The sequence below is a fragment of the Methanocorpusculum sp. genome, assembly GCF_030655665.1.
Taxonomy (GTDB): Archaea; Halobacteriota; Methanomicrobia; order Methanomicrobiales; family Methanocorpusculaceae; genus Methanocorpusculum.
The window spans coordinates 226689-284359 of record NZ_JAUSPQ010000004.1 but is presented as its reverse complement, the minus strand read 5'-3'; the positions used below and the strand labels follow the sequence as shown (position 1 = coordinate 284359).

Genomic DNA, 57671 nt, shown 5'->3' with positions numbered 1-57671 from the left:
TGAATGCGGTCGTTCCCTGCGACTCGGCAAGCGTAACCCCGTGCCGGAGCTTCATCAGCTCGGCATGGATCGAGATCGCCGCATAGGCCGAAGGATCCTTCTCCTGCATCCTGGTCTGGATCTGGGCCATGAGTGCGTTGAGCGCCTTCATCGAAAGGGCCTCGCGTTTCGGCACGCGGTAGTTGAGGGCTGCAAGACTCGTGAGCCGGTCGTCGATCATCGTATTCAGGACCGAGACCGCAAGCCAGAGGTCTTCGGGAAGATCGACCGTCCGGTATTCAATCTCGCGTTCGTGAACATACGGTCTAACGTCGGGGTCAGACTCGGTCCGGCTCTCCACGACCGAGATCGAAAGATGCTGACAGATCTCGGCGACCTGTTCCGGATCCGAACCCGGAGATGCCGTCATTCCGAGAAGAAGCGGGTCGCGGGCTTCGGCGTTGTACCGCTCGGCGATGAAGACGTAGGCATAGTTTCCAACCGTCCGGTGGCATTCATCCACGATCAAAAGAGCAACGTCTTTGAGATCATACCGCTCAGCGATCAGGTCGTTTTTGATGACCTCCGGCGTTGAAATACAGAACCGTGCTTTTTTCCACAGATCGATCCGCTTCGCCGGCGGCGTCGTGCCGGTGAACATGATGATCTCCTCTGTGTCGATCAGAAGATTTTTTGAAAAATAGCGAAGATGCTGCTCGACTAAGGGTTTCGTCGGCGCCAGCATCAGGATTTTTCCGGCAGGGATCCGTTCGGCCGCCACAAGCAAAGCGACCGCGGTCTTTCCCATACCGGTCGGGAGAACGACGAGCGTATTTCCCGAAAGGGCATGTTTTGCAATACTCGTTTGATATGCCCGTTCTTCCAGCGTGTTTTCAGGTATATTTTTTCTGCAGATATAACTCATAACGAGGATTTATCGAAGGCAAGTTTTCCTTTAAGGAGATTTGGAAGCGCTTTAAGAACGTCTGCGGCGGGCCCCCTTATCTGTTCCATCGAGTCGCGGTCACGCAACGTTACTGTAGTATCATCTTTGGTGTCGTAATCGACCGTAATACAGTAGGGGGTTCCGATCTCGTCCTGTCTTCTGTATCTGCGCCCGATCGCTCCTGCGTCGTCGTATTCGGTCTGGATCCCTTCACCCTGAAGTTCAAGGACAAGGCTTTTTGCGATCTCGTCGAGTCCGTCGCGTGCCATCAAAGGAAGGACCGCGACCTGGATCGGGGCAACACCTTTCTTGAACCGCATGACTGTGCGTGCCTCTCCGTCGGCCACATCTTCGGCGTAGGCGTGCTCGAGGACCATGTAACACATCCGGTCGATACCGTAAGAAGGTTCGATCACATGGGGCATCACGTCTTCACCGAAAACATCCACGATCTCGTCCTTGACTGTGTACATCTCTGGTGCGATAAGGATCTCCTCGCCGTCTATTGTAAGATGGATCCCGTCAGCTTCCGGAGTCGCGGTGAGCATCTGTTCAGAGATCGGCTTTGCTTTGCCTTTGAAGGCAGGGCCGAGTTTCCCGAAGTTCGGGACGATCGCTTTGTGGTGGACCTTCTTTGCTTCCGGATACTGGATAAAGACGGTGTTTTTCTGACCCGAGACCCGGGCGTGGGCCTTGAGGTCATAGTCTGTCCGGTCGGCGATACCGACGATCTCGACCCAGCCGAAACGGTCTGAAAGTGCCTCGGCGTCCCAGCAGTCTGTCGCGTAGTGAGCACGCTCGTCGGGCATATGCTGCCGGAATCTGATCTTGTCGGGGTTGAATCCGACAGTACACAGAATATCGTGGGTCATAGCAACGTAGTAGGCAACATATTCATTTGCAATGGTCCCTTCATCGACTGCTTCCCGCATTGATTTGATGACCGCAGGTGTTTCCTTATCCTGCTGATCTATGCCCCACAGCGGCATTTTATAGTCTGCGTATCTGGAGAAGTTCGGGTGATCCTTTTCTTCCGGGTGGACGAAAATTTCAGCTTCTGCCTGGGTGAACTCCCTCAGGCGGATCATACCCTGACGGGGTGAGATCTCGTTTCTATAGGATTTTCCGATCTGAACTGCTCCGAACGGCAGGTGGTCACGATAGAATCTGAGGAGTCTTGGGAAGTCTACGAACATACCCTGGGCCGTTTCCGGACGGAGGTAGCCTTTTCTCTGTCCTCCGGGACCGATCGAGGTGGTGAACATGAGGTTGAAGTCGAAGACTTCTACTTGGCCGAGAACTTTTCCGCAGGCCGGGCACTCTTTATCAAGGAGGACATCGTGAAGCGCCTCTTTCGACATGGTCCCTGCATGCGGGATACCGAATGCTTCGGCAACATGGTCTGCCCGCAGGAACTCCTGACAGTTCGGGCACTGGAACATTTTATCGGAAAATCCGCCGACGTGTCCGGAGGCAACGTAGATCGGCTCAATACCGACGGTCGGACATTCTATTTCATAGTATCCTTCCTGTACAACGTAAAACCGGCGCCAGATCGATTCGATACGGCGTTTGAGCATTGCTCCGAGAGGACCGTAGTCGATAAAGCCGGCAACGGATCCGTATATTTCAGAAGAAGGCCAGACAAAACCTCTTCTGCGTGCAAGTTCAATGACCTTTTCGTAGGTGTCTTCGTATTCTGCCATAGGGATATCTGGATATTTATGGGCTTTGAATCCATATAGAATATACTGTGTTTGTCGACCCATGCTCCAAACACTTCTATCTATAATGGTGGGCCAGTGCTGGATCATTCTGGAAAGGGGAGTATCATACAGTTTTCGTTGGTATTAATAATTTGCATCACTGTGTACTGCTGCTTTGTTTCCCGCTTCGAGTCATAATCATTATATGGATAAAGATACATGTTGAAGGGATAGTCAATATGGAGGGATACTAAATATGGCACCAAAAAAGAGACAAAAGGATTTGATGCAGTTATTTTCCAATCTGACGCAGAAAACGAAGATTGTCGAGCCAATGAAGACACTTCACGGGACACTTCGTGACCAGGATGCGGTAGAGCGGGAAATAGCTTTGATTATGCGGGAAATCCAGGAGCGCGGTTTTTTCAAAACAAAACTTGAGCCGATCCAGCTCGCGCGCCTGATAACCTCCTTCTATGCGGGAAAGAATGATACGGAGATCGCCCGGGAACTTGGCGATGAGAAACTCTCGAAGACCGTGGCCCGGGCCCGGGTACAGCTGAAACTGTTTAGAGATCTGGATTTCAATATGCCGTTCGATCAGACACAGATGAAGACCCTGATGAGTACCGAGATGACCATGAAGGAGATCTCAGAAGAACTTGGGATCTCTCCAACAACTCTGCGTGAATACCGTCACGTGATCGAGCAGAAAGAGGATACGACACTCGATCCGTTCCTTGAGAGGATCAAAGATGTTATGGAAGATCGTGATCTGACGGAAAAAATGACATCCGGTCTTCAGGAAGATACGCTCGGCGAGTCCATCGATGTTGCCGAGTCGACGGATATGACCGAACTCAACTAACCCTATTATTTTATTTTTCAAACGCTATTATCTACACATGCATATCAGATACGTCGGTCACTCCTGTTTTATCATCGAAGGCTCGAAGATACTTTTATTCGATCCGATGCCGCTTGATGACCCCGCGACCGAAGCAGCCGATCTGACCCTGATCTCTCACGCACATGCCGATCATATCGGGGACTCGCCCGAACGGTTCTCCAAAACAGTGGCCGTCCATGAGCTGTCCGGATATCTGAAATCGATCGGCGTTGAAACGATCGGGATGAATATCGGCGGCACGGTGGAATCTGATGGAATAACGATCCGTATGGTCCCGGCCCTGCACTCTTCCTCCATCCGTCAGGAGGATGGAACCAGTCTCTACATGGGTCAGGCCTGCGGATTTGTCGTGGAGATGGATGGGCATGTGATCTACTATGCCGGAGACACCGGACTTTTTTCCGACATGAAACTGCTGAAAAAACTCTATCATCCGGATATTGCGATCCTCCCGGTCGGAGGACGCTATACGATGGGGCCTGAGGAGGGTATGATCGCCGCGGAATGGATCGGGGCGAAGACGGTCATTCCGATGCATGTGAACACCTATCCTGAGATCGAGCAGGATCTCCCGGCGTTCAAGCGGGCTATCGAACTGACGACCGTGATGCATGTCGAGATCATGAAGCCCGGCGACTCGCTCGAATTGCCGTGAGCCCGATTCGGTGATGCGGGTGTCAAACCCACCACATTCTTTTAAATGAAAAACCTACCATAACATAGTTATGAAGAATAGTGGGGATAGTAACACCAAAACAACACTGCTCTACCATACTATTCAGAAACGTAAACTGCTCGTTCTGGTCACGCTCTTCATAATTCTCGTCCTTGTCTCCATTCTTGCGGTTGGTATAGGTTCGGTGTATATACCCCCCGGAGACGTTCTCGCGGTATTCGGTCACGCGCTTTTCCCTGGAAGCATTGCCTCCCCGGACGATGGCATGGCAGACCTGATCGTGATGAATTATCGTCTTCCAAGGATCCTTCTTGCGATCCTTGCGGGAGTTGCCTTAGCGACCGCCGGCGCCGTAATGCAGGGACTTCTCAGAAATCCGCTCGTCAGTCCGTTCACCCTCGGTCTTTCCTCGGCAGCATCATTCGGGGCGGCTCTTATCATCGTGCTCGGTCCGGCGATCTTCGGATCTATCTTTGCGGGCAGTATCCTTCTTGCGGGAGTTACCTTCTCCGTTAAATCTGTTTTTCTCATCCTCTCGGCCTTCCTCTTCGGCTGGCTGAGTGTTATCCTCGTCTATCTCATCTCCAGAACGAAACACACATCCCAGGCGATCATGATCCTTGCCGGAGTTGTTATAGGCTACCTGTTCCAGGCAGGACTGCTCGGTCTCAAGTATGTATCAAACGACGATGCTCTCCGGGATATCGTCACCTGGCTCATGGGCGGGATGTGGGGCGCCACCTGGCAGGCGATCGCGATCCTTTTCCCGATCGTTCTCATCTGTTTTTTCCTCGTCGAACGGCGTGCCTGGGATCTCAATACCCTCTCCAGCGGCGATGACGTTGCGAAAAATCTCGGCATCAACGTCCAGCGGTTCAGGATCTCCGGTCTTCTCATCGTCAGCTTCGCTGCGTCCGCCTGCCTTGCATTTACCGGGATCATCGGTTTTGTCGGTCTCATGGCCCCGCACATCTGCCGGATGCTTATTGGGAATGATTACCGGTATCTTCTGCCGGCTTCGGCTCTACTCGGCGCCCTGATCCTTCTTATCTCCGACACGGTCGCCCGGGTCATTCTTGCCCCGATCGAGATCCCGGTCGGGATCATCATGTACATCCTCGGCGGTCTCTTCTTCCTTTTCCTGATCACCCGAGGGCACGGGAGGTACCTTGCATGAACATCTCGGTCGCTTCGGTTTCTCAGAAGTACGGCAGTCACGCGGTTCTCAAAGACATCAGTTTCGAGTCGATATCCGGCGAGGTCCTCGCCCTCCTTGGTCCGAACGGTTCGGGAAAATCCACGCTGATAAAAACCATCGCCGATATCCTGGCCCCGGCTTCCGGGTCGATCACCATCGACGGGGTAGACGTGCAGAAGATCGACCCGATCGACCGTGCAAAGATGATCGGCTACGTTCCCCAGTACTTCCATTACACGCCCTTTACGACCGTTCTCGACACCGTGCTTATCGGGCGCCGTCCGTACATGAGCTGGTCGGTCTCGGATGAGGATCTTAACGTGGTAGACAAGGCCATGTCTACGATGAACATTACCGATCTGTCCGACCGGTTCGTGAATGAACTCTCCGGCGGCCAGAGGCAGCGGGTATTTATTGCCCGGGCACTTGCCCAGAATCCAAATTTTTTCCTGTTCGACGAGCCGACGAGCTCCCTCGATCTCCGGCATCAGCTGGAGACCGTCTCGACTATGCGGGAGATCGTCAGAACGGATAACTCCGGTATGATCATCGCTTTGCATGATTTGAATCTGGCACTTCGGTACACCGATAAGGTCCTGCTCCTTAAAGATGGGGAGATGTATGACTATGGGACTCCGTCAGAGGTACTCACGACCGAGTCGGTTCGTGATGTGTACGGGGTACATGCTGAGTTTGTTGAAAATGCACAGGGGAGATTCATTCTCTCCTATGCTCCATCATAGAGGTTTTTATGAAAAAAATACTGATTGTGTCAGGCATTATCCTGACTATGCTTTGTATCATCTTCGCCGCAGGCTGTATCTCCGACGGATCGTCCGGTAATATTATTATTACCAACTCGGACGGGACAACCGTTACGCTGAATCATACTGCTGAGCGGATCGTTCTTCTGAACTCGAATGCCGGCGAGATTTTGTATATCTTAGGCGACGCCGACAAAGTTGTTGGTATCTCTCAGTCGATTGCGAACAATGCCGAGCAGGTGAAGATGTATCCGAACGCAGTGGTTGTCGGGGCTTGGAACGAGCCTGATGTGGAGTATCTCATTTCGCTTGATGCTGATCTGGTGATCGGGTATGCAAGCTCGAAGCCGAAGAATGCTGATGTCCTCGCATCCGCAGGGATCCCGATCGTGTATATCGACTGCACGAAGCCGGAAACGATGACTCAGGATATTGTTGAGATCGGCAAGATCTCCGGCAATGTTGAAAAGGCTCAGCAGATTGCCGAATATTATAACGAGGTCATCACCGAGGTCAAGTCACGGGTCGCTCCGATCTCTTGGGCCCGCACTATCTATGCCGAAAGCTATACGGCTTACTGGGGTCAGGGAACGGACACGGGGATGGGCCAGCTGATTTCGATCGCCGGCGGGCAGAACATCATGACCGATGCCGGTTCCCGCAAGATCTCCGACGAGTGGGTGGTTTCATCCAGTCCGGGGATCATCGTGAAACTCGTGAACAATATGAATGATCCCGAGGCAAGTTACGATGAACTTGTTTCAAGGACCGGGTTCAATACGATCACTGCAGTCAAGGATGATCAGGTCTGGCTTATCAGGAACGATCTGACCTACGGGCCGAGATCCTGCGCTGCCGCGGTCGCTCTTGCAAAAATGATCCACCCGGGAGTGTTTGAGGACATGAGCGTTGAGAGCGTCCTGACTGAGTTCAATACCCGCTTTGGAACAGAGTTCGATGTGACGGGTCTGACCTATCCGGTGTTGTAAGATTCCCAATAGGGAATTCATTCTTTTTTTTAAGAGTACACCGCGTAAGTCCTATTTTAAATGTGAATGGGGTTTGCCCGCTTGGGCTTATTCAAGCGAGCGAAGCGAGTCGGAGAGCAAATCTCTGATTTGCGGTTCGCGGTGGGATATCCCGTGTATCCACACCCAATCAACTCCTTCCTGAGAGAGGCAAATCCCTAGGGTGCACATTTTTCTCAAAACCCTGGGAAAAATTTCTAAAACCTAAATATACACCTAATTACTACAAAATACAGAGTTTCGGGAAAAATGTGCACCCTCACCAAAAACCTTCAAATAAGCCAATTTTTCAAAAAAAAACGCAAATCATAGCATAATGTGGGTGCACGCAGATTTTTGAGACCTGCACCCTCATCACAAATAAAAAACAAGGGTGCAGGTCCGACGTGCACCCTACTTTTTCAGAACACAGCTGAAAAACCGTGTTCCACGAACCGTTTTCTCCTCAAACCCATACACCCACATCCCCTTAAAAAACACCCTCGATCTTGCGCCCGCACTTCCTGCAGTGTCCGTCTTTAAGCCCCGGCTCGACTGACGAAAACCCGTTTCGATCGATCAGCACCGCTCCGCACTCCGGGCAGAAGGTCTTCGAGCCTTCGGCATGCGGCATATTTCCCACATACGGATAATACAGCCCGTGTTCCTTTGCCTGCCGGTAGATCCGGTCCAGCGTCGAGAACGGGGTCCGTGGAACATCCTGCATATGATACATCGGCATGAACGCCGTGAAATGATGCGGGACCGCCGGCCCAAGATTCGTCATGACCCAGTCCAGCATAGAATCGATCTCTTCCACGCTGTCATTATATCCGGGGATCACGAGCGTCACCAGTTCCTGATGGAGTCCGAGCTCCTTGGAAAGCAAAATCGTATCGAGCACCGGCTTCAGTCTTGCTCCGCAGACTTCTCTATAAAACTCATCCGTGAATCCCTTCAGATCGATCCGGATCGCCCCAAGATACGGGGCAAGTTCAAGGAGGGCTTCCTTCGACATATACCCGTTCGTGATGAATGCCGAAGTAAGACCCTGTTCCTTTGCGAGTTTCGCGGTATCATACACATATTCAAACGAGATCGTCGGCTCATTATACGTGAACGAGATACTTTTCGCTCCAAGCGTTATCGCTTCCTGGATGACCGCCTCCGGCGGTACATACTCGGCTGGGAGCTTCGTCGTCTGCGAAAGCGTGTAGTTCTGACAATGCTTACACGTAAAATTGCAGCCGAAACCGCTGATGGAAAACGTCGTCGTCCCCGGTAAAAAATGATACAGCGGCTTCTTTTCGATCGGGTCCAGATTTGCAGCCGTCAAGAGACCATACGAGTTCGCATACAAAACGCCGTCCGTGTTTTCCCGAACGCCGCAGAATCCTCTATCACCATTCGCGATCTTGCATCTGCGGGCACAAACCCCGCATGAGATCTTATCGCCGGAAACTTTCCAGAGACGTGCAGGATGTCGGGTCATTGACGAATATATGATTCGTCAGAAAAAAAGAGTATGGGTTATTCAGCTGCCTGCTCTTCAGCAGGGGTGCTCTCTTCTTCTGTCTTGTAGTTCGGGCGTGGGAAGGACTCGATGAACTTGACGTTCTCGATCTCAGGGAAGACAAGGAATGCTTCCTGGGAAACCATATACTGGGTCATGAGCCAGTTCTGGTTGTACATTGCCATCATTGCGGGGATCTCGATCGAAACAAAGGTCTTGTCCTCTGCATTGACCTTCATGTCGCGGCCGGTAAGGAGTTTGATCATTCCTGCGAGCTTCTCGGTTCCTTCCTCAACAACGCCTTCGATGGTGTAGACGTAGGAAACGTCCTGACCTGCAAGCGGGTGGTTGAAGTCAACGATGTATCTGCTGCCGACTTTGTTTACGACGACACCGTCACGGCCTTCAAGCTTTACACGCTCGAAGAGTTCAGGTTTCTTCTCGAAAGCTTTCTTGTCGACTGCTTTCATTTCCTCTTTTTTGTGCTCGCCGAATGCTTTTTCTGCGGGAACAACAAGGGTGTATTCTTTTCCGATCTCTTTGCCTGCAAGGTCCTCGTCAACTCCGGAAAGGAGATGTCCTGCGCCTACTTTGACGACTGACGGACCGTACATTGCGTTTTCACGGAAAATTCCTGCGGTCTTTGCAACTTCAGCGTCGGTTGTATCGAAGGGAACACCGTTCACAGATCCGGTGTAGCTGAGTTTAATATATGTACCATTTTCGATAGCCATACGAATTCCTTAGTATATGTGCCTTCATTCCTTATGAGAGTTGGGGAATGCCTGCGGAGATCATAGATAAAAAAAAGGTTAGATTCTGGTGTACGTGTTGCCGGCAGCATCTGTAAGCGTTTTCTCATCAGCAGAGAGATAGTGATAATAGACTGCATCAGTAGACGTGCTTAGTGCAAAGACGTAGGTTCCCTTGTCGTTTCCCCAGTAGATTGCGGATTTCACTCCTTCATCCGATCCAGGGCTGACCAAATATGCAAAGCCGGTATTGTCAGCAAGTATTTCATACACATAGTAAACCTCTTCTCCATCCAGAGAGGTGAAGGTTTGTGTGCTTTGCCAGATTCCGACAATCGGGTCAGTCGTACTGTTGTTTACTGCAGGCACATCCGCACTTATACATCCTGCAGCGACAACAAAGAGGATAGCGAGGAGTCCAAGTAAAACTATCAGCTTTTTCATGTAAATTGTATCTTACCTTAATCGTATAATAAGTTCCCGCCGTATCAAATATGCAAATGCTTATGACATTTCCTCGTGCACATAATTATTCAATGGCTCTGGAAATAGAAATAAAAGTGAAGGTCCCCTCCCTTGATCCAATCAGAGAAAAGCTCCTGAAAAACGGAGCGAAACTCATCGCCGATCAGGATGAACATGATCTCTATTACAACGCTCCCCACCGGGATTTTGCCGTGACGGACGAAGCGCTCAGGATCAGGTATCTGACCAACCAGACCTGCGGCAAGGCTATGCCCCCGAATGTGACCTACAAGGGTCCCAAAGTCGGGCGTGAGGGTTTCAAATCTAGAGAAGAGCTCATTGTCGATCTCTCCTCAGCCGAAGAATACTGCACGATCCTCGAGCGGCTCGGTTTCCGCCTGACCGCCGAGGTCGTCAAACACCGGGAGATCTATCAGTGCGAAGGCGCGATCGTTACGCTGGATGAGCTGCCCGGGGTCGGCACGTTCTCGGAGATCGAAGCCTCTTTCGACCTTTCGGAGGATGAAGCGATCGCAGTGATCAATAAAACGGCAGAGCTGGCCGGAATCGTTGGCGAACGCCTGACAAAATCCTATCTCGAGATCCTGCTCGACTCCAGAAAAACCTGAAAAATCTCCCAAGCCGTATGATTCCGCAGTCAGCCGTAAAAACCATCGATCCCGCATCGGTATATGCCGTGATGATCAATGAAGTCGTCCCAAAAGATCCTCGGCAGGATTTTTACGGGGGATCCGGCGCCGCCTATGCGGAGTCGGCGATCTCGTTGTTCCGGCAGGCGGACGTCGATGTTTCCACAGTTTCAGAGCTCCTAGACCGCGGGGTATATCTCACGAACGCGGTCAAATATCCCAAAATCGGATACGCCGTGGAAACCTCCGCGATCGAACGCAGTCTGCCGCTGCTGGAAGAAGAGCTTTCACGCTTCCAAAATCTCCGTGTGATCATGCTCATGGGAGATACGGCAAAAAAGTCGTTCAATATGCTCGCAAAAAAGCAGACCGGAAAAAACTGTATCCCGTCGGGTGCGACCTACAAACTGCGGGCCGGCGAGTTCTATTTTGGAAACGTGCGGGTGATCCCATCGTATATCATGACTGGCGGGAACCTTCTGATCGAAAAATCCAAGACGCAGATGATCACGGAGGATATAAAAAAGATGATGGAAATTATTCTTCCGTGACTTCTATTGGGTCACGGGTATTTTTCAGCACGATCTTTGGTTCATCCTCATCCTCGTCAAGCGTGATGACCGCGTAGTTCCCTGCGTATGCCGGTCCGGGATTCACGCAGATCCGCCTTTCCAGTTCACAGATCCCTCTCTGTTCATGGATATGCCCGCAGCAGATGATATCGAACTCTTTCACGATCTTCGCGATCGGGAACGCTCCGACATGTACATCCGGGGCGACTTCATCCAGCGCTCCAAAAGGCGGTGCGTGGGTGACCAGGATATTCCACCGGTTCTTTCCAGTTTTCGCCACTACCTCTTTTGTGATCGCTTCGAGATCCTCTTCGCTGTGTTCGAAGGGTGTGGAAAACGGCGTGGCATTCGAGCCGCCGATACCTGAGATGGTGATCATTCCAAGGTCGATACTTTTGCGGTGGATCGGAATTGCGTCGGATGCCTCGAGCACGGGGAGGATATCCCGGCTATCGCAGTTTCCGGGAATCACAAACGTTGGCGCGGGGATATCCTCCATAAACGGGATCACGCCGTCCAGCGTTTCGCCAAGGTCGGTGACATCCCCGCCGATGAGCACATAATCCGGACTTTCCCTATTGAAGATCTCATAGACGATATCGAACTTCCCGTGTATGTCGGTGATGAACACAATTTCAGTCATTTGTTGTATATATCCCAGTCATAGAATATGAACTTTGCAAATTGGATCCTCTCCCCGGCGTCGGTTTTTATCTGATATCACACCCAATGGAAATAACAGTATATTATGGCAGATACCTATCGATATCATCCGGCCGAGTTTCCTGAACCGCCCGTCCAGGTCAATCATATCACCGCTACGTTTGACATAACGGAGGAACGGGTCAGCGTTTCTGCCGAAACGACGTTCACCGTCCGTACCGAAAAACTGAGTGAACTCGTTCTCAATGCAAAGAATCTGGAGATACAAAGCATCCGGCAAAATACCCGCCCGATACAGTATGTCTATGAAGATGACCTGATCACGATCACTCTTCAGCGTCCACTTTCCAAAGGGGCAGAGTTCAAGATCGTTACCCATACCATCTGCCGCCCTAATTCACATATTCTCGAAGGTATCTACTTTGACATTACCCCGCCAGGTCTGCCGCGGACTATGATAACCCAGTGCCAGCAGTGGGGATTTCAGCGGATGGTCCCCTGTCTCGACGACATGCGGGCGAAATGCACCTGGACAACGACAATCATTGCCGACACCAGATATACCAACCTCATCTCGAATGGAAATGTCACCCGTGAACGGATGCGGTATGATGAAAAACGCGACACCATCACCTATCAGAACAACGAGCCCATGCCTCCGTATCTCTTCTTCCTCGGCGTAGGGACCTGGGACACCTTCACACGCGAGTTCGTCTATCCTGACGGCAAAACCGTCCAGCTCAAACTGCTTGGACCGAAAGGTTCGGATCCGTCATCGGCGAAAACCGCTCTCGGCATCATGGCGGACTGTGTCCTCTGGACCTATCTCTACACCGGACCGGAACGATACGAATCCATTGATCTGAGAAATGAGATATACCGGCTCTGTAAAGTCCGCGATGCCATTGCACGAAAATCCGGTCCCGAGGAACTGGAAGAGGCGATCGAACCGGTCCAGCGGCAGATCGCTTCCCTCATGAAAAATCTGGTTTGCGGTTATCAATATCCTTTCGAAGTATACCGCGAGATCGCGATGCAGAACTCGGACTTCGGCGGCATGGAAAATACCGGCAACACAACGATCATCGCGAGCCGGATCATGCCGAATATGGAGATAACGGATGCCTCATATGAGTATCTGATCGGTGTCAAACTGCATGAGTTCTATCATAATCTGAACGGATCGAGTGTCACCGGGGACACACCGTTCTCCATCTGGCTCAACGAGGCCGTGACGGTGATGATTGAGGACGAGTATCTCGCCTTCCTCTTTGGAAAAGAGTATGTGAGACTGCAGAACATCCTGCAGATGTACACCCCCGGTACCGGAACGTTTTCTTTGGACACTGGAGTGGTCGCCATGCCGATTGAGCCTTCGGGCTTCAATGATCCAAATGATCTCATCAGTTCTGTGACCTATGTAAAGGCACCCGAGTTCACCCGGATGATCGAGACGATGCTGGGCAAACGGGCGTTTGCCTGGGCCCTTGATCTGTATCACAAACGGTTTGCCGGGAAAAATGCGTCGCCCCGCGACTGGCTGCATGCGATGGAGGATGTCGGCCGGACCGACTTCTCCTTCATGGCGGACCGGTGGCTCAAGCAGACCGGTTATCCGGTCGTTTCCGCGTCAGCTGGCTATGATGCCGAAACTGATACAGCCGAGATCTTTGTTTCGCAGAAAGTTCCCGCAGGAAAAAATCCCTGGATCTTTCCCTTCACCGGCCGGCTCATAAACGATAAAGGCGAGGTCGTTGCCGAGTTCAAGAAAAAGGTCGACTCGGAGCGGCTTACCTTTCAGGTCCCGTGCAGGGGGGCCTTTTCATTTGCCGTATGGAATCTGGATCACGCCGCATACCTGCGGATGGAGACCTCCGCGTCTGATGATGAACTCTATTTGCATCTTAAGTATGACACGGATGTCGTGATATCGTTTTTAACTCACTGTACTCTTTTTGAACGTGAGATGGTGAGGCTCTGCTGTGATGAGACGGCAGAGGTTTCACAACGTCTTGTGGATGAGTTTGTCAAGGTCCTCTCCGATTCATCGGCGATGCAGCGTGTCGGTGCTTTGGCTCTTACCCTCTTTGAATCGGTGAGCGATCCTGAGTATACATATGCTTATACGAAACTTTACCAGGCAAAGAGACGGTTCATGTCCGCCGTCGCCCGTACGCATACGGATCGGTTGTATGCCCTTCTCAATGCATACTCCTTCTCCCCTCCCAAGACCTCTTCGCCCTCCGAGCTGGCCAGAATATTCAAGGCACGCAGTGTGAAGAATCTGGTTCTTTCCCTTCTTGCAACGCTGGACACCCCGGATATCCACGCGATGCTGAAGGAGAGGTATCAAAAAGCTGTCTGCTCGACCGACCGGATGACCGCCGTATCTCTGTATCTTTCGAGCAGTGCTTTGGACCGTATGGAGATACTGGAGGCCGAACTTGCGCGTTCAAAGGACAATCCGATCGCGTTTGAGAACTTCATTGCGGCAGTTTCCGGGACCTCTTCGCCGGATACAGTGCAGTATCTCAAAATCATCGAGTCTTCTGCGAACTTTGATCCCGAACAGACGGCGTCGAGCCGTGCCCTGTATCTCAGGTTTTCCCAGAACAGAAAGATCTCGATCGAGACCGCGGCCGGCCGGGAGTTTCTGGAAAGCTCCCTCCTGCGTCTTGCACCCGTCAACGAGTATGTTACCACAGGGATGCTTTCCGCCTTCTCTCATCTGAACGAGTATGCGGCAGATGTGAGAGAGCCCCTTATCCAGATCCTTGAGCATCTGCGTGACACGATCTCTGAGTCCGATGCCCCCTCAGTCTATCGCACGGTGATACAGATCCTGGATACAAGTACCGCAAATACGTAGAGAGGATCCGTTTCTCCGGCACGTTATTGAAGGAGACCTCTGGATCCCCACTATATTCTTTTTTGATTCGGGTCAGTGTGTGTTTACCCGGAGTGAACCTGCCAAAATAGATTAGTTAATTATCAACTCCGTATCATATACCTGTATTATGCCGACAATATCACTTAAGGTCGATAGTGCCTACCCCGAAGATCAGGGAAGCGGCAAGGCACGTCTTGATCCGGTGTCCATGCGGGCGCTAAACGTCAGTCCGGGCGATCTTGTCAGGATCACCGGTAAATCGGCAACCGTTGTCAAAGTCTGGCGCTCCTTTGAAACTGACTGGAATCTGGAAAAGATCCGGATCGATAAATATACCAGGGTCAATGCCGGCGTCAATCCGGGAGACCGGGTCACGGTCGAAAAGATCGAAGAACAGATCCCTGCGACCTCGGTAACCCTGATCCCGCCAAGCGAATTGTCCCCAGTATTTCCCGATGAAGATGATGAGTATCTCCTCTCCCTCATTAATTTCCCGGTTTCAGAGGGTGACATCATCCCGGTGAAAACCTATCACCCGGGACCGCCGATCGAGTTGAAAGTGTGCGAAATCGAGCCGGAAAATGCCTGTATCCTCACAAAATCAACCGAACTCATCTTTGAAGAGGATGAAGAATTTGCCTCAACCCAGTCGATAACCTATGAAGACATCGGCGGACTCAAGGGCGAACTCCGGCGTGTTCGGGAAATGATTGAGCTTCCTCTCCGTCATCCGGAACTCTTTGAGACCCTGGGTATCGAGCCGCCAAAGGGAGTTCTTCTCTATGGCCCTCCGGGAACTGGAAAAACCCTCATCGCCAAAGCCGTTGCAAATGAAAGCGGCGCACACTTCATCTCCATTGCTGGTCCGGAGATCATCTCCAAATATTACGGCGAATCCGAGCAGAAGCTGCGGGAAATCTTTGAAGAAGCAGAGGAAAATGCTCCGTCGATCATCTTTATCGATGAATTGGATTCCATTGCGCCAAAACGGGAAGATGTAAACGGCGAGGTCGAGCGGCGTGTCGTTGCCCAGCTTCTTACCATACTTGACGGTATAACTGAGCGGGGACAGGTCATCGTTATCGGCGCGACAAACCGTCCGGATGCGATCGATCCGGCGTTACGCAGGCCGGGTCGATTTGACCGCGAGATCGAGATCGGCGTTCCAAGCGATGCCGACCGAATGGAGATCCTGCAGATCCACACGAAAAACATGCCGTTCGAAGGCATGGCGAAATTAAAGTCTCTGCGCAGGAACAATCCCAGTGAAAAGGTTCTCGAACGCGAACTTGCGCGGTATGAACTCGCACGTGACAAACTGCTGTCCGTTCTTGCCTCCAACTCCAAAGGATTTGTCGGTGCCGATCTGGCATCTCTCGCCCGTGAAGCCGCGATCCGTGCTCTTCGCCGGCAGATCGATGTCGCGAATCTCGAGACGGAAAAGATCTCGGATGAGATCCTTGGAAAACTCGAGGTCACCACAGCTGATTTCATCGCCGCTTCAAGAGAAGTGTCCCCATCCGCCATGCGCGAGATCGCGCTTGAAACTGCGGACATCTCCTGGTTCGATATCGGGGGATGCCGTGAAGCCATCCGGGATGTGCGTGAATCGGTAGAGTATCCGCTCACCAAAAAAGATGCCTTTGAAAAACTTGGGATCAAACCTCCAAAAGGTGTTCTCCTCTACGGCCCTCCGGGAACCGGAAAAACCCTGATCGCCAAAGCCGTTGCCCATGAAAGCGGTGCAAACTTTATTGCAATAAAAGGTCCGGAACTCTTGTCAAAATGGGTGGGAGAGTCCGAGAAGGCTGTTCGCGAGATCTTCAAAAAAGCCCGTCAGGTAGCGCCGTCGATCATCTTTTTCGATGAACTCGACTCCCTCACTCCGGCACGGGGTTCCGGGGAAGGCAGCCGTACGAATGAAAATGTGCTGAATCAGATCCTCACGGAGATGGACGGTATCGAAGAGCTGAACGATGTTGCGGTTTTAGCGGCATCAAACCGCCCCGATATCATCGATCCGGCGCTTCTCCGCAGCGGACGTTTTGATCGTCTTGTCTACATTCCAGAGCCGGAAGAAGCAGACCGGGCTGAAATTCTCGCAGTTCACATGCAGAACATGCCGATCGAAGGGTCGGTGTTTGATGAAACGGTGACTTCCCTCTCCGGACTTGACGACGCTTCGCTTGAGGTCCTTTGTACACGTTTTGCCGGAAAAACGGTGAGCGGCAAACAGTTCGGTTCGGCTGCGAAAAAGTATGAAAAAGGCTCAGCTCTGCCGTTCAACGAAGAGAAAAGACGTATATCTTCTGCATTCAGGCGGCATGAAATCATGCTCAAAGATCCGGTAAAATCAGAACTCATCAAAAATCTTGCAAAGGACACATCCGGGTATGTCGGATCAGATCTGGAAGGTCTCTGCCGTGAAGCGGCGATGCATGCCCTCAGGAGAGGTGCCGTGATCGTGTCCGCCGATGATTTTGCCGAAGCAAAGAAACGGGTCCATCCAACCATGAACGAACGGGTGCGCGAGTATTACCAGTCCATCTCGCAGAAGTTCAAAGGTGGACTGCCAAAAGAAGTACAGAATCTGATCGAGTATCAGTAACTCAGATCTTATATCTCAACAGAGCCGCGACCCCGCCAAGACCGACGAGGCGGGTTCCCGGTTCGAATTCGGTCGAGAGAACGATGACGTTCGCACCGAGCCGCTCCGCCCCTTCGATCATACGGGAAACATTTGCGTCCCGAACAAACGAGTCGGCGACGAGGATCGTCTCGGCGGCTCCGTAATCGATCGACTGCCGGACCTCGTTTTTCCCATAAGCAACGGCACCGTTCTGACCGATCCTGAGAAACACCTCATCCATGAACGAGACCTCTTTTGCGAGCTGAAGATCCTCGGCAACCCGTGCAAGAACGCCGTTTCCGATCGCTTCCTGGATCGCGCCGTAGCCGCACCGCCGCGTGTCGGCGAGAAGCATGCGTTCGGCGATCTCGGGTGCCTTGGTTTTCGCGAACTTGACGAAATCCTCTTTCACGAATCCCGGTCCGGCAACTACGATGGATCCGGTGACTTTCTCGAGAAACGCCAGGAGTTCGACGAACAATGCCTGTCTTGAATCCAGTTCGGCGGATTTTCCGCTGCCGACCGTCATGGTGGTTATTCTCTCGGGTCCGTACTGCCGGACCCGGTAAAGTTCGGCCTCTCCGTCTTCGATCGCCACGATGTGGACCACGCCGTGAACCGAGGAGGAGACCGCCCGTTCCAGACGTGCAAGATCGATCGGCTTCCATTGCCGGACCACACCGATCTCATATCCTGCTTCGATGTTCAGCGTGTGATGCTGGCCCATGTCCGGCCCGTAACTGATGAGCCCAAAGACCCGGAGCCGGGAAGATTCCGGGACAAACTCCACCTTATCACATTTTACGCCGATCTTCACCGGCCGCTTCTCGAGTTTTTCCGAACGTAATTTGTCGGTCGGTCCGTCCACTGTCCGGAGCGTTACTGCGTAAACAGTGTTTCCCGGACTGATCAGATGCGAAAGATGCCAGAGATCGTCGACCGATTCGGGCATGAGTTTATACTCGCCGAATCCGTCTCTTTTCAGCGGTTCAGGCACCTCCGCTTTCATTCCTGATCTTCTCCTCCGCCTGAAGCGTATTTCAGATCAGATCCTCCCGGCGGCACGAACGCTGCGACCCCTTCGGTATTCAGGATCGCCTTGAGTGATTTCTGTTCATTCTCCGGGATCGCCTCTTTGAGTTTTCGAAGGACCTTTTTCGCAACATCGTTTCCTTCAAATGTCCCCGGGACCAGACGCACCGCGTGTGATGTCAGGGGTTCGATCGCGGAAGGCGTTCCGCCGATCACCACTAAGACCGGTTCGGTCCGGATGCCGATCGAGATCTCGAGCGGGACATCTTTGTAGATCTTTCTCTCGCCTCTGATGACGAAGGATCCGTGAGCAACATACTCTCCGGATTCCGGCGTCTTGCTCACCTGACTTGGATTTGCCGCGATCACGTCGGCGGACGCTCCGCCGCCGGACCACGCACGCGAGTAGGACGCGGCAAACTGTGTTGCCTGATCCATGCGTTCGGTCGCTCCTTTGACGATGACCGCTGACGCCCCGAACACATCCGCGTGGAGGAAGGTGTCTTTCCCTTCCATATACTTCTTGACGAGCTCCTCGTTCTGGTCCGCATTGCGGCCGCCGATCACAAGGACGCCGTCGGATGTCTCCATCCACCGGAATCGGTGATACCATTTCGGCTTCAGTCTTCCGGGTCCTGCCGCCTTTCTCTTCTCCGGGTGAACGATCCCCGCTTCCATTGCCCGGATCGCTCCGGCTTTCTTTGCACGGAACTTCTTCACGACCGCAAAGTACCTGCCGACATTTGCCTCGAGACTATCATGTACGAAGATAGTGACTTTGTGCTTCTCCTGCAGATCGATCATCACGGATGCGTCCTTCGGGTTGACCGAGATGATCCGTTTTGCAGCGGGGGAATCACTTTGTTTGATGACCGCGGCTATCTCCTGCCAGGAAAGCTTCTGACTTGCGGCAGAGAATACATCGATCGTCTCCTGGACCTCGCCGTAATGCGAGTAGATGATCTCCGATATCTCGGTTGCCTCGGCAATCTTTTTGTCGAAGGTGATGATCGCAGTTTCCTGTTGTTTTCTGATCCTCTCCTCTTTGGAGAGTTTTATCTTCTGTTCAATGACCTTCTCGGCTACAAATTTTGGATAAAACGCTTCGAGCGCTTTGGAGAATGTGGTAAAATGCTCTTTGGGTTCCCGTGCGAGTGAGGGGAACGGGAATGCGCCTTTTGCATCGATGACCGGATCGCGCCCTTCGGTCAGCCGGGCGATCCATGCACGCATTGCCTCATAGACCGGACGGAACTGAATATCGGTCGAGAACTGACAGGGCATCGATTTCGACACCCCGGCGATCTGACAGATGTCTTCGGATGGGATACCGCCGAGCTGCATCTTTGTTGCAAGGGCACGCACGATCTCGCCTTCATCTGCGGTGATCTTTTCTTTGAACTCCTCGAATGTCAGCTTTTCCGGGCAGACTGCATCCATCGAGTATTCTGCGCCGCCGACGATCTCCCTGTCCCGGAACCTTCTCTGGGCAAGGGCATTGATGATCGTATACTTCTCGTCCGTTAAGATGAGGTTTCCTTCATCGAAAAGTTCGATGATCAGTTTGTATTCGGACGGTCCTTTGCCGATCGTGATGATGAGGACCCTCTCAATCGCCTTCTGCTCGATTGCGAGGACCTTTCCCCCCTCGATGTATTTTCGGAGGTACATCGAAAACCCGGACGGATTTTTCGGTGCCGGAGGTAGTTCGGATACGAGATGCGCCCGAACGCCTCGTACCACATAGAGAAGATGACGTGCCTTCTCCTCCCCGTTTAAGCGGAAACCAAACGAGGTATTGTCATACTGATATATTTTCCCGATCCACAGAGGTAAAAGCGCGGCAAGCTCCGCTGTCATTGCTTTTACATCTGCCCCGCTCATCCCAGATATTGTCGCCATTCTATACTAACTAGATAAGACGTGCAGAACTATAAATCGACCATGCTTCCGCTTCCCCTGTCACGGATTTTTCAAACAGCGGCCCGGCAAATCCTACTTCATGGGGCACTGCGCGCCTGATGATTTTTCGGAACAGAACAGATAACATAGATAAGACCTGAGTACTAATATAATCAGACTGAAAAATCGCGGAGATATCCATAATGCAGGTAGCCTATATTAAAAAAGAAAAATGCAACACGGCGATGTGCAACCGCTGCGTGAAATTTTGCCCGGCGTCACGCAAAGATCAGCCGGTTATTTTCATTGGACGGAATAAGAAAGCCACGGTCGTTGAGGAGTTATGCAACGGATGCGGGAAATGTGTGAAGATCTGTCCTGAGAAGGCTATCGAGATGGTCACAAGACCTGACAGAAAACCTCTCGATGTCGAGATCGACGAAAAGATCGACGAGATCGAGGAAAAGACCGAAGAAGTCACCAAACAGACCGCTCCGACAAAACGAAAAGAGACTCCAGAAGAGAAGGTTGCTAATAAGAAGGCCCGACACGCCGAGCGCGTTATCCGAACCGCGATTGCCTGCGGTCTTGGTATGGTCGCAGGTCTTGTCTCCTACTATCTGGCAGGCACGCCAAACCCGATCAACACATCGATGATCGAGGCAGGACTAGCCGGTGTACAGGCAAATCCGATCGTTGGTATCCTGGTATTACTTGTTGCCATCGTTCTTCAGAAGTCCCTCTTCATGGTTATCAAGATCGACACGTCCAAACTCGGTAAGAAGGACTGGTTCTATCAGGCATTCCTGACCTTTGCCACCTGGTATCTCTCCTGGACACTCATGCTTTCGACCTCCCTCCTCTCCGCATAAATGAGATTAGCCATCGTTCATAAAGATCGATGCCATGCCAAAAAATGCGGCAAAGAGTGCATCGCGTACTGCCCCCGGGTCCGTACTGGTGATGAGACCATCATTATAGGAGAGAGCGGCCGAGCAGAGATCTCCGAAGAGCTTTGCGTAGGCTGCGGTATCTGCGTCAAAAAATGTCCGTTCGAGGCTCTGGATATCATCCAGCTCCCGGAAGAACTCGATACCCCGGTGACCCGTTATGGGCCGAACGCCTTCGTCCTCTACGGACTTCCCCAACCTGTGGCGGGAAAAGTCACCGGTCTTCTCGGTCCAAACGGTATTGGAAAATCAACTGCGGTCAAGATTCTTTCCGGGCAGCTTCGACCGAATCTCGGTATCTTCGATCACGAGGTCGAGTGGGCGGAGATCCTGAAGCATTATGCAGGGACCGAACTCCTGGATTATCTCAAACAGGTCGCCTCGAAAACGATCAAGGCCTCCATCAAACCCCAATATATCGACTTCATCCCGAAAGCTTTCAAGGGCACGGTCCGCTCCCTTCTGGAGCAGAATGATGAGCGGAAGAAGCTTGACTATTACGCAAAGGAACTAGCTCTCGATAAGATCCTCGATAAAGATCTCTCGTATCTTTCGGGCGGAGAACTTCAGCGGGTCGCTTTGACCGTGGCTCTATCAAAGAAGGCCAACTTTTACTTCCTTGATGAAGTAACGCCGTTCCTGGATATCTATCAGAGAATGATCGCGGCCCGCCTGATCCGGGAACTCGCAGCCGAGCATCCGGTTATCCTGGTCGAGCATGATATCGCGATCCTCGACATGGTCGCCGAAACGGTCCACATTGGGTATGGAAAACCCTCGGCGTTTGGTATCATTTCCCGGCCGAAAGGTGTCCGTATCGGTGTGAATCAGTATCTCGAAGGCTTTGTCGCCGAGGAGAACGTCCGTATCCGTGATTATCCGGTCCTGTTCGAGACGCGGAGTCATGAGAGTGATGTCGACCGCGAGACCCTGATGACGATTCCAAAGATGACGAAGTCGTTCCCGGGATTCAAACTCACGGTCGAGGGCGGAGAAGTCCGCCGCGGCGAGGTTCTTGGTATCGTCGGAGCGAACGGTATCGGGAAGTCAACGTTTGCGAAGTTGCTTGCCGGGGTGGAGACGCCGGACGGCGGGAAGAAGTTCGATACGGTTCGTGTTTCCTACAAACCGCAGTATGTGACTGCCGATTCATCCGACACAGTGGAGTTTACGCTTCGTGCGGCGACCCGGCGGTTCGATACGTCGTATTATCAACACGAGATCCTGGAACCGCTTGGCCTTATGCCGATTCTCCAGTCCGAGGTGAAAAACCTTTCGGGCGGAGAACTTCAGCGTGTGGCGATCGCTCTGTGTCTTTCCCGTGAAGCGGATCTCTATATTCTTGATGAGCCTTCGGCGCATCTGGATGTCGAGCAGCGGCTTGTTACGACGAAGGTCATCAAGCGTGCGGCAGAGGATAAGGGGGCAGGAATCATGGTGATCGATCATGATATGTATTCGATCGATATGATCAGTGAACGCCTGTTGGTGTTTGATGGTGAGCCCGGGGTTGCCGGTTCTGCCTGTGGTCCGTTTGAGATGAAGGAGGGTATGAATATGTTCCTTTCGAATCTGGGTATCACGTTCCGCCGGGACAAGACGGGCCGGCCGCGGATCAATAATCCGGGATCCTATCTCGACCGGGAGCAGAAGGCGGCAGGGGAGTATTATTACTATAATGCTGCTGAGTTTGCTCTTGCGGCTGAGAAAAGTCCGGAAGAGTAAACCTTTTTTTTCAGACACACAGACTGAACATTATTTTATCTTATCCAACGAATAGTAAGGTATGATTCTGGTAGACTGGGAAATTGCAGACCATATCAAAAGGGGGTACATCGGCATCGATCCATTCGATCCGGCGCTTGTTCAGCCCAACTCCCTTGATATCCGCCTTGGTAATCATTTTGTCTGGTATGAACCATGCGATGATGTGATCGACCCTTATCAAAAAGAGACCCTTTACACCCATACACAAGAACGAAAAGGAACCTATTTTGACATCCAGCCAGGACAGTTCGTCCTTGCGGAAACTTTGGAAACCGTGACGCTGCCCGATAACATCGTCTCCTCCATCGAAGGAAAGAGCAGTGTGGCACGCCTCGGCATCGCCCTCCATCAGACCGGAGGCTGGATCGATGCAGGATTTTCCGGAACCATCACCCTTGAGATGTGCAACTCGAACTGCCGTCCCGTCCGCGTATATGCAGGCATGCCGATCGGCCAGCTCGTCTTCTACGTGACCAAACGCTGCGAATGCCCATACAATAAAAAACCGGATGCAAAATATCAGAATCAGAAAAACGCCACCATCTCCCGTTATGATAAAAATATGCTGAAAAACGTGGAGTGATCCCGTTTTTTGAAACGGTACGCACGCTCTTTTGTGCCTGCCTATCGTTCCGTCTCTTTTTTTGAAGAACCCCAAAACACGGGGAATTACGGATATCATTTGATTGAACCAACCATATTATCCGGGTTAAGCCCCTGATCCCCCGGACCAGATGCACATCTTTCCTTACGATATCCTACACTCTAAATAACTTTCCCGCCAAAATAACATAAGAGCAAATCCATGCGGTATCATTACACCAGAAATACCCTGTACGTCAGGGGCAGCTTCCATGCGGTCAGTACTGGCGTTGACGGCGGACTCCGGCAGGTTTCCACGCTTCTCAATCACACCGTTGAGAAGGATTTTGATCACAACGACCCTGTAGTATTCATTCGCGGGCTCCTTGCCGATGCAACGTATGCAGATGATGCGTTCGGCCTTCTCACCGCGGTTTCCATGAAGGATCTCTGCATCCTTCAGTATGATTATATCTCAGTATTCGTTACGGCAGGTGTCTCCAATCCGAATCCGGATCCGACCAAGCCGCACACCATCAATATCATCGTCACCTCAAACGAGAGATTTTCCGATGCTGCTCTTCTTGAAACCATTATCACTGCGACCGAAGCAAAAGCCCATGCACTGCGGCTTTTGGGCAGGGATTTTACCGGTACAACCTCTGATGCGGTAATAATCGCCTCCGAAGGCGATATCAAACATACGTATGCAGGAACCTATACCGAGCCGGGAAAACGGATCTATGCCGCGGTCCTGCACGGGGTCATGGAAGCAGTCAGACGGCATGAAGACACGGTCAAAGTGACCGAGCCTACCTACTTCATTTACTCCAGATATAACGATCACGGCTGGTTTGAATGGAAAAAAGAGGGATGTCCCTATTATCCCTGTCACTTCCCGGGTCAGTCCTGTGATTTTTGTTACTGCCCCTTCTATCCATGTCATGATGAATCCCTTGGTGAATGGATCGACAGCTCCTCAAGCGGTCAAAAAGTCTGGGCATGTACCAACTGTCTGCTTCTCCATAAACCGGAAGTTGCCGCCTATCTCAAAAAACATCCGGACGCATCACTGGATGAACTGAAAAAAGTAAACGAACAGATAAACCAATAATATTTCCTATACTTTTTTTTTACCGGATTTTTGATTTTCGCAGACAGATGAATCTGCTTGCGGTTTTTCCGGATGAAAATAATAAAAAAATAGTGAAGGTAATTACCGGGCGGGGTCTTAGACCCAGCCGCGGACTTTCATACCTTCAACTACACGTGAGACTGCAACAACGTATGCTGCCTGACGCATGTTGATCTTGTATTGTTTGGATGCTGCCAGGACTGCGTGATAGGACTTGGTCATAGCTGCATCGAGTTTTGCATATACATCATCGAGAGTCCAGTAGTGCATATACATATTCTGGACCATTTCGTAGTATGAGACCGTTACACCGCCTGCATTACACAGGAAGTCGGGGATAACATGAACGCCGTTCTTGTAGAGGATCGCATCTCCTTCTGGAGTGGTTGGGCCGTTTGCGAGTTCACAGATGACCGTTGCCTTGACGGTTGGTGCGACCTTCTCGTTGATTGCTCCCTCATCGGGTGCTGCGGCGACAATGACGTCGACTGGAAGTCCCATAACTTCGTCGTTGGTAAGGGTCTTGAGACCTTTGTAGCCGACGACTGATTTGGTCTGTAACTTGTGGGCAGCGACTGCGTTGATGTCAAGTCCTTTTGGATCGTAGATACCGCCTTTCGAGTCGGTTACTGCGACAACTTTGGAGCCGAACATCTCCTGGATGAGCGTTGCTGCAAAGGAACCTGCATTTCCGAATCCGAGAACTGCGACAGTTGCCTTCTTCAGATCAATGTTGAACTCTTTTGCTGCTTCACGGAGTGTGAATAATCCACCTTTTGCAGTTGAATCACCACGTCCGAGGGAACCGCCGATGACCAGCGGTTTGCCTGTCAGGAGACCAAACTGGTTCTTTCCGTGGATGACAGAGTACTCGTCCATCATCCATGCCATGATCTGACCATCAGTGTATACATCAGGCGCCGGGACATCAGTGTCGGGACCGATGTTCTTCCAGATCGCACGGATATATCCGCGGCTCATACGTTCAAGTTCACCCTTAGACATCTCCTTGGGGTTGCAGATGATACCGCCTTTTCCTCCACCGAGCGGGAGGTCCAGCACTGCACACTTCCACGTCATCCATGCTGAAAGAGCACGGACTGTGTCGATAGTCTCTTCAGGGTGATACCGGATTCCTCCCTTATAGGGGCCGAGTGCATTGTTGTACTGCACACGGAATCCCTGGAAAACCCTGGTGGTGCCGTCGTCCATCTTGACGGGGATAGATACCTGAATCTGTCTCTGCGGTTGCATGAGGATATCAACAACGCCCTGATCGAGCTTGAGGATTTTTGCGCAATCCATAAGCTGATGTTGGGCCATTTCAAACGGGTTTACCTTCGACATGGTTTGTTTCCTGCCAATCGCACGGAACTTAGGAGTTCAACTGCGTTGTGACAATTAATGTTTGGATTCTCATATATAAAACATATCGTGTCATTTCTGATTCAAACCAATATTCTTGATGCATTTCTAAAAATACTCTATAATTGCCGGGATTTTTATTTCGGGCTTTGAGCGTGGTATTTGTATGTTACGTGTTAGCATGGCACCATGAATTCAAACCGGACGGAGATCAAATAGAAAGGAAAACGCGCACAAAAAAGGGATTATGAATATTAATATTTGTACCAGCGTCCCTTCTCGTCATATGTTCCCTGCTGACTTTCCTGTGACGGCTGAGCGGGAAGTTTGAGAAGGATGCGTTTAAAGAAACACGCTTTGTAGGATACAAAGATCGGCACAAATATACTGGCACAGAAGGCAAGGGCGAGGCATCCGGATGAAATGATCTCCGGCGCGGTAAACAGTGCAAGGAGTTCCGTCTGGGATAATGACAAGATCTCCGCCTCGGTCATCTGTGAGATCGGTGTGAGTGCGTCGATTGCGAGGAGTGACCATACTGCGGAAAAGATAAACGAAGCCGCAAAAAAGAGTGCGACGTTGAAAAGATAGAATGCCGTGACCGAAATCGAACCTGTGGTTACGCGGAGTGCGCTGTCTTTTATTGCCCGGAATGCCGCAAGGTTGTTGACCATCGCGGTAATATCTGCGAAGTAAAAGAAGAAAATCAGCGGGATGATCAGGAATATGCTGAAATAGAACGCCACATCCACGGAAATACCTAACATCAGCAGGAAATACGTCAGCGTATTGGAAAGCACATATCCGATCAGGAACACAACGATGTTCGGGATCAGACATCTGAAATAGCCGTATGCAGCATATTTTCTGAAGTCGGAGGAGGCTGCTTTATCCCCGATGATGACCCCGTAGGTGCCTGCAAGAAATGCCGGGAAGATCACGAGAAGGGCAATGCCGCATGCAAGTGCCGCCGTCACTCCAAAGAGCGTGTACATATAATACGTAAACATTATGGCAAATGCGGCAAAAAGTCCCGGCATCCAGACGATCGGCTTTTTTACGAGCAGACCAAGTGCTTCGGATAATGATTTGAGTGCCATCTCAGCGGTTCCTTGGCATCGCAACAAATTCCCTGACCTGCAGATCGAAGAAGGCTGCCGTGTGGGCAGGTCTGATCACGACCACCGTGTCAGCTCCTTCCGCAGTCCCTCCGACCGCGACGACCTCATCAGAAATGGGAATCGCTCCCTGGTCTGCTGCGATCAGAACACACTCGACTGCGACCTTCATTCCGATTGCGACGGTCCGTCTGAATGCTTCGGCAATTGCCTCGGTCCTGCTGCTTCCCCCGAGTTTCGGATTTCTGGAGATCGCCCGTTCCAGTCCGGAAAGGGCATGCGTGCCGCAGATGATCACGACGCCCGCAGACCGCAGTTCTTCTGCGAGTTTTGGATCAAACTCCCAGACGCCGGGTTTGGAAAATCCTACCGCATGTGCCACGACCACGAGACGGAGGTCAGTCCCCTTCATCGCCTCGAAAAAGGTCTTTGCCGTGTATCCTCCGGAACTTGCAACAACGATAGTTGAAAGCCCGAGTTCCTTTGCACGCTGTACTGCTATTTCTGCACAGTCCGGGGTGTTTTCCCTCCCTGGTTCGTTAAAATACGTGATGGTTTTTTCGATTCTCATTTTTTACTCCCGTATTATCGTAAAATCAGTGAAATCGGTCAGAACATAGCCGGTGCATTTCAGATCCCTGATGATCGCACGCGGGCAGGAGTAGGTCATGGCGAGGAACTTTTCGATGATGACGTCCTCTCCGGTAACAAGAACCCGGACCTTGCCGTTGGATAGGTTCTCTACTTCGCCGCACAATCCCAAGTTTAATCCTGCGTTTCTTATGCAGGCACGAAAGCCGACTTTTTGTACCCTTCCGGAGAAGAGGATCTCCATTGTCTGTTTCATGATCGTCTGACCTGGTTGTTATCTTAAGTATGTCATTTGATGTTTAATAACTCGTTTGTATAACAAAAACCCTCTTCATCTAAAAGCGCAAACATTACTAGTCAATCATGCTCGATATCAAATTCGTCAGAGCCCACCCGGAAGTAGTTCTGGCAGATCTGGAAAAACGCCAGGATGCCGAGAAACTTCTCTGGGTCGATACGGTTCTTGAACAGGATAAAATTTTCCGCGAACTCACGGTCAAAAACAATGAACTTCGTGCCAGAAGAAATCAGATAGCAAAGGATATCAATGCCGCTAAAAAAGAGGGGAAGGATCCGGCTCCTCTTTTTGCCGAAGCAAAGGCTTTGCCTGGAATGATCAAGGATAACGACGATATCATGGAAAAGGCGACCGAACTGGTAAGATATTACCTGATGCGTCTGCCGAATATCCTCCACGAGAGTGTTCCCTACGGGAAAGACGATACGGAAAACGTCGTCGTGAAGAAAGTTGGCACGCCGCGGATCCTCGATTTCGAACTGAAGAACCACGGGGAACTTGCCGCAGAAAACGGCTGGGCCGACTTTGAGCGTGCCACAAAAACGAGCGGTGCAGGATTCTATTTCCTGAAAGGCAATCTCGCTCTCCTTGATCTCGCTCTGCAGAGGTTTGCTCTGGATACGATCATCGCCAAAGGCTATACCCCCATCATCCCGCCGTACATGATGAACAGAAAATCCTACGAGGAGGTCACTGACCTCGGGGATTTCGAGAAGGTCATGTACAAGATCGAGAATGACGATGCCTATTTGATCGCCACTGCGGAACACCCCATGGCCGCCATGTATCAGGACGAGATCTTCGAAGAGAAGGATCTTCCTCTGAAAATGGTGGGTATCTCGCCTTGTTTCCGGCGTGAGATCGGGGCTCACGGACTTGATTCCCGCGGTCTTTTCCGTGTCCACCAGTTCACCAAGATTGAACAGTTCATCTATTGTATGCCTGAGAAGTCCTGGGAAATGCACGAGGAGCTGTTGGCAAACTCAGAAGAGCTGTTTACGAAACTCGGTCTTCCCTACCGGGTTGTGAACATCTGTACCGGCGATATCGGGACCGTTGCTGCGAAAAAGTATGATATGGAGGCATGGATGCCGCGGGACAATGAGTACCGCGAAGTAGTCTCCTGTTCGAACTGTACCGCTTATCAGTCGGTACGGCTGAACATCCGTGTCCGCGATGCACATGAATTCGAGTCCAAACAGTGGCTCCACACCCTAAATTCTACGGCGGTAGCCACTTCCCGTGCTCTGCGCTGTATCCTCGAAAACTACCAGACCGAAGACGGCAAGGTCGAGATCCCCAAGGTCCTTCGCCCGTATATGAACGGTCTGGAGTATCTCTAACCTCTTTTTTTGCTCTGTCCAATCGATATGTCAATCCGTTGGGCAGAATGGTGTTGATTGAAGAAACCGTTTTTGGTGTGCGGGGTGAGCCGATAGGCTCGCCCTCAGCGGAGGCGGGCCGACCCGTAGGGGTGGCCTTAGCTGAGCAAGTCGATAGACTTGCGATCAAATCTTTGATTTGCGAGTGTGCGGGTTGGAAACGCTGTCAACGATCTTTTTCGGTTTCGTGTACGAGATTCTTTTTCATGAGCGCATCCATCACACGAAATTCACGAAAAACACACGAAAACACGAAAAATAGATAGATCGGTTGTAAGGCGAGTGTACATCGTACCCTCCCCCGTCCCCCCACACGAAAAATCACAAATTCGCAAACCTTTGGTTTGCTCGGCTAAGGTCGTCGACTTCGTCGCCAACCCGCCAACGAAATGCACGAAAAGGGGGGACAGGGGTGGAGGAAAGGATTTTCCTTCACCCAAAATAATACGGCGGTTCCTCTTCCTCCACAGAAGTAAGTGACGCTCCCTTTCGGACGATCCTTTGCACGTACACCTTTGGATATGTGCCAAAATTCACTAAGATTCCCAGGTCGTATTTCCCGAGATTGAGATAGTTTATCACCTGTTTTTGTTCTTCATCTGTGGTATTCTCCCGTGACTTCAGTTCAACGATGATGCAATCATAACAGACAAAATCCGGGGTATAATATCCGATATCCTGACCTTTGTATACTGCCTGGATACGTTTTTGCGGGACAAACGGAATATTTCTCAGGTTAAATTCATGCTCCAGAGCTTTCTGATAAAATGATTCGATGAACGTGTTTCCTAGGGTTTTGTACACTTCAAAAATAGCCCCGAAAATTGCATAGGATTCGTCTTTGTAATAGAGCATTATCTTTTATTTTACCGGTCTATACTAATAAAAATCACCCCGTTGATGCAGGTCGATAGATCAACCAACCAATCAACCCTCCGCCCCTGTCCCCCTTTTCGTGCATTTCGTTGGCGGGTTGGCGACGAAGTCGACGACCTTAGCCGAGCAAACCAAAGGTTTGCGAATTTGTGATTTTTGGTGTTGGGGGACGGGACCATGGACGCTTCACTCAACGAAACTTTTTCTTTTTCGTGTTTTCGCGGATTTTTTCGTGAATTTCGTGTGATGAATTGTACCTCCCGAAAAAACCCCGTACACGAAACCGAAGCCCTCAGTCGCAAATCAAAGATTTGCTCCGCTGAGGTCGGCCGCTTTCAGCGTCCAACCCGCACCCAAAAAAAGCTCAACATCGATAAAATGAGATGAGGTTTATTTTACAGAATCTCTGATTGGAAAAATACCAATCGACATTCCTATTCGTTGGACAGACACTATCTAACACGTATTTAAATAAGAGCCGCACCCTATATCTTTCTATGATAAATGTAGGTGTACTTGGCGCGACCGGCGCGGTCGGTCAGCGGTTTGTACAGTTGCTCGCAGACCACCCGTGGTTCAACCTGACCACTCTTACGGCATCCGAACGTTCGGCAGGAAAAACCTACGGATCGGTGGTAAACTGGCGGCTCGACTCACCATTCCCGGATTCTGCAGCAGAACTCATCGTCGCTCCGACGACCGTTGACGCGGTGAAAGATTGTGATGTAGTGTTCTCAGCTCTGCCTGCCGATATTGCCACCAAACTCGAAACCGATATCGCCGATGCGGGAGTGGGTGTCTGCAGTAATGCAAGTTCCCACAGAATGGAAGCCGACGTCCCTCTGATGATCGCCGAGGTCAACCCGGACCACGCCGCTCTGATCGACGTCCAGCGTAAAAAGGGACGGGACGGGTTCATCGTAACGAATCCGAACTGTTCGACGATCATGCTCGCGACGGCCCTTGCCCCCCTGAGGAAATTCTCCTTCTCGAACATCAATGTCGCAACCATGCAGGCGATCTCCGGTGCAGGTTTTGAGGGCGTGCCCGCTTTCAGCATCTATGATAATGTGATCCCCTACATCGGCAGCGAAGAGGAAAAGATGTCCCGTGAAGCAAACAAGATCCTCGGGACCCTCGACGGCGGCAAGATCACCGGCGCTCCGTTCTCGGTCTCCGCATCCTGTAACCGCGTGCCGGTCATCGACGGGCACACGCTCAATGTATGGATCGACATCAAGGCAACACCCGCAGAAGTCATTGACGCATTCAAAACCTGGCAGCCTCCGTTCTCGGGTCTCCCGACCCAGCCGGACCATACCGTCCTCTATCTCGATCAGGAAAACCGTCCGCAGCCCAGGCTTGACCGAAACCGCGGCAATGCCATGACCGTATCGGTCGGCAGAGTGCGGGAAGGTATCCGGTTCGTTGCGATGGGACATAACACCATCCGCGGTGCCGCCGGCGCCTCCGTCTTAAACGCAGAACTGCTGCGTACGATGAAATATATCTGAGAATCCCCTATATACTAAACAAATGGACGACAACACTGTACTGATCGGCACAAAACCTTTGATGAGTTATGTACTTGCTGTAGTCACACAGTTCAACAACGGCAATTCGGAGGTCGTGATCAAAGCACGCGGAAAAGCCATAGTCCGTGCGGTCGATACAGCCGAAGTATCGACCCGTCAGTTCCTTACCGGTATTGTCAAAAAAAGTATATCCATATCTACGGACTCGGTTGAAACAGATGACGGACCTACGAACGTCTCTTCGATAGAGATCGTTTTGCAGAAGTCGTAACACGTTATGGTCCCGATCGCAGTCTGGATCCTTGCAGTTGTTTTCTGTCTGATCGTTGTGCGGCGGATCGGAAAGGTCCGTCTTCCGATCTGGGCGATCATGACGGCCGGTGCTTTTGCCGCCCTGGTTCTTGGAACGATCACGCTTCCGGATGCGTTTTTTTCGATCAATTTTGAGGTCATCTTCTTTTTGCTGGGGATGTTTGTTCTCGGTGCCGCTCTCGAAAAGTCCGGTCTCCTTCATAGGGTCTCGCTGAAGGGATTTGCCCGTGCACAGACGAAGAAGGCCGTGTTGTTCAGTTTTATTCTGCTGATGGCAGTGTTTTCGGCATTTCTTATGAACGACACCGTCGCGATAATCGGGACCACGGTCGCGCTTTTCTGTGCGGCAAGATATAATATCCCGGTCAAAACGATGCTGTTTGCTTTGTGTTTTTCGGTGACGTTCGGCAGCTGCATGACCCCGATAGGAAATCCGCAGAATCTGCTGGTGGCGTTGTCAGGCGGGGTCCCGAATGCTTTTCAGGAGTTTGCCCTGTATCTCGTTGTCCCTTCGGTGATTTGCCTGTACGTTCTGTACCGGATCCTTCTGCTGACCATCCCTGACCGGGATTCCTTTGTGATACAGGAGAGTGAGGAGGTGGTCTTCCATAATAGTCTTGCCCGGCTTTCAACGATCTCATTAGGGCTCGTTTTTCTGACGATCGTTTTGCGGGTGGTGCTGTCATTTTTCGGTTTCGAACTGCCCTTTGTGTTCATCGCGGCCGTTGCGGCGCTGCCCCTCCTTCTGTTCTCCAAAAGGCGGTTCCAACTTCTGCGAAGGGTCGACTGGTCGACGCTCCTGTTCTTTGCTTCGATGTTTGTCCTGATGGCGGCGGTATGGAACTCTGGTTTTATCCAGACCATCCTGCCGTCTTCCGATCTGACTTCGATCCCGGTCCTGTTTACTTCGACGGTCATCGTGTCCCAGTTCATCTCGAATGTGCCGTTCGTGGCACTGATCCTGCCGGTCCTTTCTGGTTCCGGGATCCCACTGTATATGACACTCGTTGCCGGATGCACGGCCGCCGGTTCGCTTACGATCATCGGCGCTGCTTCGACCGTGATCATTCTCCAGCATGCGGAAAAGAGCGGCAAGACCTTTTCGTTTATTGAGTTTTTTAAAATAGGTTTGCCCATGACCCTTATCGCTGCCGTGGTGTATATCGGCTGGATCAGTGTGGTCGGTCTGCTGGTTGCCTGATCGAATCGGCGGATCCCGGCTCAACTAGTTATATACGATGCGTGATTATCATTACTCATCTTCAGGCGACTCCATGCGGCGGGTATATGACACTAAAATAACCGGGGCGATCAGCGGTCATTTTCTGATCGATCTCTATACCCCGATCCTGCCGGTGATCCTCCCTCTTCTCATCGTCAATATGGGGCTCTCGTATTTTCTCGCTGGACTGGTCATTACCGTGTTCAATGTGGTCTCATCCGTCACCCAGCCGTTCATCGGGCTGTATGGGGATCGGACTGGCAAGTGGGTCAGCGTGCCGCTCTGTGTTCTGATCGGCAGTGTCGGGATATCCCTCTCGGTCTTAGCAAACAATTACCTGGTCATCCTGTTCCTTGTCGGAGGAGCAGCAGTAGGTCATGCCCTTTTTCATCCTTCTGCCATGGCTCTCGTCCATAAACTGAGTCCGCCTGCAAAAAAGGGATTGTATAACTCGATCTTTACCACAAGCGGGAGCATCAGTTATTCACTTGGTCCGCTGATCGCCGGTCTTTTCATCACGTTCGGCGGTCTGCCGTCGGTCGCCTGGATGGTGGTGCCGGGGATCATCGGGGCCGCATGGATCTATCGAAACGACCGCCGCACCGGTGCTGTCGAACCGATAAAGAAACCCGTGGTCGAAAAAAAGCAGGTCCACGGAAAATACTGGTGGATACCTGCAGGACTCGTCGTCACGGTCTGTGCTCTGCGGGCATGGGCGTATGTCGGGGTCATCACGTATCTGCCGACCCTGCTTCTCTTATGGTATCAGGGAATCGACACGTTTACGACGTCGGTCATCATTTCTGTCATGCTGTTCTCCGGGGTGGTGGGGCAGATCGCGGGAGGGTATCTTTCCGACAAGTTTGGGCGAAAGAGGGTGCTTGTGATCGGATTTCTCTGTGCGATCCCGTGTTTCTGCCTGATCTTTCTCTCGACCGGATGGTCGATGTATGCCGGTATCATGCTGTATGCATTCTTTGCGAGCTTCTGTTATGTGGCCTCGGTGACGATGACCCAGGACCTTCTGCCGGGCAGCGTCGGGTTTGCGTCCGGTCTCACGCTTGGTCTTTCGATGGGGATCGGCGGCGTTGGAGCGGCGCTGATTGGGTGGGCGGCGGATGTCATGGGTTCCCTGCCGGACGCGATGTTTTTGCTGATCGTGCCAACGGTCCTCTGTCCGATCCTCGCGCTGTTTATCACATACTCGGATAAGCCTGCAGAATCTGCCGAGGAGTAAGACCCCATCTCATGGGATGCGGAGCATCACGCTCCGTCTGAGATAAAATTTATCTCCAAAAAATGCCATATACAAAATAATGGCATTTGATTTTGTAGATGACGATGACAACTCCATCCGATTTGCAGATAAGACCGACACAAAGAAATTCAGTGAGCATTTCCCGAAAAAGGCTGATATAAAAGGCATGAAAACCAAAAACAAGCGAAAGTGATCTTTAAGTATTCTCTAAACTCTTTTTTTAGTTAGAATAGATGTAACTTTTTCAGGACAGTGGAATTGCCAGCTGGTTGATTTTTTTAATCTATAAAATCTGAAAACTCAAATTTTGGTAAGAGATTTTATTTATTAATCCAGCAAAAAACTCTCTAACTCAGAAATCCATGATGGGGCCTGATTCAAATAACGTGTAAACAATTGCGTTAAATCATCGTCTCCGTGATAGAAATTAGTATTTTCATTCAAAGTTTCATTAACCGAGTCTGTCAAAGTTTTAGGATAGATAAACACCTGAAATGCATCTGATTTAGTCAGACGATATCTACAGTTTGATATTCTTGAAAGATGCACGTTCTTGTGCTCAGTCTCAATTCTCTTAGTGAGCTTCTCATGACAATAGCCATCATCGTTATCCAGAATAACTTTTAGAGAATACCGCTCATCTCTGGTCCCATATAACGAAGAAAAATGAAATATACAGTTATCTCTTCCATTTTCTTCCTTAATTAGTTGGGATTTGCCTTTCCCCCCATTGCCGAGAAACTCACGAATAATTAGTGTTTCACCGGAATGTTCAGACTTAGTCATGATCTGTTTCGATGTTTTTATTGAAAATGGGATACGATTTTTTATTAATAATAGAGAAATTAGGATTTGATCATGTTTACCTTCACAAAGGACTATTTTCTTCACAAATATCACGTTCCGCGAAGGTCAAGTTTAAACGTTACCATCTCCTCAAATGCTTTATCGGGAGTATAATTATATATCTCATGTTCTCCTTGGTATTTCACAATCCGTGAAATCTGAATCATCTTCTTTTCCTCTGCACTTTCCGTATCATCATGCATAGAATAGTTTGCCAGGACCTCAATCAAATCATAACTGTGTGTCGTCATAAACACCTGAATATCAAGTTCCTTCGCCCATTCAAGCAACTGTTCAACAAAAATACTCAGATATCCCGGATGCATATGATTCTCCGGTTCCTCTATCAAAAGAACCCCTCCGGCAGCATCTTTGATTGAATAAAGCAATTGAAGAAGTGCAAAAAATCCATCTCCATGCATACAATATGGCAGAGTCGTCAGTTCACCATTGGAGGACTTGTATACGACTCCTTTCTCTGTAAGCCTTTCGAGATTCGGAACAATATCACGTTCTTTAATGATTGTTTCCAGTTCAATTATTTTTACATCATCCTCAAAAGAGGATAGTAACATATTATTAATATCATTTATGTGGACAATATTATTTATTTTTGGAAGACTGTTTTCATTTATTATTTTTTGAATGTAAGGTACAATATCATCAAGATATCGCATACGATTTAGCAAATGAGAATATTCATTTCTATTTTTATCCTTAGTTTGAACCTGCATAGGATCCATTTTTTGAATTAATCTGAGATACTCTGCAGAAATAGATTTGTCTGAGTACCTCAAATTATCTGGATCAATTGAAATAAACATACTATCGTCATATATTGATATGGAAGAGTGTAATTGTTCAATAATAAATTCAGTCAAATCCCTAATTATATCTACAGATACATTTTTCTTTTCGAATATTTTATGAAGTGATTCATAGCATTTTACCACATACTCTGCGTGAATGGAGTCTGGTAATTCTTTATCGATAGCATATAATACTACATTATGTATATCTGACTTTATTTCTGCACGATTTGCCCCGAATTTCACATCATATATACGAAAAACGCGTTCCTTATTCCTTGAACCTTCGTGAAACCTTCCGGTAAGATTACTGTAAATCGCCTCCAAAACAGTAGTCTTTCCAGAATTATTCCTCCCAATCAATAGATTAATCTGCTTTGGCTCATAGCGAATATGAGAAATTCCACGAAAATTATCTATCTCAATCCACTTTATTTTCGTCATTGTTATTATACATATTCTTGTCCCACAGGGATATTAGGATTCCTATACAAGACCAATATTATATTCTCTTTGTTAAATTTATCTAATGTATCTCTAATGTTTATACTAGAAAATAAAGAAAAATCAATGTGAATAATCACATGATGCTAATATTTAATCGCTATTTTTCATATGGCAGTTGTCGAATCATCTATTGCAAAAACTATGTCCACTAAATTTTTCTCGACTTTCACCGCAGAAAAATACTGCCAACTTTATTTCAAAAAAGAATTATTTGAAGATCAGTGGATCTTCGTACCTTCCGGCACATCCTTCAGCGGAACAAGAAGTGATGCCTCGTCGCCTGCGGCAAACAGCATCCCGTTGCTTTCCTCGCCCCGGAACTTCGCCGGTTTCAGGTTCACGACCACGATGATCTTCTTATCCACCATCTCTTCAGGCGTGTAGACATCGGCGATGCCTGACACGATCTGTCTGACCTCGGTCCCGATATCCACCTGGAGACGCAGAAGTTTCGTCGTCTTTGGGACTCTCTCCGCTTTCACGACACGGCCGACCCGGAGATCGAGTTTTGCCACATCATCTATTGTTATGATCTCTTCCGAGATTGGTTCTATTACTGCTGTCATGGTATCTTTTCCTGCTGCTTTCTTCTTTGAATCCTCGGCACGCTTCGTAAGCAGAGCTTCCATCTCCTCACGCTGTTTATCCTCCATCCGGGCAAACAGCGGCTTCACATCGCCCAGGGTCGTGTTCTCGAACGGAACCAGTGCATCGCTGATCGGGTGGGTCTCGACCAGATCGGTATAACCGAGCATCTCCCAGAGTTTCTGGGAAGACTCCGGCATTACCGGCTGCATAACGAGAGCACACGCCTTCACGATCTGGAGACAGTTCTTTAATATTAGTGCGGCTGCGTTTGGATCTTCCTTGATCAGCTTCCACGGAGCCGCGTTCGAGATGTATCCGTTTCCGTATGCTGCGAGAAGCAGGATGCCGTCGACCGCTGCCTTGAACTCGTATGCACGGACCGCTTCTTCGATTCCGGCAAGCGAGCGTTCGATCTCGGCAAAGATCTCTGCGTCGACCGGCATCTGCGGCACGTCACCGAACTTGGTTTTGACGAGACTCATGCTCCGGTTCGCAAAGTTCCCAAACGTGTTCACGAGCTCATTATTGATCCGTGCCTGGAACTCTTTCCAGGAAAAGTCCAGTTCGCGGGTGTGACTCGTGTAGGCGAGGAGATAATACCGCAGATAGTCTGCCGGCAGTCCCTTGTCGAGATAATCTTCCTTCGTCCAGACGACGTTCCCTTTCGATTTGGAGAACTTCTCGCCGTCGATCGTGACCATCCCGCTCGCTACGACTGCTGAAGGCGGCTGATATCCTGCACCGTGCAGCATTGCCGGCCAGAAAACGCAGTGGTGATAGATGATGTCGGAGCCGATGAAATGCACACGGTCCCCTTCGCACCAGTACTTCTGCCAGCTGTTTCCGGTCGCATTTGCCCACTCTTCAGTGAATGAGATGTACCCTATCGGGGCATCCACCCAGACATAGCAGACGAGTTCGTCGGATCCCGGGAACTTGACGCCCCAGTCCATCATTCTCGTGATACACCAGTCTTTGAGTTCGTTCTCGACCCAGCCGATGGCGTAGTTTTTGGCGTTGAGTGTTCCGCCGAGGGTCGGCAGATACTCTAACAAATAGTCCCGGAAGCTGCTGAGCTTGAAGTAGAAATGCTTCTGCTCGCGAAGTTCGGCTTTGGTCCCGCAGGTTGCGCAGACCGGATCAAGGATCTCTCCGGGTTCGAGGTGCCTTCCGCATCCGGCGTCGCATTCATCGCCGCGTGCGTGTTTGCCGCAGTAGGGGCAGGTTCCTTCGACGTACCGGTCGGGAAGGAAGCGTTTGCATTTCGGGCAGTAACTCTGCTGGATGGTCTGTTCGTAGACATATCCTCGGTCGATGAGGGTCTGGAGGATGGAGGTGGTCCGGTGGTGGTTGGTCGGATCATCGGTCATCCCGAACCGGTCGAACGCTATGCCCATGGATTTGAAGACGGCATCGAAGTGGGCGTGGTATTCTTCGGATACGGCACGGGGCGTGGTTTTTTCGGCCTCCGCGGTGACGACGATGGGGGTCCCGTGGTTGTCGGATCCGCAGATGAAGACGATGTCTTCGCCGAGACGCCGGAGATAGCGTACGTAGAAATCGCCGGGGATGTACGTCCGGAGGTGCCCAAGATGGCAAAAACCGTTTGTATAGGGCAAACCGCACGTAACGACAGTGGGCTTATTAGTCATGTGGTACTATTTGGCGTGGATGAGTATTAAATACTTGATTGGCGGGTTGGCGACGAAGTCGACGACCTCAGCGGAGCAAACCGAAGGTTTGCGAGTGGCGGGGCGGGGACCTTTAGGTCCCTTAGCCGAGCAAGGCTGAGCGAAGCGAAGACTTGCGATCAAATCTTTGATTTGCGACCAAGTATTCCAAGGAAACTTGCGAGTGGGGTGAAGAAATTCACCCTGCGTTTCCTTTTTTTATGTGAGAGGTATGCGATGCTCTCCTGAAAAAAGAAGCTGGAATATGAATCATTGACTCCTATTCCCTCTGACGCCTTGAGAATTACATTATCGAAACATTCGCAGAAATGCCGGCAGTTCATTCAGTCATTTCCCTCTAAATACCTTGTCAGCTCTTCATACGCGTATATTATCTCCGTATTTTCAGGAAACTGTTTTGCCAGACGTTTTAACTTTGTTTTATTCATTCTCCGCATACTTGCCGTGATATTTTCACCCATACTGATATGCTTCAGATAATAGGCATATTTTTCAGCGACCTCCTCTTAGCAATCGATCTGCATGGCGATGCCATCGGGGGAATCGGCATCATTCCGCTGAAGGATGTCTACAAACAAACGGCTGAAATTGGATACTGGCTGGCAGAGCCGTTCTGGGGAAAGGGCATCGCTACCGGTGCGGTCACCGCCATTTTTCCGTTTGCGTTTGAGTATTTCGACATTGTAAGGCTCCGGGCAGGGGTGTTTTCCAGCAATACCGCCTCGATGCGGGTGCTGGAGAAATGCGGGTTTGTCCGGGAAGCGGTGCACCGAAATGCCATCACGAAGAATGGCATCGTCATGGACGAAGTGGTCTACGTCCGCTTCCGGGAGAAAAAGGGATTGGTAAAAGGGATTGGTTAAACCGGGAGTACCGGGCGGCCAAAGACTTCATTGATGACGGCTCCGACACCCATATAGAGCGCAAGGGCGCCTGCAACAATGCCGGTTACGCCTGCCATGGTATGGATCAGGTGAATGCCGGTCAGGTTTGCAGCCACAAGCAGCACCACCAGAAGGAGGACTGCTGCGAAGGTGACCTGCAGGAGCCGGTGCATCTTCAGGGTGCAGATAAAAAGCCCGAAAATCAAAAGACCCCAGACGGAGAGAAATGCTGCGAGATCCACTGCGGTTGGTGCCGTTGCAAGACCAAGCGCCGGCAGAATCATGATGGCCGCAAAGGATATCCAGAAGAGCCCGAAGCTCCCGAAGGTGACCATCCCGAAGGTATTGTTCTTCTTCCATTCCATGCTGCCAACGATGAGCTGGGCAAGTCCGCCATAGAAGAGCGCCATCGCGACGATGGGACTTGTCAGACCAGTTATTCCGGCATTGTGGAGACTGAGCAGAATCGTGGTCGTCCCGAATGCACAGAGACCGAATGGTGCAGGATTGGCGGTGTTGTCCATCAGAAAGAGATTGTTTCTGTTCTTTTCTTCGATATGGTCCATAAAATATTCACATTCTCCAAAAAATGGTGCACCACATCTCCTGATTGGTGATTGGTGTTGGAAACCGGTGCACCGACTTACAAGTGTAGTGGTGCACAGTATATATTATTTACGTAACTGGTCAGGTCCTCTATAACTAATCTTTTAACTTTGACCAGATTTTTGAACTCTGTTTTTAGGAAATAAGTTCATAATACCGATTGATCCATATATTATCAGAGATATGAAGTAATTAGGTTAGTACCTGACTTTGACAGTTGGAAAAATATCCTTCATTCAGACATCTCGTAAACGCAACAAAAGAGAAAAAGAAAAAAATCGGGCGCTTCACCCGCTGCCCTCAGTCGCAAGTCTATCGACTTGCTCAGCTAAGATCGCCGGCTGCGCCGACAATCCGCCTCCGCTGAGGGCGAGCCTATCGGCTCACCCCGCCTCTCACAAACCTTCGGTTTGTTCAGCTGAGTTCGTCCGCTTCGCGTCCAAACCGCCTTCCAGATCCGCCGCCATCTTCTCGACCTCCTTATCCGAGATCTTTGCGAGCACATCAGCTGTCGGTCCCTCCGCAATGATCTTCCCTCCCCGAATGAACATACACCGGTCACACACATCCCTCACGAAATCCATGTCATGGGAAACGATGATAAACGTCTCATCCATCTCATCGCGGGCATGCACGATCGAATGCTTCACATCGATCTTCGTGATAGGATCCATCGTCCCCGTTGGCTCATCTAAGAGAATGATCCGCGGCTCCCGGATAAGCACCTGGCCTAGTGCCACCCGGTGCTTCTCTCCTTCGGAAAGCTCCGAAGGTTTCCGGTTCAGAATATCCCGTGCCTTCTTCTCCGTAAAACCTGCCATCCGAAGCGTGATCACCGCTTTTCGGACGGCAAGCTCCTTTGGAAACTCCAGCCCGATCGCGTCCGTCAGATTATCCATGACCGTCCGGTGAGGATAGAGATCATACTCCTGATGCAGAAGACCGATGTACTTCTTCGCTCTCCCGCGGAACTCATACCCCGGTTTTCGCATATCCACCCACTCATCGCCGACCCGGACCTCCAGCGTCCCCCCCGTCGGCTCATACAGACCCGCGATCATCTTCGAAAGCGTCGTCTTTCCTCCGCCGGAGACCCCGATGATACCCAGGATCTCCCGCTCATACACCTCGAAACTGATCTTATCCACCGCATTGATCACGCCGCGGTCGACCGCAATAAACTTCTTCGATAGATCTTTTGCCCGAATGAGCGGACTCCCGCAGTCGACACATGCATACGTACAGTCATCCTTGCACCCCTTCATGAACTCGTCCACGATCTCCTCGGGTTTCCCGACCATCGTGATCCGTCCGTCCTCCATCAGGACCGCCCGATCGCACACATCCTCCAGAACCTGAGCGAAATGGGATGTGATCACCATACCCATCCGCTTCTCCGTTCCCGCCGCCTTCAGCAGTTCGTGCACGATCTTCGCAGTCTTTGGATCCAGCGTCCCGGTCGGTTCATCGGCGCAGAGAAACAGCGGTTCGCGGGCGAGCTGCCGGGCAAGGACCACACGCTGCTTCTCGCCCCCCGAAAGATCGCGGGCAACATGCAGCATCCGGTGGCTCAGACGGACTTCATCCACCAGATCCGCCGCACGGGATAGTGCCTGATTTGCCGGATAGTTGATATCGTCGAGTGCCCGGAGAACATTCTCGATCACCCGGTCGTCACCATACAGCGAAAACGTCCTCTGGAACATCAGCGAGGTCCGGGCCATGATCTTTGCTTTGACCGCTTCGTTTTCCGGCGCCCAGAAATCGATATCCTCTGCTGCAAGGATGGCTCCGCAAACGGAGCAGGGTTTCCCTGCATCGCTTCTGAACTCGATCCTGCCGCATTTCGGACAGCGGGCTATGTGATAGACGATCCTGCCGCTCGTCGGCGGGGTGTCGATCCCTCGGATAAGGTGGATCAGCACGGTCTTTCCGCACCCGGATCTTCCGATTACACCTACGATCTCTCCTTCGGCTATTTCAAGACAGATATTGTCGAGAACGCGAACCCGCTCGCTCTCGCCAAAATCCATACACAGATTTTCTATTGTTATAAATGGTGTCGACATACTCATCTCCAAAACTTGGGTAACACTTCTACTAAGAATGATTCGTGTCGCATACATTAATATATTTTGGCGCATATGAGTATTCACTGTATATTTTCCCATACTTGGCCGGCTAATCGAAAACGATTTAGGTATGGCATGAGAAGATATCCAGTACGAGTTAAGATATGCCTGAGAATCCTGATTTTTGTCCAAAAGGTAAATGCGGAAGACCAAGGATACGGCGCTGCGTTGAGCTCAATGAAAACCCGGGGTGTTATGCCCCGGTCTGTCCCCGGAGAAAGGCCAATATTGAAATGGTCATATTGTACCCTGAAGAGATCGCGGTTTTGAAACTTGTCGATCTTGAAGGACTTTCGCAGGAGGATGCAGCAGGCGTTATGGGCGTTTCCAGAAAAACGGCATGGCGCGACCTTCACGAGGCACGCTATAAAGTCGCTGATGCTTTGGCAAACGGCAAGATGCTCAAGGTCTCCTGCTGCCCGCACTCAACCGAAACTGCCCATCCGGAAGGCTGCTGTATGCATCCCGAAGACGAGTAACTCCGGTTTCGATCTCAGATATATCTTACATGATTCCCAAATAAGCGCATGGAATCTACGGACGATGACCGTTTTCCTGCGTTTCATATGCGGGACAAAAAACGTTACCACCTCCACGTCCCTCTAACCTCTCATACATAATCCGGTCTTTCTATCTTGCAAATGCCGCCTAATAGATCCGATCAGCAATCAAATCCTGGTTTGGGCTGATCCCCGAACCATCTTATTTATCTCATACACGTCTCTCAATGTTCTGCTGCATGTACCGAAGATCCCTGCAGCAGGACCCCAATGGAGTATTGATACATGACCACTGAAAAATGTCCTGAAAACTGCACTGAAAACTGCGAAACCTGTTCACAGAAACCCGAATCGACCCCTAAAATGCCGGAAAAGTCTGATATCAACGTACGTCACGTCATTCTTGTCCTCTCCGGAAAAGGCGGGGTCGGAAAAAGCACCGTATCGGTAAATCTTGCCTATGCGCTTTCCAACCATGGATATCAGACCGGTCTCTTGGACCTTGATATACACGGTCCTTCGATCGGCAAGATGCTCGGGATCGAAGATCTCCGTCTTCAGGCGATCGGTGAACACATCATGCCGGTGAAGGTGACCGGTTCGTTAAAGGTCGTTTCTATGGCCCTTCTTCTGAATGAAACCGACAGTCCTGTTGTATGGCGCGGACCGATGAAGGCTGCAGCCACCAAACAGTTCCTCGGCGATGTGGAATGGGGCGATCTCGACTATCTGATCGTGGATCTTCCGCCGGGAACGGGCGATGAGGCGCTGAATATCATCCAGTTCGCTCCGAACGTGGAAGGCGCCGTGATCGTGACGACCCCTCAGGATGTCGCGGTTTTGGATGCGACGAAGGCGATCAAATTTATCGAGATGATGGATCTTTCCGTCCTCGGCGTGATCGAGAACATGTCGGGTATGGTCTGCCCGCACTGCGGCGAAGTTGTCGACATCTTCGGGAAAGGCGGCGGAGAAAAGGCGGCGGAGCAGTATAAGGTGCCCTATCTCGGCGCGATCCCTCTGGATATCGAGATGCGGAAAGCCGCCGATGAGGGAAGACCGTTTATCGTCCGGACTCCGGGCAAGACCAGCCCTACCTGGGATGCCGTTGACAAAGTGATGGAAAATCTGATCGCCGTTATCGAATCCAAAGAATAACTCTCCCCTTTTTTTTTGATTTGAGATTAAAAACCGCGAATCTCCGCGAATTCTCGCGAATCGCATTTTTCTTGCGCCGTCGTGCTCTGCTCCGGCTTATCGCCTACGCAGGAATCGCACGCCGTCTGGAAAAATGCTGGGGAAAAACCCGCGTGCGGGTTTTTCTTTTATTGTAGCCCATCTCTCTTTCTTAAGATAAGATAACCCGTCGAATTCGGTGGGTTTACTATCTTTGTTTCCTGTAAACATCATGTATGAAGCCTAAATAAATCTCATGGAAATCTGTTCGTGCTCTATGTTTTGTACAAAAAAAAGGAGTATAAGATTTTTTACTTGGATATACTAGAGGAAGTAAACATTTTCTTATATTCAATATTGTTGTAAACGGCATCAATTATAGTCATCTTCTTAAGAGAGTTAGGATCAACTTTCTCATATTCTGCGTTGAAAAAGTAGTTTCGTTTAGTCAATGTTTCGTCATTACTTTGGGGAGTATCATTTAAGAGGTGGTATAGAGGTTGGATCATGATCCCTTCAGACGAGTAAGAAAAGAAGTCTCCCACATCCTTGTCATCTGGAAATAGTCTCTGCCAAATAGGTTCTTTATCATGTCCCCAGGTTCCGCGCTTAGTAAATGTAAGATAAAGAAGCGGCTGAGTATATTTTAGGCAATATAATGAGAGATACACCTTGCGAAGACCATAATAATCGTTTCCACATATATCAAAAGATATAGCATATTTCTGATTGTAAAATTTCACATATTCATCACAGATGATATTTATATCACGGTAAGAGAGAGACAATCTGGATACAAGTAATGACAAATAGTCTGCTTCCATTTCGAGAAATTTTCCATTACTAGTAATAAGTCTCTTCTCCAAATAAGCATTTAATGAGGGAACTGGTAATTTAATCTGTTTATCAAAAAATCTTTGGAGATATCCAACACAATCTATATCTCCATAAATTGTTGAGATAGAATGACTCAACTGAACAATATCTGTCGAGAAGATGAAAATGACATTATCCAAATCAAAAAAGTGTTTCACAACTTCCAATGTTTCTATTGCATAGGTAGGACGGCAACGATCTAATTCATCAATAAATATCAATAGTTTTTCATTCTTAGAGGAGAAAATCTCAACAAGTTCTCGGAATCTCTCTTTTTTCTCATTTAATGAAGTGTATTCCGAATAGATGGTATTTGGATCATTCATATCCCTGAATTCACTGCAAGCTTCCAGTAATTCTGATCCATCAATCCCCGTGAATTTGCGAAGGAGTCCATTTGCAATTCTCGGAGTGAAAACCTTAATCACGTTGAGTATTGTTTTCTTCTGGGAATCTGCAACTTCGGGAGAATCCCCGAGTAACTGGCTAAAACTGCATATGAGCGGGATGATTGCGTCAGGACAGTCATCATTTTCCCAAGCATTATAATTGATAATATTATATTTGGGTTCTTTGTGATTTTTCAGTTTATCAATCCACATGTTGATGAAACATGTTTTTCCTGTACCCCAAGGGGAATCCAGTGCAAAAACTAATGAGTTTTCATTTGATGATGGATAGGATGAGTTGATAAAATTCGTCAAATAATCAGCTAATTCTTCTCTCTGAAGTAAATCATCATCAAAAGTTGATGGGGGGAAATGGCGAGTCATATGAATCTATAGGGACATCCTTGTTTATTATTTATCTCCCTTATGGAGCAAAATGCGTGTATTCTGGGGAAAGCACTTTTGTAAAAAAATAATTAAAGCAAGGAATATTCTTTTTAGAAAAACCGGCACGCCGGTTTTTCCCCAGCATTTTTCCAGACGGCGTGCGATTCCTGCGCAGGCGATAAGCCGGAGCAGAGCACGACGATGCAAGAAAAATGCGATTTGCGAGAATTCGCGGAGATTCGCGGTGAATTATCTCATGCTTCCCACAGATCCAGTAAAGAAATTAAAGTATGGTCCAATAATACGTTATTTTTGGGATCATACCGCGTAATCCCTATGAAGAAAAGTATTACGTATCAGCTTCTCATCTAATACTGTAATGCGTACATGTACCTTTCCCGTCAGGTCTCTGGGCTCAGCCCTGCCTGCGGTCCCTGATATTTCTGTTTTGTCAGCCTGGATCATGTCGAGGTGTGGTCAGGAAACCGATCTTACCACCTGGAATATAGAAACTACCCTCAAAGATCAGCTTCCTGCGGTGGAATTTCCTGCAGCCGGCGGTGAGTTTTATGCCGATCGTCTCTTTGATGCCTTTACGAACGTGCGTGACGGGGTGTTTATCCGGGAGTTCGATCTGGATATGCACACGATTTTGGCCGATATAGATCTCGTGAACTCGCTGAAGAAAAACTGCTGGTGGAGTCTTCCCTCTCCTTCAGCTTTGGATATCAGTGACGGGTACTTTGGAGATGCCGAAGAGTGTAAGGACTCACTGTCTGAAACGATTTTGTCACTTTGCCGTCTGATGAGGGACGCAGGGATCCGCGGTCATATTCTGACGTCCGAGGCGCCGGAAGAGATCGAGCTCGAATATTTTTCCGGAAAACGGTTCCTCTGGGTCGTTCCCGATGACCATCTGGAAACCATACTTGATGTCCAGCGTGATATCGTGGTTTCGAGGGAAGGAACAGCACGTCTTCCTGAACTGCTGGACTCCTATGAGATCCGCAGAGTTTACGTTCGTGATCCGGATGTTGAATCGCTGACGGCGGTCCTCCGGCACTTCGATCCCGAATATGTCAATGTGTGCGGTGTCGCGCCGGAAGCGGAGCGGGCTCCTTACTGGGAAGGGCTTGCCGGCATTTCGGTCCAACGGGACGTCTGATCCGCGGAAACGAAACATACACATTCGATCCCGACCAATATTTCTGCATCATATGTCTGCGAATGAGTTGTATCGTGTTGAAGTCCGTGTCCAAAATGGTCTGAAAAGATATTATCTGGTGCGTGAAGTCAACACCGATGCGAAAAAATTTGCAGCGGCACGCATGATCAAATCCGGATCGAAGCCGACCAAAGCTGAGATCACCCGGTGTATCGCACTCTACGGATTCGATCTCGAGATGAAATGCATGAATAAGGTGGCGAAGTTTCGTGCAGGGAAGTTTTCCTTTGAGCGGTATGCAGACGAGGATGAATACTTCGAACTGGAACGGTTCAGATATCTGCTTGCGAGACGTCCCCCGGGAGATCCCGCACAGGAGACGGCGGCGTACATCTCCGACGCGGCACGTATCGCTGACGTGGTCGTCACGCCGGCTGAAGTTTCCCGGCTCTTCGCCGCAGGCGAGATCCCGCGCGGCAAACGGCTTTCCGAGATCAATATCATACAAAATCTGAAAAATGCCTATCAGATGCGGGAGAAACATGCGCATCTGACGCCGCGTATGGTCAATACGATCCGGGATGTTCTCACCCAAAATCTTGACGCCTCCCCCTTATCGGACGAATCAAAAAAGATCCTTGCAGAACTGATCGTCTCCTTTGATCAGAAGATCAAAGAAAAAGCGCATCCTTTTGAGCAGTGTTTCCTTTTGTATGAAGCATTTTCTGCAGCATTTCCCGAAGAGGGTCTGCTTGGCGCAGAACTCTTCTCCCGGACGACCGCCGGGTTTGGATACCGCATCCCCGCAGGGACCTGGGCAGAGACTATTCGCTGGGTAAAAAAACAGAACGCCGATATGGAAATCGAGATCCGCCGTTCATTTGATGATCTGACCAAAGGGAAAGTCGGGGTCAGACAAAAACAGCTCGACTTCTTCGGCTGAATCTGCCCCTCAGAGGGGAACGCCCCGTCTCTCAGCAAAACCCAGAATGCCCGGTATTTCCCCTCACCCGCGGCAGATATCCCCGTCCCATCATTTTTCTCAGGCTAAACGAGTATCCTATTTATTAAGTAGTCAGAACTCTCACTAATACACACACTATCATGGACCGTGACAATCAACCGATCAACCTCAAAGATGTACTTATCGAGATGAAAGACATCAGCGAACTCATGGTTGATCTGGCTTATTCTGCAGTGCTTTTCGAAAGCAACGCCATAGCAGATGAAGTCATAGAACTCGAAGAACGTATGAATGACCTCATCTATCAGGCACGTATTACCAGTATGATGAGTGTGCGGCGCATAGAGGAGACCGAACCGATGAGCGGCCTTCTCCAGCTGGCCGAAGCCTCAGAGAGGATATCGAACCATGCGGCTGATATCGCGAAAAATATCATGCGGCATGTCTCCTTTCCCGCGAACCTGCGCAGAGCTCTTCCCGAGGCGGAAGAAGCCACCCACCGAACCGTCGTTGCTGCCGGGAGCCCCCTTGACGGCGCACGACTCGGCGACATCAAGCTCCAGTCCGTTACCGGTATTCGGATCATCCTGATCAGAAGGATGCGTCAGAGACTCTATGATCCTGATAAACATACGGTCCTTCGTGCCGGTGATGTTCTCGTTGGCCGCGGTCCCGAGTATGGATTCCCACAACTCTGTGAACTTGCAGGCCAGCCGGTGCCGGGCGACGAGGCTCAGATCGCATCCCCCATCAACGATCTTGACCGTGCGGTCGCTCTCATGATTGAGATGAAAAATATCAGTGAACTCTCCGTCGGTCTTGCGTACTCCGCTCTGCTCCATGATAATCTGGATCTGGCAAACGAAGTAGTGGCACTCGAAGAAGAGCTCGACGAGATGCGGCTTCGGCTCGATCTCTGGACCCTTGAAGCCGCCAAGCGTACCGAGGATGTCGCAAGCTTACGCGGAATGCTGTATATGTCCTCGTTCGCCGAGTCGATATCGGACGCCGCAAGTTCCATCGCCGATGTAGTTCTCCGGGAGATCGATGTTCCGCCTATCATCAAACGGATCGTTCGGGAATCTGACGAGATCATTGCGTGGGTCACGGTCCATGAAGGATCCACTCTTGACACAAAATCCCTTGCTGAAACTCATGTAGGTACCGTGACCGGAATGGTCATATTTGCCGTCAAACATGAAAACAAGTGGATCTATCGTCCGGGGAGAAACGTCTGTCTGTATGCCGGTGATCTTCTGGTCGCCCGCGGAAGACGTGATGGTGAAGAAAAGCTCTACGGTCTCTGCGGTGCAGATACCGATGAAATAGATGATTTTGAAGAGGAGTAAAAATATGACAGATATCGTATACCGGCTTGGGCCGGGTTGTGAAGTGGATGACATTGTTGAAGGCAACATGTACATCGGCAAAGTCCAGGGTTTTGCGACCTTCGGCACTTTCGTTCAGTTAAATGACAGAACCAAAGGTCTTCTCCATAAAAGTAATGTGCTGACCGATAAACAGGAGCGCGATCCGATCGTCGTTCTCGTTAACCAGATCCGGCCAAACGGCAACATCGATCTCAGAGAGGTTTCCATTCCTGAAGGAAGCTATGAGACCCAGCTTGTCGCAAAGAATATCACCCTGACCAAACTCTCCGATCTGACGGCAAAGACCGGCAGAAACGTCACGATCGAAGCAGATGTCGTGCAGATCAAACAGACCTCGGGTCCGACCATCTTTACCATCTGTGATGACTCCGGTGTCGAAGATGCCGCCGCTTTCACCGAAGCAGGTGTCCGCTCCTATCCTGAAGTAAATCTCGGCGATATCGTCAGAGTATTCGGCGAAGCTACCCGCAGAAACAACCAGATGCAGATCGAGGTCTCCGGCATGCAGGTCCTCAAAGGAGAGGAAGCCGATAATGTGAGAGGACGGATCAACCGTGCACTCGAAGCCCGTGCCGAACCTCCTGAGGTAAAACCCCTGATCCAGAGTGACGTCCTCGATGCTCTCTGGCCCGAGATGCGGAAATTCGCGAAGATCGTCCGGCGTGCCGTTCTCACCCAGCAGCCGATCATCATCCGTCATCACGCGGATGCCGACGGGATCTGTGCGGCCGTTTCAGTAGAAACTGCAGTTACCCAGTTCATCCGTGACAACGGCGGAGACCCCGATCAGGACAACTTCCTTCTGCGCCGCTCTCCCTCGAAAGCTCCTTTCTATGAAATAGAAGATGTGACCCGCGATCTCGACATGATGCTCAAAGACAATGTCCGGTTCGGTCAGAAACTTCCGCTCATCCTTCTCATGGACAACGGTTCGACCGAAGAAGACATGCCGTCATACAAAATGACCGAAGTCTATGGTCTCGACGTCATCGTTGCCGACCACCACCATCCCGATGATACCATCGACAAGTATCTCCTGTGCCATGTTAACCCCTATCATGTCGGCGGCGACTTTGGTGTCACCGCAGGTATGCTTGGAACGGAGATCGCCCGGCTGATCAACCCCGCAATCGAATCACGCATCATGCATTTCCCGGCAGTTGCCGGCGTGGCAGACAGAAGCGAGGCTCCCGAACTTGCCACCTATCTTGCATTGATCGAAGGGAAATACACCCGCGATGAATGTAAAGACATGGCCTTGTCCCTTGATTACGAGCAGTACTGGCTCCGATTCAATGACGGACGCGAGATCGTCAAAGATATCCTCAATATCAACAATGCTCCGGAACGCCATCTAAAACTCGTGAACCTCCTCGTCATCGAGGCAAACCTGGCGATCGAGGATCAGATGAACACTATGATGCCCCACATCCATGATCAGAAGCTTACCTCCGGTGCGAATCTGTTCCTTGCCGATGTGGAGATGTTCGCTCACCGGTTCACTTTCCCGCCTCCGGGCAAATCCTCTGGCGAAGTTCACGATATCCTCTGCAAGAAGTATGTGAACGAACCTGTTGTCACGCTCGGTCTTGGTCCGGACTTTGCGGTCATCAGATCACGCGGTGTCCGGATGAACATCCCCCAGATGGTCAGGTCCATGCGGGATGAGATGCCGGGAGCAGGAATCTCCGGCGGAGGTCACCTCGTTGTCGGCAGCATCAAATTCGTAGAAGGCATGCGGACGCAGGTTATCGAAAAGATGATCGAGAAAATCTCTGAATTTACCGTAGCTTAACGGTAAAAGCACGAATTCTCTTTTTTTGATCCGACAGGATCTGTTACCCAAATCATAACAATATCTTTATAATGTAAAAGATACAATACTTACGTGAGGTAAGTCAAAATGGCCGAACCTAGAACAATTCTTGAAAGATACAACGAAACCCAGGCGAAGATCCTCGGATACCTGAAAGCAGGTGTATCCAAGGGCGGAAGATTCTTTAAAGCGAAGTATATCGCAAAAGATCTCGGTCTCTCTTCAAAAGAAGTTGGGACCAACCTCGCCATCCTCTCCGAAATTTGCGATGAGCTGGATATCAGCCGTTGGAGTTACTCCAACAGTACCACCTGGATGGTAACAAGCAAACCTATGTTATAAAATATCACATACCATCTTGGCAATTCATTTTTTTTGTTTTCCCTAATGGAAAACAACAAACTTAATTACTGTTCCTTCCCTCTATGTTAGTATGGCTGTTAAAATTTTTGAGGTAGTGGAAACCTTGGAATTTGTCTCTGATATCGATGGTGTAAAGGATTGTCTTATGGCCCAGCAGGGTCCTTACTGGTTCAACATCGATGTTCCGAAAGGTTCCGGTCTCAAAGCGGGCGATAAAGTTCGTGTTATTGTCGAGAGGGCTGACTGAGCATTAGGATATGGAACGCAAAACTCTGCTGATCATTGGAGGCGTAGTCTGTGTTCTTGCCGCTATCGCTCTCATTCTGGTGTTTACCGGCGGGAATTCCTTAACTGCGGGGACCTCGGTCTATGAGAATGGTGTATTGACAACACCGATCCATTATGACGGCGAACAGAGAGAGGTGTGGTTCCAGTACAATATCTTCCGTCAGGATACCCTTCTCTCATCAACTCCGGTTTGTGAATCCGAGTCGGTTCTTGGTACGCTGACAAAAGGCGACTCCGTTACTGAACTGCAGATCGACCTTCCGCCGGGCGAATACAAGGTTTTCATCTATGTTCTCGAACGCGCTGAAGGAACCCCCAGGATCACCGGTTTCATCCAGAATATTCTGATCGCATGACGCAGATTTTTGATAATGCCCTTCTTTTTAATCCTGCCGTCGGCGAATGGCGGTTGGCAGCGTTTTCTGTTGACGACGGTCGGGTAACGATAGTTGGAAAACCCGGCGCCCTTAAGGGCGAAAACGTGACCGATCTCTCTGGGGCACGCGTTGTCCCGGGTCTGATCGATGCCCACGTGCATATCGAGAGTTCTCTTCTGACTCCCCGCGAGTTCGGCCGTCTTTCTCTCAAAAACGGCGTGACCACGGTGATCGCGGATCCTCATGAGATCGCCAATGTTTCAGGATGTGCCGGGATCGATTTCATGCTTGAGGATGCGAAGAGTTCGCCTGCCGATATCTTCTTCATGATCCCGTCATGCGTGCCGGCGACCCCTCTGGATAAAGGCGGCGCCGTTGTCTCGTCAAAGGACGTTGCCTCCTATAAAAATACTCCTTCGGTCATCGGACTTGGCGAGATGATGAATGTTCCCGGCGTTCTGTCTGGGGATCCCGAGGTCATGGCAAAGCTCGCTGTATTCGATCACATCGACGGGCATGCTCCGGGACTTTCCGGCGAGGCGCTCTGCAGATATATATCCCGGCATATTAAAACAGATCACGAGTGTATCTCAGCTGCCGAAGGAAATGAAAAACTCTCCCTCGGGATGTATGTTCTTCTCCGTGAAGGAGATGCTGCGAAAAATGTTGCCGCCCTCTCGAAAATCGTGAATGACCGGACCGCCGTAAGGTGCTGTTTCTGCACTGATGACCGGCATGTGGATTCGCGGGTCCGTGAGGGTTCGATCGATCACTGTATTCGGGTCGCGGTCAGATCCGGGATGTCTTTGGAGCATGCTCTGCGGCTTGCGACGCTTTCAGCGGCCGACTGTTTTGGTCTGACCGACCGCGGGATGATCGCTCCCGGAAGAGTTGCCGATTTCTGCATACTGCAGGACGGAGCTGAGTTTTTCGTCTCGGCAGTGTATAAAAACGGGGTCCGCACCTCATCGTTGCCAAACCCCGGAAGTTCCTTGGACTGCATATGTCCGCCGTTCTCCTGCCGTATCCCCGCAAAAGAAGAACTCGCTCTACCGAATGGCAGACTCCGGGTCATAGGTCTTGTTCCGGGTGAGATCATAACCGAGTCTCTTGACAGCGAAACCGCCCGGGATTTTCATAAGGTCGTGAGTGTTGACCGGTACCGGTCTGAAGGGTTCGGCGTCGGGCTTGTCAAAGGTTTTACCTTTGTTAAAGGGGCTATAGCCTCTTCGGTCTCGCATGATGCCCACAACATTATTGCGGCCGGTGTCACGGATGAGGAGATCATTCAGGCGATCCACGCAGTGAACGACAGCGGTGGGGGAATGGCTGTTGTATGCGACGGGGTCACGACCGTTCTCTTTCTCCCCTACGGCGGGTTGATGACGCCTTTGTTCTACGAAGAGGTCGTCACCCGGATGGACGACCTATTCGTCAGGCTGATGTTGACGGGCGCATCGCCGGCGGCGTTCATGAACCTGTCGTTCCTCTCTCTTACGGTCATACCGCATCTCAGGATCACCCCGCGTGGTCTTTTTGACGGGGATGCATTCAAAGACGTGCCGATTTCTTTTTGAGTAGGGGAAAAGACTATCTCGTTTTCGAGACATACGTATCACAATGAACTTTACCCGGCTCTTGTCTCTGTTCATGATAACGGCATTTCTGCTTTTGATTGGTACGGGACCCGTTTTCGCCGCCCAGACCCCGATCATCACGATCTCTGAGGATAATCAGACGGTCAATGATAATACCTCTGTCTTTGTGGACGGATCGAACCGGTACGGGTATCTGACCGTTAATTCTATTGATATCGTTCTTTCGGGAACGGATGCTGAGATCACGGTGCAGTATGAGGTCACGCCATGGATCGCCTTTCTGGTATTCCTTTTCGGAAAGCAGGATCTGAAAAACCGTGTTCTCGCTGTGGTGGGTTATCCCGAGGCGGGAAAAGATTCTCAGGTGGTTACCTATTCATATGTCGATAATGACCGTGCGGTCATCACTGTAAAAAATGTGGTCGTTGATTATGGGGATGGGTCCTACTGGTATCCTGCTCACACGTTTGGTACGGTGATCCCGAAACTGACGTTTGTCCTTACCCCTACTGACTCTAAGATCTTTAATAATACCAAGATCATGTCGAAAGGTTTTGGATATTTCCAGTGATCTGGTATCTGAGTTATCTTTCAGGACTGCCTTTCAGTACCTAACTTTTTTATATACTGGTTTTCCTTTATCGCTGCATCCTTCCGCATCTTCATCAAGTTTCTGCCTGATCTCTATCCATGAATTGATTTTTCTCTGGACAAATGGTCTCAGATAGATGCCGGTAAAGGCAATCGCAAGTCCGGCGATCGTGAGGAGCATCATTGCGATGATGCCGTCTGTTGTGGTGAACGGGAACGGTTCGACCGGCGAGATGGAGAGGAAATAGATTACTGCACCGTAGGTGATCATGCCGGTTGCGATAACAAAGAACGGTACGACAAATATCCTGGAAATGCCTGCCTGATAATTCTGGACATAATCCGTGATCTTTCCGGCAGAGGCTACAAGACCTGCGATAACGATCCAGATGACCGCCCCGTAAAGGAATGATAAGGCGAGATAGAGGACCCCTACATCTCCTGAGTTCGGGAAATTGGTAATAACACTCATCAGCCCGGAGATGACTCCGCCGATGACCAGGATAACTGCGACCAGATAGGCAACAAAGGAGAACTGCCCCTTCCTGAATGATTCAATGACTGCATGCCATGCATAAAAGAAGTACCGATCCAGATCGAATCCCTTGAACAGCAGATACAGCCCGATGATACCTACGGCCACGAGAATTGCGGAAACGCCGGGTGCAAGCAAGGCAACTAAGGCATAGAGAAGAAGGACCAGACCGATCGGAAGCAGAATGATCTTCGCGATCTTCGGGTCGTTCATCAGCTTTTTGATGATATAGTATGTCCCCTCGATGTTTGGAAGCTGTTTGATAATGACCCTTACCACGCCTGATATCTTCAGATGCGACTGAATGATCGGGAGAACGTATTCGTCCTCCGCCCCGTCGGAGATAAGTATACAATCAGTGACCCCGGTGATCTCAATGACCTTTGCGAGAAGGTCTCCGATCCTCCGGTCTCCTTCAAGCATATTCATGTGATTGCCCCCGATCACGGCGACCTCCACGTCCTCGCCGTTAGCTTTCAGCTCATCGTAGGTTTTGATTGCCTGAAAGATGGCATTCGTATCGGAATCTTCAGGATCGGCGAGACCCAGTCTTGTCGCGGCATCAAGACATGCGTCCCTGCCAAGTACGGGACTCTCTATGCCTGCCTTGTATCCCACGTCGTCATCTCTGTCAATGCTCAGGATCAGAGTGCGTGCCCTCATTGTTATACAATTACCATTTATGGATTAAATATCTGTGGGAAAAAAGCGGGAAAAAATATAGGTTATATTTGGAAAACTTCAGATAAGCTTTGAGCGCTGAAGTTTTAATAAGTCCTCGGTAGTCAGTCTCTCACCGCTCTTGAATGCGTTGAAGATGGTTTCTGCTTCCTTTCTTGCGGACTTGTTCTCTTTCACACTCTTAACTTTCTTCTGCTTTGAGCGGATGCCTGTCAGGACTTTATCATAGTCGCGAAGCTGTTTCTGGCATTCGAGGAACTGTTTGTGCTCAGCATCTGCAGCCTCCTGTGCCTCAACGAACTGTTTGTGCTTTGCATCTGCGCCTTCCCGTGATTTGTCGGCCTTTCTGTAGCACTCGACCATCAGGTCGTGGTGTTTCTGGGCAAGCTCGGCTTTCTCCGTAACTTCTGCATGGATCGCTGATGCCTGTTTGCGGAACTCACGTGCCTCGATCAGGCGGGTGCGGACTTCTTTGTTCTGTTCGTGCTCAACTTCCTGGTCCTTGAGTTCGGATCTAAGCTGTTTGATTTTATCAACAAGCTCATTTTCCTTCTCTTTGGACATTGTTTCAGTCTGCTGTCTCTCTTCGAGCTGGTCGATTTGACGCTGGACGTCTTTTGCTGAGGGTTTCTTCTCGTGGCTCTGAGCCGCGGAACCGGTTCCCTGCTCGCCCCGGAGAGCATCGATCTCTTCAAAGAGGGTGTTAGCCTTGTCGTTTAACTCGTTCCTCTTCTCTTTCAGGGACTGAACATCGTTGTTGGACTGGTCACGGAGTTCTTTGTTTTTCTGTGCGTCCTCGACATACTGGCGGGTTGCGTTGTTTAACTCGTTTCTCTCACGGGCAAACTGGCTTGCCTGAGAATTTAACTCGTTACGCTTTACTTTGTGTTCTTCAGACTCTTCGAGGAGTGATTTTCTTTTATCGACAAGATCTTCGGTCAACGTTCTTACCTATCCTGAGCAGCCGTCCGCAGAGAGAAGGATCCGAGGGTCGCCCGCGCTGGAGAAAATACCAAACTGCATGAAAAATGACGCAAAAACAAGTGCAAAGTTTCAATGATAGTATTCAATCTCCTGTACTGGCGGCCGACTCGTTGGACTCTTCCGACTCCGCAGATATACGACTTTCCTATAATTAGTGGTGGTATGGAGAAATAAAGGTGTCGTATAATTATCGTGAAAAAAACAGTCGAATCACCTCAACCCCTATACCTACGGGTCGGGTGTTTTGGGCAGACGGGATATTTGTCTGCCCGGATATATTTCCTAATGGGGTGATGTGGTGAAGGTGACGACGTACCTTCTGGTGCCTTCCATCATCCCGGTCGGGGTATATGTGTGGTGTATGAAACTTACGTATGGTGAGTCGGTTTTACATGATCCAGTCAAACGAGGAACCGCTGCGTGCAGTTGCGGTATTTTGCTGATGGGTCGTGGGAGAGGTGGATGGATTACGTGATGAGATGTTTGAGCCGGAGTTGCCTGCCTGGAAGGTGTTGACTGAGTGACCGCCAAGGATCTGCGGGCTCTGGATGCCGGTCATGATTGCCATGACGGAGACTTTGCCTTCGAAATCTTTGCGGACTCTTGCTCCCCAGATGACATCTGCATGGGGGTCAAGTTCGTAGGTGAGCTGCTGTGCGATCTCTTCTGCATCGTGAAGGGTAAGGTCGTTTCCACCGGTGATGTGGATCAGACTGCCGGTTGCTCCGCGGAAGTCGATGTCGAGAAGCGGGTGGGCAAGACAGTCGCGAATGACGGACTCGGCCTTGTTCTGCTGTTTGGACTCGCCAACAAGCATGACTGCAAGGCCGCCCTTGCTCATGATGGCGCGGACGTCTGCGTAATCGATGTTGATGAGAGATG

At 50.3% G+C, this 57671-nt stretch carries 53 protein-coding genes (2 of these 53 cut by a window edge); 31 read left to right on the top strand and 22 right to left on the bottom strand.

The genetic code is table 11. The annotated features are described in order from the left end of the window. Both Q7J08_RS02815 and glyS read right to left on the bottom strand, forming a co-directional pair. Positions 1-904, bottom strand: the 5' portion of a protein-coding gene (locus Q7J08_RS02815; RefSeq protein WP_304910173.1) for a DEAD/DEAH box helicase. 1382 nt of this gene lie to the left of the window's left edge; only the first 904 of its 2286 coding nucleotides appear in the window; it begins with the start codon at positions 902-904; its stop codon lies off the left edge, out of view. Then, entirely contained in the window at positions 901-2631 is a 1731-nt protein-coding gene (gene glyS, locus Q7J08_RS02810; protein WP_304910172.1) for a glycine--tRNA ligase, read from the bottom strand. The genes Q7J08_RS02815 and glyS overlap by 4 nt, the downstream gene beginning before the upstream one ends. 256 nt (positions 2632-2887) lie before the next feature. Between glyS and Q7J08_RS02805 the strand changes: the two genes are divergently transcribed. From Q7J08_RS02805 to Q7J08_RS02785, 5 genes are all read left to right on the top strand, one after another. After that, entirely contained in the window at positions 2888-3499 is a 612-nt protein-coding gene (locus tag Q7J08_RS02805) for a response regulator receiver protein (RefSeq protein ID WP_304910171.1), read from the top strand. A 37-nt stretch (positions 3500-3536) separates the two neighbouring features. Next, a complete protein-coding gene (locus Q7J08_RS02800) occupies positions 3537-4196 on the top strand; it encodes a metal-dependent hydrolase (protein ID WP_304910170.1) in 660 nt (219 codons plus the stop codon). A 70-nt stretch (positions 4197-4266) separates the two neighbouring features. After that, positions 4267-5394, top strand: coding sequence for an iron ABC transporter permease (locus Q7J08_RS02795; RefSeq protein WP_304910169.1), 1128 nt, complete (start codon positions 4267-4269; stop codon positions 5392-5394). Continuing rightward, the gene (locus Q7J08_RS02790; RefSeq protein WP_304910168.1) at positions 5391-6158 is read left to right on the top strand and encodes an ABC transporter ATP-binding protein; all 768 of its coding nucleotides are present in this window, start codon (positions 5391-5393) and stop codon (positions 6156-6158) included. The genes Q7J08_RS02795 and Q7J08_RS02790 overlap by 4 nt, the downstream gene beginning before the upstream one ends. Positions 6159-6166: 8 nt before the next feature. Further along, positions 6167-7168 carry an ABC transporter substrate-binding protein gene (locus Q7J08_RS02785; RefSeq protein ID WP_304910167.1) on the top strand — a complete coding sequence of 334 codons (1002 nt, stop codon included), beginning with the start codon at positions 6167-6169 and terminating at the stop codon, positions 7166-7168. Between the two features lie 508 nt (positions 7169-7676). Here the strand turns inward: Q7J08_RS02785 and amrS are convergent. From amrS to Q7J08_RS02770, 3 genes are all read right to left on the bottom strand, one after another. Beyond that, complete coding sequence (amrS, locus tag Q7J08_RS02780) at positions 7677-8678, bottom strand: AmmeMemoRadiSam system radical SAM enzyme (protein WP_304910166.1); 1002 nt, start codon at positions 8676-8678, stop codon at positions 7677-7679. 38 nt (positions 8679-8716) lie between these two features. Further along, entirely contained in the window at positions 8717-9433 is a 717-nt protein-coding gene (locus Q7J08_RS02775; RefSeq protein ID WP_304910165.1) for an FKBP-type peptidyl-prolyl cis-trans isomerase, read from the bottom strand. A gap of 78 nt (positions 9434-9511) precedes the next feature. Beyond that, positions 9512-9895, bottom strand: a complete 384-nt coding sequence (locus tag Q7J08_RS02770) for a hypothetical protein (protein ID WP_304910164.1) — start codon at positions 9893-9895, stop codon at positions 9512-9514. Between the two features lie 92 nt (positions 9896-9987). Between Q7J08_RS02770 and cyaB the strand changes: the two genes are divergently transcribed. After that, positions 9988-10545: a class IV adenylate cyclase gene (cyaB, locus tag Q7J08_RS02765; RefSeq protein WP_304910163.1), complete on the top strand. Its 558-nt coding sequence runs from the start codon at positions 9988-9990 to the stop codon at positions 10543-10545. A 17-nt stretch (positions 10546-10562) separates the two neighbouring features. After that, positions 10563-11117, top strand: coding sequence for a uracil-DNA glycosylase family protein (locus Q7J08_RS02760; RefSeq protein WP_304910162.1), 555 nt, complete (start codon positions 10563-10565; stop codon positions 11115-11117). On the opposite strand, the gene Q7J08_RS02755 is transcribed toward Q7J08_RS02760, so the two are convergent. Beyond that, complete coding sequence (locus tag Q7J08_RS02755) at positions 11104-11781, bottom strand: metallophosphoesterase (RefSeq protein WP_304910161.1); 678 nt, start codon at positions 11779-11781, stop codon at positions 11104-11106. The two genes, Q7J08_RS02760 and Q7J08_RS02755, sit on opposite strands and share 14 nt — an antisense overlap. 105 nt (positions 11782-11886) lie before the next feature. On the opposite strand from Q7J08_RS02755, the gene Q7J08_RS02750 reads away from it, so the two are divergent. Beyond that, a complete protein-coding gene (locus Q7J08_RS02750; protein ID WP_304910160.1) occupies positions 11887-14670 on the top strand; it encodes a M1 family metallopeptidase in 2784 nt (927 codons plus the stop codon). A 148-nt stretch (positions 14671-14818) separates the two neighbouring features. After that, on the top strand, positions 14819-17299 hold the full coding sequence (locus Q7J08_RS02745; RefSeq protein WP_304910159.1) for a CDC48 family AAA ATPase: 2481 nt from the start codon (positions 14819-14821) through the stop codon (positions 17297-17299). A gap of 1 nt (position 17300) precedes the next feature. Here Q7J08_RS02745 and Q7J08_RS02740 read toward each other — a convergent pair whose 3' ends face one another. Together Q7J08_RS02740 and rqcH are read right to left on the bottom strand one after the other, a co-directional pair. After that, entirely contained in the window at positions 17301-18329 is a 1029-nt protein-coding gene (locus Q7J08_RS02740; RefSeq protein WP_304910158.1) for an mRNA surveillance protein pelota, read from the bottom strand. Continuing rightward, positions 18326-20254 carry a ribosome rescue protein RqcH gene (gene rqcH, locus Q7J08_RS02735; protein ID WP_304910157.1) on the bottom strand — a complete coding sequence of 643 codons (1929 nt, stop codon included), beginning with the start codon at positions 20252-20254 and terminating at the stop codon, positions 18326-18328. The genes Q7J08_RS02740 and rqcH overlap by 4 nt, the downstream gene beginning before the upstream one ends. Positions 20255-20457: 203 nt before the next feature. Here rqcH and Q7J08_RS02730 point away from each other — a divergent pair, with 203 nt between their 5' ends. From Q7J08_RS02730 to Q7J08_RS02715, 4 genes are all read left to right on the top strand, one after another. Continuing rightward, on the top strand, positions 20458-21126 hold the full coding sequence (locus Q7J08_RS02730; RefSeq protein ID WP_304910156.1) for a 4Fe-4S dicluster domain-containing protein: 669 nt from the start codon (positions 20458-20460) through the stop codon (positions 21124-21126). Continuing rightward, complete coding sequence (locus Q7J08_RS02725) at positions 21127-22929, top strand: ribosome biogenesis/translation initiation ATPase RLI (RefSeq protein WP_304910155.1); 1803 nt, start codon at positions 21127-21129, stop codon at positions 22927-22929. A gap of 61 nt (positions 22930-22990) precedes the next feature. Beyond that, positions 22991-23554 (top strand): dCTP deaminase, encoded by a 564-nt coding sequence (dcd, locus tag Q7J08_RS02720; RefSeq protein WP_304910154.1) that lies wholly within the window; start codon positions 22991-22993, stop codon positions 23552-23554. A gap of 222 nt (positions 23555-23776) precedes the next feature. Further along, complete coding sequence (locus Q7J08_RS02715) at positions 23777-24667, top strand: adenosylcobinamide amidohydrolase (protein ID WP_304910153.1); 891 nt, start codon at positions 23777-23779, stop codon at positions 24665-24667. 117 nt (positions 24668-24784) lie between these two features. On the opposite strand, the gene Q7J08_RS02710 is transcribed toward Q7J08_RS02715, so the two are convergent. The 4 genes from Q7J08_RS02710 to Q7J08_RS02695 form a co-directional block, all read right to left on the bottom strand. Beyond that, positions 24785-26035: a Glu/Leu/Phe/Val dehydrogenase gene (locus Q7J08_RS02710; RefSeq protein ID WP_304910152.1), complete on the bottom strand. Its 1251-nt coding sequence runs from the start codon at positions 26033-26035 to the stop codon at positions 24785-24787. 272 nt (positions 26036-26307) lie between these two features. Continuing rightward, positions 26308-27153, bottom strand: a complete 846-nt coding sequence (locus tag Q7J08_RS02705; RefSeq protein ID WP_304910151.1) for a hypothetical protein — start codon at positions 27151-27153, stop codon at positions 26308-26310. 1 nt (position 27154) lies between these two features. Beyond that, positions 27155-27742 (bottom strand): pyruvate kinase alpha/beta domain-containing protein, encoded by a 588-nt coding sequence (locus Q7J08_RS02700; protein ID WP_304910150.1) that lies wholly within the window; start codon positions 27740-27742, stop codon positions 27155-27157. Between the two features lie 3 nt (positions 27743-27745). After that, positions 27746-28018, bottom strand: coding sequence for an acylphosphatase (locus Q7J08_RS02695; protein WP_304910149.1), 273 nt, complete (start codon positions 28016-28018; stop codon positions 27746-27748). Positions 28019-28125: 107 nt separating this feature from the next. Between Q7J08_RS02695 and serS the strand changes: the two genes are divergently transcribed. Further along, a complete protein-coding gene (gene serS, locus Q7J08_RS02690) occupies positions 28126-29403 on the top strand; it encodes a serine--tRNA ligase (protein WP_304910148.1) in 1278 nt (425 codons plus the stop codon). Positions 29404-29874: 471 nt separating this feature from the next. Here the strand turns inward: serS and Q7J08_RS02685 are convergent, their stop codons facing one another. After that, positions 29875-30297 carry a GxxExxY protein gene (locus Q7J08_RS02685; RefSeq protein ID WP_304910147.1) on the bottom strand — a complete coding sequence of 141 codons (423 nt, stop codon included), beginning with the start codon at positions 30295-30297 and terminating at the stop codon, positions 29875-29877. Between the two features lie 518 nt (positions 30298-30815). On the opposite strand from Q7J08_RS02685, the gene asd reads away from it, so the two are divergent. The 5 genes from asd (at position 30816) to Q7J08_RS02660 (ending at position 34838) form a co-directional block, all read left to right on the top strand. After that, positions 30816-31832, top strand: coding sequence for an aspartate-semialdehyde dehydrogenase (asd, locus tag Q7J08_RS02680; protein ID WP_304910146.1), 1017 nt, complete (start codon positions 30816-30818; stop codon positions 31830-31832). A 22-nt stretch (positions 31833-31854) separates the two neighbouring features. Next, positions 31855-32124, top strand: coding sequence for a DNA-binding protein Alba (gene albA / locus Q7J08_RS02675; RefSeq protein ID WP_304910145.1), 270 nt, complete (start codon positions 31855-31857; stop codon positions 32122-32124). 6 nt (positions 32125-32130) lie between these two features. Beyond that, positions 32131-33366 carry an SLC13 family permease gene (locus tag Q7J08_RS02670; RefSeq protein WP_304910144.1) on the top strand — a complete coding sequence of 412 codons (1236 nt, stop codon included), beginning with the start codon at positions 32131-32133 and terminating at the stop codon, positions 33364-33366. 37 nt (positions 33367-33403) lie between these two features. Continuing rightward, entirely contained in the window at positions 33404-34624 is a 1221-nt protein-coding gene (locus Q7J08_RS02665; RefSeq protein ID WP_304910143.1) for an MFS transporter, read from the top strand. A 79-nt stretch (positions 34625-34703) separates the two neighbouring features. Further along, on the top strand, positions 34704-34838 hold the full coding sequence (locus Q7J08_RS02660; RefSeq protein WP_304910142.1) for a hypothetical protein: 135 nt from the start codon (positions 34704-34706) through the stop codon (positions 34836-34838). A gap of 134 nt (positions 34839-34972) precedes the next feature. On the opposite strand, the gene Q7J08_RS02655 is transcribed toward Q7J08_RS02660, so the two are convergent. The 3 genes from Q7J08_RS02655 to metG form a co-directional block, all read right to left on the bottom strand. Further along, positions 34973-35431, bottom strand: coding sequence for a hypothetical protein (locus tag Q7J08_RS02655; protein ID WP_304910141.1), 459 nt, complete (start codon positions 35429-35431; stop codon positions 34973-34975). A gap of 110 nt (positions 35432-35541) precedes the next feature. Then, the gene (locus Q7J08_RS02650; RefSeq protein WP_304910140.1) at positions 35542-36744 is read right to left on the bottom strand and encodes an ATP-binding protein; all 1203 of its coding nucleotides are present in this window, start codon (positions 36742-36744) and stop codon (positions 35542-35544) included. A gap of 281 nt (positions 36745-37025) precedes the next feature. Then, positions 37026-39047: a methionine--tRNA ligase gene (metG, locus tag Q7J08_RS02645; protein ID WP_304910139.1), complete on the bottom strand. Its 2022-nt coding sequence runs from the start codon at positions 39045-39047 to the stop codon at positions 37026-37028. A gap of 506 nt (positions 39048-39553) precedes the next feature. On the opposite strand from metG, the gene Q7J08_RS02640 reads away from it, so the two are divergent. Then, entirely contained in the window at positions 39554-39949 is a 396-nt protein-coding gene (locus Q7J08_RS02640; protein WP_304910138.1) for a GNAT family N-acetyltransferase, read from the top strand. Here the strand turns inward: Q7J08_RS02640 and Q7J08_RS02635 are convergent. Both Q7J08_RS02635 and atwA read right to left on the bottom strand, forming a co-directional pair. Continuing rightward, a complete protein-coding gene (locus Q7J08_RS02635) occupies positions 39946-40536 on the bottom strand; it encodes an acetate uptake transporter (RefSeq protein WP_304910137.1) in 591 nt (196 codons plus the stop codon). The genes Q7J08_RS02640 and Q7J08_RS02635 overlap by 4 nt on opposite strands. Before the next feature lie 435 nt (positions 40537-40971). Continuing rightward, complete coding sequence (atwA, locus tag Q7J08_RS02630) at positions 40972-42645, bottom strand: methyl coenzyme M reductase system, component A2 (RefSeq protein WP_304910136.1); 1674 nt, start codon at positions 42643-42645, stop codon at positions 40972-40974. Positions 42646-42812: 167 nt separating this feature from the next. Here atwA and Q7J08_RS02625 point away from each other — a divergent pair, with 167 nt between their 5' ends. Next, positions 42813-43187 (top strand): DUF134 domain-containing protein, encoded by a 375-nt coding sequence (locus Q7J08_RS02625; RefSeq protein ID WP_304910135.1) that lies wholly within the window; start codon positions 42813-42815, stop codon positions 43185-43187. Positions 43188-43493: 306 nt separating this feature from the next. Continuing rightward, entirely contained in the window at positions 43494-44366 is an 873-nt protein-coding gene (locus Q7J08_RS02620) for an Mrp/NBP35 family ATP-binding protein (protein WP_304910134.1), read from the top strand. Positions 44367-44695: 329 nt separating this feature from the next. Here the strand turns inward: Q7J08_RS02620 and Q7J08_RS02615 are convergent, their stop codons facing one another. Further along, positions 44696-46033: a P-loop NTPase fold protein gene (locus tag Q7J08_RS02615; protein WP_304910133.1), complete on the bottom strand. Its 1338-nt coding sequence runs from the start codon at positions 46031-46033 to the stop codon at positions 44696-44698. Positions 46034-46415: 382 nt separating this feature from the next. Here Q7J08_RS02615 and Q7J08_RS02610 point away from each other — a divergent pair, with 382 nt between their 5' ends. The 9 genes from Q7J08_RS02610 to Q7J08_RS02570 all read left to right on the top strand — a co-directional run bounded on the left by Q7J08_RS02610 (position 46416) and on the right by Q7J08_RS02570 (position 54569). Then, complete coding sequence (locus tag Q7J08_RS02610; RefSeq protein WP_304910132.1) at positions 46416-47201, top strand: hypothetical protein; 786 nt, start codon at positions 46416-46418, stop codon at positions 47199-47201. A 52-nt stretch (positions 47202-47253) separates the two neighbouring features. Next, positions 47254-48144 (top strand): hypothetical protein, encoded by an 891-nt coding sequence (locus tag Q7J08_RS02605; RefSeq protein ID WP_304910131.1) that lies wholly within the window; start codon positions 47254-47256, stop codon positions 48142-48144. A gap of 161 nt (positions 48145-48305) precedes the next feature. Beyond that, entirely contained in the window at positions 48306-49514 is a 1209-nt protein-coding gene (locus Q7J08_RS02600; protein WP_304910130.1) for a potassium channel family protein, read from the top strand. Between the two features lie 4 nt (positions 49515-49518). Beyond that, positions 49519-51351 carry a DHH family phosphoesterase gene (locus tag Q7J08_RS02595; RefSeq protein WP_304910129.1) on the top strand — a complete coding sequence of 611 codons (1833 nt, stop codon included), beginning with the start codon at positions 49519-49521 and terminating at the stop codon, positions 51349-51351. A gap of 108 nt (positions 51352-51459) precedes the next feature. Beyond that, on the top strand, positions 51460-51714 hold the full coding sequence (locus tag Q7J08_RS02590; RefSeq protein ID WP_304910128.1) for a hypothetical protein: 255 nt from the start codon (positions 51460-51462) through the stop codon (positions 51712-51714). A 91-nt stretch (positions 51715-51805) separates the two neighbouring features. After that, on the top strand, positions 51806-51982 hold the full coding sequence (locus tag Q7J08_RS02585; RefSeq protein ID WP_304910127.1) for a hypothetical protein: 177 nt from the start codon (positions 51806-51808) through the stop codon (positions 51980-51982). Positions 51983-51992: 10 nt separating this feature from the next. Continuing rightward, positions 51993-52379 carry a hypothetical protein gene (locus Q7J08_RS02580; protein ID WP_304910126.1) on the top strand — a complete coding sequence of 129 codons (387 nt, stop codon included), beginning with the start codon at positions 51993-51995 and terminating at the stop codon, positions 52377-52379. Beyond that, positions 52376-53977 (top strand): adenine deaminase, encoded by a 1602-nt coding sequence (gene ade / locus Q7J08_RS02575; RefSeq protein ID WP_304910125.1) that lies wholly within the window; start codon positions 52376-52378, stop codon positions 53975-53977. Before Q7J08_RS02580 ends, ade begins: the two co-directional genes overlap by 4 nt. A gap of 43 nt (positions 53978-54020) precedes the next feature. Then, on the top strand, positions 54021-54569 hold the full coding sequence (locus Q7J08_RS02570; protein ID WP_304910124.1) for a hypothetical protein: 549 nt from the start codon (positions 54021-54023) through the stop codon (positions 54567-54569). A gap of 33 nt (positions 54570-54602) precedes the next feature. On the opposite strand, the gene Q7J08_RS02565 is transcribed toward Q7J08_RS02570, so the two are convergent. The 3 genes from Q7J08_RS02565 to ftsZ all read right to left on the bottom strand — a co-directional run. Beyond that, positions 54603-55787 (bottom strand): DUF373 family protein, encoded by a 1185-nt coding sequence (locus Q7J08_RS02565; RefSeq protein WP_304910123.1) that lies wholly within the window; start codon positions 55785-55787, stop codon positions 54603-54605. A gap of 78 nt (positions 55788-55865) precedes the next feature. Beyond that, positions 55866-56747 carry a coiled-coil protein gene (locus Q7J08_RS02560; protein ID WP_304910122.1) on the bottom strand — a complete coding sequence of 294 codons (882 nt, stop codon included), beginning with the start codon at positions 56745-56747 and terminating at the stop codon, positions 55866-55868. A gap of 430 nt (positions 56748-57177) precedes the next feature. Beyond that, on the bottom strand, positions 57178-57671 hold the end of the coding sequence (gene ftsZ, locus Q7J08_RS02555; protein ID WP_304910121.1) for a cell division protein FtsZ. It continues 667 nt past the right edge of the window; only the last 494 of its 1161 coding nucleotides appear in the window; its start codon lies off the right edge, out of view — the gene reads right to left on this strand; its stop codon occupies positions 57178-57180.

Bases quoted from the DNA above. Each gene is read 5' to 3' on its own strand.
- glyS (WP_304910172.1), bottom strand. From the start codon at position 2,631: ATGGCAGAATACGAAGACACCTACGAAAAGGTCATTGAACTTGCACGC.
- Q7J08_RS02805 (WP_304910171.1), top strand. From the start codon at position 2,888: ATGGCACCAAAAAAGAGACAAAAGGATTTGATGCAGTTATTTTCCAAT.
- Q7J08_RS02800 (WP_304910170.1), top strand. From the start codon at position 3,537: ATGCATATCAGATACGTCGGTCACTCCTGTTTTATCATCGAAGGCTCG.
- Q7J08_RS02795 (WP_304910169.1), top strand. From the start codon at position 4,267: ATGAAGAATAGTGGGGATAGTAACACCAAAACAACACTGCTCTACCAT.
- Q7J08_RS02790 (WP_304910168.1), top strand. From the start codon at position 5,391: ATGAACATCTCGGTCGCTTCGGTTTCTCAGAAGTACGGCAGTCACGCG.
- Q7J08_RS02785 (WP_304910167.1), top strand. From the start codon at position 6,167: ATGAAAAAAATACTGATTGTGTCAGGCATTATCCTGACTATGCTTTGT.
- amrS (WP_304910166.1), bottom strand. From the start codon at position 8,678: ATGACCCGACATCCTGCACGTCTCTGGAAAGTTTCCGGCGATAAGATC.
- Q7J08_RS02775 (WP_304910165.1), bottom strand. From the start codon at position 9,433: ATGGCTATCGAAAATGGTACATATATTAAACTCAGCTACACCGGATCT.
- Q7J08_RS02770 (WP_304910164.1), bottom strand. From the start codon at position 9,895: ATGAAAAAGCTGATAGTTTTACTTGGACTCCTCGCTATCCTCTTTGTT.
- cyaB (WP_304910163.1), top strand. From the start codon at position 9,988: ATGGCTCTGGAAATAGAAATAAAAGTGAAGGTCCCCTCCCTTGATCCA.
- Q7J08_RS02760 (WP_304910162.1), top strand. From the start codon at position 10,563: ATGATTCCGCAGTCAGCCGTAAAAACCATCGATCCCGCATCGGTATAT.
- Q7J08_RS02755 (WP_304910161.1), bottom strand. From the start codon at position 11,781: ATGACTGAAATTGTGTTCATCACCGACATACACGGGAAGTTCGATATC.
- Q7J08_RS02750 (WP_304910160.1), top strand. From the start codon at position 11,887: ATGGCAGATACCTATCGATATCATCCGGCCGAGTTTCCTGAACCGCCC.
- Q7J08_RS02745 (WP_304910159.1), top strand. From the start codon at position 14,819: ATGCCGACAATATCACTTAAGGTCGATAGTGCCTACCCCGAAGATCAG.
- Q7J08_RS02740 (WP_304910158.1), bottom strand. From the start codon at position 18,329: ATGAAAGCGGAGGTGCCTGAACCGCTGAAAAGAGACGGATTCGGCGAG.
- rqcH (WP_304910157.1), bottom strand. From the start codon at position 20,254: ATGGCGACAATATCTGGGATGAGCGGGGCAGATGTAAAAGCAATGACA.
- Q7J08_RS02730 (WP_304910156.1), top strand. From the start codon at position 20,458: ATGCAGGTAGCCTATATTAAAAAAGAAAAATGCAACACGGCGATGTGC.
- Q7J08_RS02725 (WP_304910155.1), top strand. From the start codon at position 21,127: ATGAGATTAGCCATCGTTCATAAAGATCGATGCCATGCCAAAAAATGC.
- dcd (WP_304910154.1), top strand. From the start codon at position 22,991: ATGATTCTGGTAGACTGGGAAATTGCAGACCATATCAAAAGGGGGTAC.
- Q7J08_RS02715 (WP_304910153.1), top strand. From the start codon at position 23,777: ATGCGGTATCATTACACCAGAAATACCCTGTACGTCAGGGGCAGCTTC.
- Q7J08_RS02710 (WP_304910152.1), bottom strand. From the start codon at position 26,035: ATGTCGAAGGTAAACCCGTTTGAAATGGCCCAACATCAGCTTATGGAT.
- Q7J08_RS02705 (WP_304910151.1), bottom strand. From the start codon at position 27,153: ATGGCACTCAAATCATTATCCGAAGCACTTGGTCTGCTCGTAAAAAAG.
- Q7J08_RS02700 (WP_304910150.1), bottom strand. From the start codon at position 27,742: ATGAGAATCGAAAAAACCATCACGTATTTTAACGAACCAGGGAGGGAA.
- Q7J08_RS02695 (WP_304910149.1), bottom strand. From the start codon at position 28,018: ATGAAACAGACAATGGAGATCCTCTTCTCCGGAAGGGTACAAAAAGTC.
- serS (WP_304910148.1), top strand. From the start codon at position 28,126: ATGCTCGATATCAAATTCGTCAGAGCCCACCCGGAAGTAGTTCTGGCA.
- Q7J08_RS02685 (WP_304910147.1), bottom strand. From the start codon at position 30,297: ATGCTCTATTACAAAGACGAATCCTATGCAATTTTCGGGGCTATTTTT.
- asd (WP_304910146.1), top strand. From the start codon at position 30,816: ATGATAAATGTAGGTGTACTTGGCGCGACCGGCGCGGTCGGTCAGCGG.
- albA (WP_304910145.1), top strand. From the start codon at position 31,855: ATGGACGACAACACTGTACTGATCGGCACAAAACCTTTGATGAGTTAT.
- Q7J08_RS02670 (WP_304910144.1), top strand. From the start codon at position 32,131: ATGGTCCCGATCGCAGTCTGGATCCTTGCAGTTGTTTTCTGTCTGATC.
- Q7J08_RS02665 (WP_304910143.1), top strand. From the start codon at position 33,404: ATGCGTGATTATCATTACTCATCTTCAGGCGACTCCATGCGGCGGGTA.
- Q7J08_RS02660 (WP_304910142.1), top strand. From the start codon at position 34,704: ATGGCATTTGATTTTGTAGATGACGATGACAACTCCATCCGATTTGCA.
- Q7J08_RS02655 (WP_304910141.1), bottom strand. From the start codon at position 35,431: ATGACTAAGTCTGAACATTCCGGTGAAACACTAATTATTCGTGAGTTT.
- Q7J08_RS02650 (WP_304910140.1), bottom strand. From the start codon at position 36,744: ATGACGAAAATAAAGTGGATTGAGATAGATAATTTTCGTGGAATTTCT.
- metG (WP_304910139.1), bottom strand. From the start codon at position 39,047: ATGACTAATAAGCCCACTGTCGTTACGTGCGGTTTGCCCTATACAAAC.
- Q7J08_RS02640 (WP_304910138.1), top strand. From the start codon at position 39,554: ATGCTTCAGATAATAGGCATATTTTTCAGCGACCTCCTCTTAGCAATC.
- Q7J08_RS02635 (WP_304910137.1), bottom strand. From the start codon at position 40,536: ATGGACCATATCGAAGAAAAGAACAGAAACAATCTCTTTCTGATGGAC.
- atwA (WP_304910136.1), bottom strand. From the start codon at position 42,645: ATGTCGACACCATTTATAACAATAGAAAATCTGTGTATGGATTTTGGC.
- Q7J08_RS02625 (WP_304910135.1), top strand. From the start codon at position 42,813: ATGCCTGAGAATCCTGATTTTTGTCCAAAAGGTAAATGCGGAAGACCA.
- Q7J08_RS02620 (WP_304910134.1), top strand. From the start codon at position 43,494: ATGACCACTGAAAAATGTCCTGAAAACTGCACTGAAAACTGCGAAACC.
- Q7J08_RS02615 (WP_304910133.1), bottom strand. From the start codon at position 46,033: ATGACTCGCCATTTCCCCCCATCAACTTTTGATGATGATTTACTTCAG.
- Q7J08_RS02610 (WP_304910132.1), top strand. From the start codon at position 46,416: ATGCGTACATGTACCTTTCCCGTCAGGTCTCTGGGCTCAGCCCTGCCT.
- Q7J08_RS02605 (WP_304910131.1), top strand. From the start codon at position 47,254: ATGTCTGCGAATGAGTTGTATCGTGTTGAAGTCCGTGTCCAAAATGGT.
- Q7J08_RS02600 (WP_304910130.1), top strand. From the start codon at position 48,306: ATGGACCGTGACAATCAACCGATCAACCTCAAAGATGTACTTATCGAG.
- Q7J08_RS02595 (WP_304910129.1), top strand. From the start codon at position 49,519: ATGACAGATATCGTATACCGGCTTGGGCCGGGTTGTGAAGTGGATGAC.
- Q7J08_RS02590 (WP_304910128.1), top strand. From the start codon at position 51,460: ATGGCCGAACCTAGAACAATTCTTGAAAGATACAACGAAACCCAGGCG.
- Q7J08_RS02585 (WP_304910127.1), top strand. From the start codon at position 51,806: ATGGCTGTTAAAATTTTTGAGGTAGTGGAAACCTTGGAATTTGTCTCT.
- Q7J08_RS02580 (WP_304910126.1), top strand. From the start codon at position 51,993: ATGGAACGCAAAACTCTGCTGATCATTGGAGGCGTAGTCTGTGTTCTT.
- ade (WP_304910125.1), top strand. From the start codon at position 52,376: ATGACGCAGATTTTTGATAATGCCCTTCTTTTTAATCCTGCCGTCGGC.
- Q7J08_RS02570 (WP_304910124.1), top strand. From the start codon at position 54,021: ATGAACTTTACCCGGCTCTTGTCTCTGTTCATGATAACGGCATTTCTG.
- Q7J08_RS02565 (WP_304910123.1), bottom strand. From the start codon at position 55,787: ATGAGGGCACGCACTCTGATCCTGAGCATTGACAGAGATGACGACGTG.